The 56,433-nt window shown below is 69.6% G+C and carries 47 protein-coding genes, 1 tRNA gene and 8 pseudogenes (1 of these 56 only partly in view); 16 read left to right on the forward strand and 40 right to left on the reverse strand.

Features of this window, described 5'->3' with window-relative positions:
- Positions 1-431: 431 nt before the first annotated feature.
- From FCI23_RS63575 to FCI23_RS05600, 8 genes and pseudogenes are all read right to left on the reverse strand, one after another.
- Positions 432-588: pseudogene (locus FCI23_RS63575) on the reverse strand (transposase); the annotation flags it as partial.
- Positions 589-675: 87 nt separating this feature from the next.
- A pseudogene (locus tag FCI23_RS63580) lies at positions 676-1,374 on the reverse strand (Pvc16 family protein); the annotation flags it as partial.
- Between the two features lie 223 nt (positions 1,375-1,597).
- The gene (locus FCI23_RS05575; protein ID WP_136722331.1) at positions 1,598-2,626 is read right to left on the reverse strand and encodes an aldo/keto reductase; all 1,029 of its coding nucleotides are present in this window, start codon (positions 2,624-2,626) and stop codon (positions 1,598-1,600) included.
- Positions 2,627-2,939: 313 nt separating this feature from the next.
- Positions 2,940-3,386, reverse strand: coding sequence for a nitroreductase/quinone reductase family protein (locus tag FCI23_RS05580; protein WP_246143402.1), 447 nt, complete (start codon positions 3,384-3,386; stop codon positions 2,940-2,942).
- 289 nt (positions 3,387-3,675) lie between these two features.
- Positions 3,676-4,581, reverse strand: a complete 906-nt coding sequence (locus tag FCI23_RS05585) for an AraC family transcriptional regulator (RefSeq protein ID WP_136722333.1) — start codon at positions 4,579-4,581, stop codon at positions 3,676-3,678.
- A 431-nt stretch (positions 4,582-5,012) separates the two neighbouring features.
- Entirely contained in the window at positions 5,013-6,740 is a 1,728-nt protein-coding gene (gene gcl / locus FCI23_RS05590; RefSeq protein WP_136722334.1) for a glyoxylate carboligase, read from the reverse strand.
- Positions 6,740-7,651, reverse strand: coding sequence for a 2-hydroxy-3-oxopropionate reductase (locus tag FCI23_RS05595; RefSeq protein ID WP_136722335.1), 912 nt, complete (start codon positions 7,649-7,651; stop codon positions 6,740-6,742). Before FCI23_RS05595 ends, gcl begins: the two co-directional genes overlap by 1 nt.
- Before the next feature lie 325 nt (positions 7,652-7,976).
- Positions 7,977-8,795 carry a TIM barrel protein gene (locus FCI23_RS05600; RefSeq protein ID WP_136722336.1) on the reverse strand — a complete coding sequence of 273 codons (819 nt, stop codon included), beginning with the start codon at positions 8,793-8,795 and terminating at the stop codon, positions 7,977-7,979.
- Between the two features lie 352 nt (positions 8,796-9,147).
- Here FCI23_RS05600 and FCI23_RS05605 point away from each other — a divergent pair.
- Positions 9,148-9,804 (forward strand): annotated as a pseudogene (locus tag FCI23_RS05605) (integrase); the annotation flags it as partial.
- 145 nt (positions 9,805-9,949) lie between these two features.
- Here the strand turns inward: FCI23_RS05605 and FCI23_RS05610 are convergent.
- Entirely contained in the window at positions 9,950-11,386 is a 1,437-nt protein-coding gene (locus tag FCI23_RS05610) for an IS1380 family transposase (protein WP_136722337.1), read from the reverse strand.
- A gap of 91 nt (positions 11,387-11,477) precedes the next feature.
- On the reverse strand, positions 11,478-12,368 hold the full coding sequence (locus FCI23_RS05615) for a helix-turn-helix transcriptional regulator (protein WP_136722338.1): 891 nt from the start codon (positions 12,366-12,368) through the stop codon (positions 11,478-11,480).
- A gap of 181 nt (positions 12,369-12,549) precedes the next feature.
- On the opposite strand from FCI23_RS05615, the gene FCI23_RS05620 reads away from it, so the two are divergent.
- Complete coding sequence (locus FCI23_RS05620; RefSeq protein ID WP_136722339.1) at positions 12,550-13,473, forward strand: alpha/beta hydrolase; 924 nt, start codon at positions 12,550-12,552, stop codon at positions 13,471-13,473.
- Between the two features lie 358 nt (positions 13,474-13,831).
- Complete coding sequence (locus tag FCI23_RS05625) at positions 13,832-14,440, forward strand: DUF6262 family protein (RefSeq protein WP_246143404.1); 609 nt, start codon at positions 13,832-13,834, stop codon at positions 14,438-14,440.
- Positions 14,441-14,576: 136 nt separating this feature from the next.
- Here FCI23_RS05625 and FCI23_RS05630 read toward each other — a convergent pair whose 3' ends face one another.
- The gene (locus tag FCI23_RS05630; protein WP_136722340.1) at positions 14,577-14,981 is read right to left on the reverse strand and encodes a nuclear transport factor 2 family protein; all 405 of its coding nucleotides are present in this window, start codon (positions 14,979-14,981) and stop codon (positions 14,577-14,579) included.
- 150 nt (positions 14,982-15,131) lie between these two features.
- Between FCI23_RS05630 and FCI23_RS05635 the strand changes: the two are divergent.
- A pseudogene (locus tag FCI23_RS05635) lies at positions 15,132-15,641 on the forward strand (site-specific integrase); the annotation flags it as partial.
- Between the two features lie 145 nt (positions 15,642-15,786).
- Here the strand turns inward: FCI23_RS05635 and FCI23_RS05640 are convergent.
- Positions 15,787-16,437, reverse strand: a complete 651-nt coding sequence (locus tag FCI23_RS05640) for a TetR/AcrR family transcriptional regulator (RefSeq protein WP_136722341.1) — start codon at positions 16,435-16,437, stop codon at positions 15,787-15,789.
- Between the two features lie 127 nt (positions 16,438-16,564).
- On the opposite strand from FCI23_RS05640, the gene FCI23_RS05645 reads away from it, so the two are divergent.
- Complete coding sequence (locus FCI23_RS05645; protein WP_136722342.1) at positions 16,565-17,995, forward strand: amidase; 1,431 nt, start codon at positions 16,565-16,567, stop codon at positions 17,993-17,995.
- Positions 17,996-19,204: 1,209 nt separating this feature from the next.
- On the opposite strand, the gene FCI23_RS05655 is transcribed toward FCI23_RS05645, so the two are convergent.
- Together FCI23_RS05655 and FCI23_RS59295 are read right to left on the reverse strand one after the other, a co-directional pair.
- A complete protein-coding gene (locus tag FCI23_RS05655; RefSeq protein WP_136722343.1) occupies positions 19,205-19,897 on the reverse strand; it encodes a TetR/AcrR family transcriptional regulator in 693 nt (230 codons plus the stop codon).
- Positions 19,898-19,899: 2 nt separating this feature from the next.
- The gene (locus FCI23_RS59295; protein WP_246143453.1) at positions 19,900-20,097 is read right to left on the reverse strand and encodes a hypothetical protein; all 198 of its coding nucleotides are present in this window, start codon (positions 20,095-20,097) and stop codon (positions 19,900-19,902) included.
- On the opposite strand from FCI23_RS59295, the pseudogene FCI23_RS05660 reads away from it, so the two are divergent.
- The 3 genes and pseudogenes from FCI23_RS05660 (at position 20,011) to FCI23_RS56165 (ending at position 22,261) form a co-directional block, all read left to right on the forward strand.
- Positions 20,011-20,965, forward strand: a pseudogene (locus FCI23_RS05660) (FAD-dependent oxidoreductase). The gene FCI23_RS59295 and the pseudogene FCI23_RS05660 overlap by 87 nt on opposite strands.
- A 211-nt stretch (positions 20,966-21,176) precedes the next feature.
- On the forward strand, positions 21,177-22,097 hold the full coding sequence (locus FCI23_RS05665; RefSeq protein ID WP_136722344.1) for a recombinase family protein: 921 nt from the start codon (positions 21,177-21,179) through the stop codon (positions 22,095-22,097).
- Positions 22,094-22,261, forward strand: a complete 168-nt coding sequence (locus tag FCI23_RS56165; RefSeq protein ID WP_169316692.1) for a hypothetical protein — start codon at positions 22,094-22,096, stop codon at positions 22,259-22,261. The genes FCI23_RS05665 and FCI23_RS56165 overlap by 4 nt, the downstream gene beginning before the upstream one ends.
- Before the next feature lie 480 nt (positions 22,262-22,741).
- Here the strand turns inward: FCI23_RS56165 and FCI23_RS05670 are convergent, their stop codons facing one another.
- On the reverse strand, positions 22,742-23,722 hold the full coding sequence (locus FCI23_RS05670; RefSeq protein WP_136722564.1) for an NADPH:quinone reductase: 981 nt from the start codon (positions 23,720-23,722) through the stop codon (positions 22,742-22,744).
- Positions 23,723-23,742: 20 nt separating this feature from the next.
- On the reverse strand, positions 23,743-24,273 hold the full coding sequence (locus FCI23_RS05675; protein ID WP_136722345.1) for a PadR family transcriptional regulator: 531 nt from the start codon (positions 24,271-24,273) through the stop codon (positions 23,743-23,745).
- Positions 24,274-24,476: 203 nt separating this feature from the next.
- Here FCI23_RS05675 and FCI23_RS05680 point away from each other — a divergent pair, with 203 nt between their 5' ends.
- Positions 24,477-25,841, forward strand: a complete 1,365-nt coding sequence (locus tag FCI23_RS05680) for an MFS transporter (protein WP_211265225.1) — start codon at positions 24,477-24,479, stop codon at positions 25,839-25,841.
- Between the two features lie 225 nt (positions 25,842-26,066).
- Positions 26,067-26,495 (forward strand): annotated as a pseudogene (locus FCI23_RS05685) (CoA-transferase); the annotation flags it as partial.
- Positions 26,496-26,611: 116 nt separating this feature from the next.
- Here FCI23_RS05685 and FCI23_RS05690 read toward each other — a convergent pair.
- The 7 genes from FCI23_RS05690 to FCI23_RS05720 form a co-directional block, all read right to left on the reverse strand.
- Positions 26,612-27,340, reverse strand: a complete 729-nt coding sequence (locus tag FCI23_RS05690; RefSeq protein ID WP_136722346.1) for a maleylpyruvate isomerase family mycothiol-dependent enzyme — start codon at positions 27,338-27,340, stop codon at positions 26,612-26,614.
- Positions 27,337-29,037 (reverse strand): (2,3-dihydroxybenzoyl)adenylate synthase, encoded by a 1,701-nt coding sequence (locus tag FCI23_RS05695; RefSeq protein WP_136722347.1) that lies wholly within the window; start codon positions 29,035-29,037, stop codon positions 27,337-27,339. The genes FCI23_RS05690 and FCI23_RS05695 overlap by 4 nt, the downstream gene beginning before the upstream one ends.
- Positions 29,018-31,093, reverse strand: coding sequence for an acetate--CoA ligase family protein (locus tag FCI23_RS05700; protein ID WP_136722348.1), 2,076 nt, complete (start codon positions 31,091-31,093; stop codon positions 29,018-29,020). The genes FCI23_RS05695 and FCI23_RS05700 overlap by 20 nt, the downstream gene beginning before the upstream one ends.
- The gene (locus FCI23_RS05705) at positions 31,090-32,661 is read right to left on the reverse strand and encodes an FAD-dependent monooxygenase (protein WP_136722349.1); all 1,572 of its coding nucleotides are present in this window, start codon (positions 32,659-32,661) and stop codon (positions 31,090-31,092) included. The genes FCI23_RS05700 and FCI23_RS05705 overlap by 4 nt, the downstream gene beginning before the upstream one ends.
- A 4-nt stretch (positions 32,662-32,665) precedes the next feature.
- Positions 32,666-33,478 (reverse strand): fumarylacetoacetate hydrolase family protein, encoded by an 813-nt coding sequence (locus FCI23_RS05710; protein ID WP_136722350.1) that lies wholly within the window; start codon positions 33,476-33,478, stop codon positions 32,666-32,668.
- A complete protein-coding gene (locus FCI23_RS05715) occupies positions 33,475-34,563 on the reverse strand; it encodes a cupin domain-containing protein (RefSeq protein WP_136722351.1) in 1,089 nt (362 codons plus the stop codon). The genes FCI23_RS05710 and FCI23_RS05715 overlap by 4 nt, the downstream gene beginning before the upstream one ends.
- A 302-nt stretch (positions 34,564-34,865) precedes the next feature.
- Positions 34,866-35,666 (reverse strand): PaaX family transcriptional regulator, encoded by an 801-nt coding sequence (locus FCI23_RS05720; RefSeq protein ID WP_136722352.1) that lies wholly within the window; start codon positions 35,664-35,666, stop codon positions 34,866-34,868.
- Between the two features lie 426 nt (positions 35,667-36,092).
- Between FCI23_RS05720 and FCI23_RS05725 the strand changes: the two genes are divergently transcribed.
- Together FCI23_RS05725 and FCI23_RS05730 are read left to right on the forward strand one after the other, a co-directional pair.
- Positions 36,093-37,541: an aldehyde dehydrogenase family protein gene (locus FCI23_RS05725; protein ID WP_136722353.1), complete on the forward strand. Its 1,449-nt coding sequence runs from the start codon at positions 36,093-36,095 to the stop codon at positions 37,539-37,541.
- A gap of 185 nt (positions 37,542-37,726) precedes the next feature.
- Positions 37,727-38,833 (forward strand): NAD(P)-dependent alcohol dehydrogenase, encoded by a 1,107-nt coding sequence (locus FCI23_RS05730; RefSeq protein ID WP_136722354.1) that lies wholly within the window; start codon positions 37,727-37,729, stop codon positions 38,831-38,833.
- A 161-nt stretch (positions 38,834-38,994) separates the two neighbouring features.
- Here FCI23_RS05730 and FCI23_RS05735 read toward each other — a convergent pair whose 3' ends face one another.
- The 8 genes and pseudogenes from FCI23_RS05735 to FCI23_RS05770 form a co-directional block, all read right to left on the reverse strand.
- Positions 38,995-39,180 (reverse strand): hypothetical protein, encoded by a 186-nt coding sequence (locus FCI23_RS05735; protein WP_136722355.1) that lies wholly within the window; start codon positions 39,178-39,180, stop codon positions 38,995-38,997.
- Between the two features lie 79 nt (positions 39,181-39,259).
- Positions 39,260-39,958 (reverse strand): annotated as a pseudogene (locus FCI23_RS63585) (tyrosine-type recombinase/integrase); the annotation flags it as partial.
- A 118-nt stretch (positions 39,959-40,076) separates the two neighbouring features.
- Positions 40,077-40,150, reverse strand: a tRNA-Pro gene (locus tag FCI23_RS05745).
- Positions 40,151-40,216: 66 nt separating this feature from the next.
- Positions 40,217-40,954, reverse strand: a complete 738-nt coding sequence (locus FCI23_RS05750) for a ferredoxin reductase (RefSeq protein WP_136722356.1) — start codon at positions 40,952-40,954, stop codon at positions 40,217-40,219.
- On the reverse strand, positions 40,947-41,558 hold the full coding sequence (locus tag FCI23_RS05755; protein ID WP_136722566.1) for a sulfite oxidase-like oxidoreductase: 612 nt from the start codon (positions 41,556-41,558) through the stop codon (positions 40,947-40,949). The genes FCI23_RS05750 and FCI23_RS05755 overlap by 8 nt, the downstream gene beginning before the upstream one ends.
- Before the next feature lie 20 nt (positions 41,559-41,578).
- Entirely contained in the window at positions 41,579-42,880 is a 1,302-nt protein-coding gene (locus tag FCI23_RS05760) for an amidohydrolase (protein WP_136722357.1), read from the reverse strand.
- Complete coding sequence (locus FCI23_RS05765; RefSeq protein ID WP_136722358.1) at positions 42,877-43,653, reverse strand: nucleoside phosphorylase; 777 nt, start codon at positions 43,651-43,653, stop codon at positions 42,877-42,879. The genes FCI23_RS05760 and FCI23_RS05765 overlap by 4 nt, the downstream gene beginning before the upstream one ends.
- A gap of 97 nt (positions 43,654-43,750) precedes the next feature.
- Positions 43,751-44,776, reverse strand: a complete 1,026-nt coding sequence (locus FCI23_RS05770) for a hypothetical protein (RefSeq protein WP_246143408.1) — start codon at positions 44,774-44,776, stop codon at positions 43,751-43,753.
- A 142-nt stretch (positions 44,777-44,918) separates the two neighbouring features.
- Here FCI23_RS05770 and FCI23_RS05775 point away from each other — a divergent pair, with 142 nt between their 5' ends.
- The gene (locus FCI23_RS05775) at positions 44,919-45,362 is read left to right on the forward strand and encodes a DUF6224 family protein (protein WP_136722359.1); all 444 of its coding nucleotides are present in this window, start codon (positions 44,919-44,921) and stop codon (positions 45,360-45,362) included.
- 70 nt (positions 45,363-45,432) lie between these two features.
- Positions 45,433-46,305 carry a helix-turn-helix domain-containing protein gene (locus FCI23_RS05780; RefSeq protein ID WP_136722568.1) on the forward strand — a complete coding sequence of 291 codons (873 nt, stop codon included), beginning with the start codon at positions 45,433-45,435 and terminating at the stop codon, positions 46,303-46,305.
- Here the strand turns inward: FCI23_RS05780 and FCI23_RS05785 are convergent.
- The 6 genes from FCI23_RS05785 to FCI23_RS62285 form a co-directional block, all read right to left on the reverse strand.
- Complete coding sequence (locus FCI23_RS05785; protein ID WP_136722360.1) at positions 46,279-47,406, reverse strand: phosphotransferase enzyme family protein; 1,128 nt, start codon at positions 47,404-47,406, stop codon at positions 46,279-46,281. The genes FCI23_RS05780 and FCI23_RS05785 overlap by 27 nt on opposite strands.
- Positions 47,403-48,161, reverse strand: a complete 759-nt coding sequence (locus FCI23_RS05790; RefSeq protein ID WP_136722361.1) for an ABC transporter ATP-binding protein — start codon at positions 48,159-48,161, stop codon at positions 47,403-47,405. The genes FCI23_RS05785 and FCI23_RS05790 overlap by 4 nt, the downstream gene beginning before the upstream one ends.
- Positions 48,158-49,003 carry an ABC transporter permease gene (locus FCI23_RS05795; protein ID WP_136722362.1) on the reverse strand — a complete coding sequence of 282 codons (846 nt, stop codon included), beginning with the start codon at positions 49,001-49,003 and terminating at the stop codon, positions 48,158-48,160. The genes FCI23_RS05790 and FCI23_RS05795 overlap by 4 nt, the downstream gene beginning before the upstream one ends.
- Complete coding sequence (locus tag FCI23_RS05800) at positions 49,003-50,046, reverse strand: ABC transporter substrate-binding protein (protein WP_136722363.1); 1,044 nt, start codon at positions 50,044-50,046, stop codon at positions 49,003-49,005. Before FCI23_RS05800 ends, FCI23_RS05795 begins: the two co-directional genes overlap by 1 nt.
- A gap of 169 nt (positions 50,047-50,215) precedes the next feature.
- Positions 50,216-50,692, reverse strand: a complete 477-nt coding sequence (locus tag FCI23_RS05805; RefSeq protein WP_136722364.1) for an NUDIX hydrolase — start codon at positions 50,690-50,692, stop codon at positions 50,216-50,218.
- 161 nt (positions 50,693-50,853) lie between these two features.
- Positions 50,854-50,988, reverse strand: a complete 135-nt coding sequence (locus tag FCI23_RS62285) for a hypothetical protein (RefSeq protein ID WP_265737723.1) — start codon at positions 50,986-50,988, stop codon at positions 50,854-50,856.
- Between the two features lie 68 nt (positions 50,989-51,056).
- On the opposite strand from FCI23_RS62285, the pseudogene FCI23_RS05815 reads away from it, so the two are divergent.
- Positions 51,057-51,176, forward strand: a pseudogene (locus tag FCI23_RS05815) (transcriptional regulator); the annotation flags it as partial.
- A gap of 205 nt (positions 51,177-51,381) precedes the next feature.
- Positions 51,382-51,567 (forward strand): hypothetical protein, encoded by a 186-nt coding sequence (locus tag FCI23_RS05820; protein ID WP_136722365.1) that lies wholly within the window; start codon positions 51,382-51,384, stop codon positions 51,565-51,567.
- Between the two features lie 78 nt (positions 51,568-51,645).
- On the opposite strand, the gene FCI23_RS05825 is transcribed toward FCI23_RS05820, so the two are convergent.
- From FCI23_RS05825 to metH, 3 genes are all read right to left on the reverse strand, one after another.
- Entirely contained in the window at positions 51,646-53,235 is a 1,590-nt protein-coding gene (locus FCI23_RS05825; RefSeq protein ID WP_136722366.1) for an ABC transporter substrate-binding protein, read from the reverse strand.
- A gap of 601 nt (positions 53,236-53,836) precedes the next feature.
- Complete coding sequence (locus FCI23_RS05830; protein WP_136722367.1) at positions 53,837-54,538, reverse strand: HAD family hydrolase; 702 nt, start codon at positions 54,536-54,538, stop codon at positions 53,837-53,839.
- 124 nt (positions 54,539-54,662) lie between these two features.
- On the reverse strand, positions 54,663-56,433 hold the 3' portion of the coding sequence (metH, locus tag FCI23_RS05835) for a methionine synthase (protein ID WP_136722368.1). The gene runs 1,736 nt beyond the window's last position; the window shows 1,771 of its 3,507 coding nt (coding positions 1,737-3,507); its start codon lies beyond the right edge, outside the window — the gene reads right to left on this strand; it ends in the stop codon at positions 54,663-54,665.

Genomic DNA, 56,433 nt, shown 5'->3' on the forward strand with positions numbered 1-56,433 from the left:
TCTGCCCCGAGACACAGCTCGCTGCTCCATGCCCGCACACCCTGCCATCTCACGCACAGCGAGTCGAGGTTCCTGCGCCACCGGCGTGGCTGGAATTCCGCCCTGCACGCCTCCAGGACCACCTCGGCGATCAGGGCTCTTGCCCGGGACTGTTCGGCGCGGTCCCGGGAGTGCCCCGGGGATCGAATGCCGCAGGTGGGGGCAGCTGTCCTCGCGCTCTCGGTGCCTTGTTCCGAGGGGCGCCGGATTCCTCGTCGAGCGCTTGAGGCCGGCGCTCGCGGTCACGTCCACGGACGTGGTGTACCGCTGAGGCTGTGGGGGTTCTGGCTCGGGGTCACTCATATGGCCTCGGCCGAGGGCGGATGGAGGTCCGTCGGCTTCGGTGGTGTCGGTGGCGTCAGGTGAGGTGCCGGTGCGGTTGGTGAGGATGTCGGGGCCGACGTAGCGGTGTTGTTCGGTCCATTCGTCGGGCTGCTCGGCCAGGACGGCGGTGACGAGGCGGAGGACCGCGTCGCGGTCGGGGAAGATGCCGACCACGTCGGTGCGGCGGCGGATCTCTTTGTTCAGCCGCTCCTGGGGGTTGTCGGACGCTGCCGGGGTGGTGGCGCTCCAGTGCGCGCCGGGCAGATGAGCAAGGCCCAGGGCGAACATCCCGTAGGTGCGGGCGGGGTCGCCCTGGGCGGCGGCGCAGGCGTGGGCGAAGGCCGTGTCCAGCTCGGCACCGGCGCACATGAGCAGGACTTCGCGCTCGAACTCGGAAAGATCCAGGCGCTCCGCGATACGTTCCAGGGCGGGCGGGCCCGGCATCGCTTCCCGCAGCTCGTTCCGGTGCCGCTGGGCCTCAGCGATCGTGTCGTCGTCCGCTGTGGCCAGGCGGCACCGGATCACGTCGAGTGCGGCCACCAGGTGACGCTGGTTCGCGGCAAGCCATTCCTCGGTCGGCTCCTGGGCGTTACCGGCCGCCGGCGGCTCAGCCACGGCCGAGGGTAGGGTGCCGGGGGTGGCGGTGGAGGGGACGGCGGTGGAGGGTGCCAGCTGGATGGTGCGTTCACGCACCTCGGGTACCGGGGCGAGCGCCGCGTCTCCCTCCAGCAGCACCACCGTCGCCTGGTAGACCAGGGAGAGCCGGTAGGGGCTGTGGAAGAGCATGGCCCAGAGTTTGGTCAGGTCCTCGACGTCCAGCGGCAGCAGGCTCAGCCGTACGATGTCCGGCTGCTGGTCGAGGTCGGCGTACTGCTGCCAGGTGCGGGGGCCGGCCTGGACCGCCTCCTGGACGGTGCGCCGGAGGCACTCTTGCAGGACGCCAGCGACCCGGACCGGCCGTTCGACGCAGTCGTGATCGGGGAGTACGAGCGGGCGTTCTCCGGCCGCCAAGCCCAGCTGATCATCCCGCAGCTGCAGTCCTACGGGATCGCGGTGTGGTTACCCGACGCCGACGGACCCGTCAACCTCGCCGACTCCGCCCACCAGGCCCTGATCATGCTGAAAGGGCGGCGATCTTCTCGGCGGTTGCCATGCCGATCACCTCGTGATCGACGCGACTCCGGGGTGGAAGGCGAGTTGCGATCCGAATGACGGACCTTCACGTGGCCGTCGTTCAGGCGGCGGAGCGCTCGGCGACCGGCCGGCGACGCAGGCTCACGTTCGAGAGCGCCGGCGGTGTGTAGGCGACGTCGTTGGGGCCGGCGTCGGTCCCGGGCGGAGCGATCTCGTCGATCCGGTTGAGGACCTCGTCGTCCAGGGTGACGTCGGCGCCGGCGAGCAGGTCGTCGAGCTGTTCCATGGTGCGCGGCCCGATGATCGCCGAGGTCACGCCCGGGTGGGCGATCGCGAACGCCATCGCGAGGTGGGTCATCGGCAGGCCGGCCTTGTCGGCGAGCGGGATGAGCTGTTCGACCACGTCGAGCTTGCGCTCGTCGCTGAAGTGCTGCGGCATGCCGCCGGACCGGTGGGTGTCGATCTGCCGGCCCTTGCGGAATCGGCCGGTGAGCAGGCCCTGGCCCAGCGGGCTCCAGACCAGCGTGCCCATCCCGTAGCGCTGGCAGACCGGCAGGACTTCGCGTTCGATGCTCCGGTTGACGATCGAGTACGGCGGTTGCTCGGTGCGGAAGCGCTCGAGGCCGCGCCGCTCGGCGACCCACTGCGCCTCGACGATCTCCGAGGCCGGGAAGGACGACGCACCGATCGCGCGTACCTTGCCGCTGTGGATCAGGTCGGACTGGGCCGACAGCGTCTCCTCCACGTCGACCGCCGGGTCGGGGCGGTGGACCTGGTAGAGGTCGAGGTGATCGGTCTGCAGGCGGCGCAGGGAGTTCTCGACCGCGGCGATGATCCAGCGCCGTGAATTGCCCCGGTGGTTCGGGTCGTCGCCCATCGGGTAGTGCATCTTGCTGGCGAGCACGACGTCGTCACGGCGCCCCTTGAGCGCCTTGCCGACGATCTCCTCGGATTCGCCGCCGGAGTACACGTCGGCGGTGTCGACGAAGTTGATCCCTGCGTCCAGGGCCTTGTGGATGATCCGGATCGAGTCGTCGTGGTCGGGGTTTCCCATGGCCCCGAACATCATGGCGCCCAAGCAGTAGGGGCTGACCTCGATTCCGGTCCGGCCCAGCGTGCGGTACTTCATAGTTCTCTCCTTGGAGGCGTTCGTTGAGTGGTCGGCGAGTGGTCGGCTCCGTGCCGGTGCCCTACCCCCGCCGACGACGCCGACCAGACCCAGCGCCTGGTGGCTCTGCTGATCGACGGGTTGCGCTACGGCGCCACGGCCCCCGCAACGAATTTCGAGCACCGGCTGAGACGCCCGGATACAACGTCACGGTGTTGCATTGCGCCGGCCGGCGCTGGTGGACGCCGCGAGACGGGAAGGAGCCGGCGTGCTGAGGCCGGGAACCCGACCCGACGACGGACACGACGTCACCGATCCCGGATGGTTCGGACTATCAGGACCGCGCCGAGGACGCCGTCCGCAACTGCTCGTCGTCGAACACGATCTCGACCAGCGGGCTACGCGCGAGCCAGTCGTCGAGGTTCTGGCGCCGGCTGACCCGAGCCGCGATCTCGGGCCGGTTTTGCAGGTCGAGGACCGCGGTGATCACTCGCCGTCGTGCCGGCTCGTCGACCGGCTTCGCGGTCGCCGGCAGGTCGGCCGTGACCCCGTGCTTGAGATGCACGATGAACCGCGGATGGGCGCGCAGGTTCGCGTACCAGTTGCGGGGTCCGGGCATGCCGGTCAGGTACCAGCGACCGTCGACGCGGTGGAACCAGATCTCGATGCGGCGCGGGATGCCGGTGCGTGCGCCCAGCGTTGTGATGTCGATGGTGCGCTCGGCCGGTGAGGAGTCCGGTCCGATGGCGAGGGCGTGCGCGACGGCGTCATCCGCGGTCACAGTCCGGTCGGCCGCTCGTCGTCGAGGGACACGTCGCCGCCCTCGATTCCGGTCCGGCCCAGCATGCGGTACTTCATACTTCTCCCCTGGAGGCTGTCGGTGAGCGTTCGGTGAGCGTTCGGTGAGCGTCCGGTGAGCGGTCGGCACCTTCATTGCCCGCCTCCTGCTTCGTGGTGACTGTCCCGGAATCCATGGCACGTTCCGGTACCTCCAGGAAAACAGCACCGCAAACGCAGGGCTAGCAAGATCGTCTCGTTTGGTTGCACAATCCTCTTCGCTCAGGCGACTTTCAGGGCAGCGCCGCAGCAGCGGGACCGGCTTGCCCACGCATGCGTACCGCATCAAGGCTGGGCGGAGCACCGAACAGGCGCCGATACTCCCGGCTGAACTGGGACGGACTGTCGTATCCGACGCGATTGCCGACGCCGGTGATGTCGTTAGGGCTGTTCGCCAGCAGCAATCTCGCTGCCTGCAGCCGGATGTGCTTTTGGAACTGGATCGGGGTCATCGCTGTTACCGCTTGGAAGTTCCGGTGGAAAGCGGAGACACTCATCCCCGAAAGTTGTGCTACTTCCTCGACACGGAAGGGCCTGGTGTAGTTCTCCCGGATCCACCGCACAGCGCCTCTGATGTGCGTCAGGCTACTGTCGGCCAGGCCGAGCTGACGGACGACGTCACCTTGTTCCCCGGTCATCAACCACCAGAGGATCTCGCGCTTGACCAGCGGGACCAGTGCCTTCCGGTCCCGTGGCCGGTCGAGCAGGCGCAGCAGCCGCACGACAGCGTCGAGCAACTCGTGCGGGGCGTCACTGACCGCGATTCCCCGCCGTGCGGTGCCGGGGGACCGCGGCAGATCCCCCGGCCCGGCCTGCAGCAGCAGCTCCGCGATGGCGGCGGGTTCCAGGGTCATCCCGAAACTGAGCGCGGGGTGGCCCGGGGCGGCGTCGATGACGTGCCCCGTCACCGGGAGGTCGACCGAGGCGACGAGGTACTGACCAGCGCCGTACTCGTACACCCGGTCCCCCAGCGCGAGACGCTTGCCGCCCCGGGCGACGACCGCCAGCACCGTGCCGGACATCGAGGACTCCGGCGAAGCGGTATGCTCTGCCCTGCAGATCCGGACGCCGTCGATGGCAGTGGTCAAATCGGGACGCACATGCCGTTCCAGCAGTTCGCGAAGCTCGTCCAGAGACATGTCACTATTGCAACACGAAACTCGCGGTGACCGCCCCCAGCAAGAGGATCGTGCAAGGAGTGCGACTTCCTCATCTTCCGGAACCAGCTCAGCACGGTGCGTCCCCGGCACGCCGACGCCGAGCTGGCCGGCGAGCTTCGGCATACTCAGGGAACGGTGCCGCAGGCGCACGGGAAGACGGGGCGGTGTAGTGGTGCTGCTGACGGCAGGCCCGGCAGCGCACCCTCACGCTCTCTGCCATGGTTCGTAACTCCAGGGCGGTTCGGGCTCCGGTGACGCGGTCTGTGCCCATGGTCCGCCACCGGGGAAGTTCGGGAATGAAACGCCCGCACCGTACGACTATTTCCGTACGGTGCGGGCGCGGTTCCGGACGGCGGCGCCCCCGGGCGCGACAAGACAGGCGCGCCGCCGTCCGGAGATCGTGGTGAGGCCTACGCCTCGGGGAGCGGCTCGAACTCCTTCACGCCGTCGATCGACATGCCGTGCGGCGTGTTCGCCTCGCGTTCGATCATGATCTCGACGAGCACCGGACGGGAGGTCGAGGCGGCCTCCTTGCGGGCCCACTCGATGGCCGGGCGGATGTCGGCGGGGTTGAAGACGCGGCGGCCCGAGCAGCCGTACGCCTCCATGATCTTGACGTTGTCTGTGCCGTACTCGTCGTAGTGGATGTTGACTTCGTAGTTCATCTCGTAGCCGATCGAGGCCTGGCGGATCAGCCCCAGGTACTCGTTGTTGAGCATGATGAGCACGAACGGCACGTTGTACTGGGCCGCGACCGCCAGCTCCTCCACCAGGAACTGGAAGCCGTAGTCGCCGACGATGCCGACGACCTCCGCGTCCGGGTCGGTGTTCTGCAGGGCCTTCTTGACGCCGATCGCGGCGGGGATCTCCCAGCCCAGCGGACCGGCCTGCCCGCACACCTGGTAGTGGCGGGGCAGGTGGGTCTTCTGATGCTGGCCACCCCAGATCTGGTAGAGGCCGATGGCGGTGACGAAGTACGCCTTCTCGTCGAAGACCTCGTTGATCTCCTTGTAGACCCGCGGCGCCTTGATCGGGACGGTGTCGAAGTCCTCCCGCCGGGTGAGGGTCTGCTTCAGTTCCTGGACGCGGGCCACCCACGCGCCGGCCTTGCTTTGCGCGCCCCTCGACCTCGCCGCGTGCAGCAGCGCCTGCAGGAAGAGCTTGGCGTCCGAGACGATGCCCAGGTCCGGCTCGAAGACCCGGCCGAGCTGGGTCGGCTCGATGTCGACGTGGATGAACTTCCGGTTGCCCCGGTAGGTGTCCAGCGTCCCGGTGTGCCGGTCGCCGAAGCGCGCGCCCACGGCCAGGATCAGGTCCGACTCCAGGAAGGACGTGTTGGCGTACCGCTGCGAGGTCTGGATGCCGGTCATCCCGATATTGAGGGGGTGGTCGTCCGGCAGCGCGCCCTTGCCCATCAGGGTGACCTGCACCGGGATCTGCAGGTACTCGGCCAGCTCGCGCAGCTCCGCGGCCGCCTCGGACAGGATCACACCGCCGCCGGCCAGGATGAACGGCCGCTCGGCGGCCAGCAGCATGTCGAGTGCGGCCTCCACACGTGGTGCGTGCGGGACGACGGTCTTCAACGGCAGCGGGGCGTCGAGCTCAGGGCGGTACGTGATGAGCTGCTTCTGCACGTCCAGCGGGATGTCGATCAGCACCGGTCCGGGCCGGCCCTCGCGGGCGATCCGGAAGGCCTCGCGGAAGATCCAGGGAGCTTGGGCCGCCTCTTTGATCTGCACGGCCCATTTGGTGACCGGCTTGGCGATATCGACGATGTCGACCGCCTGGAAGGCCTCCTGGTGGAGCTTGGATGACACCGCCTGGCCAGTGATGCAGATGATCGGGATCGAGTCGGCGATGCAGGTGTAGAGGCCGGTGATCATGTTGGTCCCGGCGGGTCCGGACGTGCCGATCGCCACGCCAACGTTTCCGTTCGTACGGGCCCAGCCGTCAGCCATGTGGGTCGCGCCCTCTTCGTGACGGACGATGAGGTGCTCGATCGAGCCATCCGCCTCCAGGGCCGCGTACAGCGGGAGGATCGCCGCGCCGGGGCAGCCGAAGACCGTGTCGACGCCCTCCGACTTGAGGACCTCGACGACCGCCTGCATGGCGGGGATCTTGGCGGTGCTCTCGGTCATCAGTCGCTCACCTTCGGGTTGGAGAGCCGCTCGACGCCACGCAGCAGAGCGGAGTGGTCAAGGCCGCCGTCACCCTGCGTACGCAGGGACGCGACCAGCTGGGCGACGAGTGAGCCGACCGGCAGCGCGGCGCCGACATTGCGGGCGGCGTCGGTGACGATGCCCATGTCCTTGTGGTGCAGGTCGATCCGGAAGCCGGGGGCGAAGTCCCGGGTCAGGAAGTTCTGCTTCTTGCGGGTCAGTACAGTCGAGCCCGCGAGACCGCCGTTGAGGACTTCGAGAGCGGTTTCGAGGTCCACGCCGGATTTCTCCAGGAAGACCACGGCCTCGGCGCACGCCTGGATGTTGACGGCGACGATCAGCTGGTTGGCGGCTTTGACTGTCTGCCCGGCGCCGTGTGGGCCGCACAGGACGATCGTCTTGCCGAGCGCGTCGAGTATGGGCCGGCCCTCGTCGAAGTCCGCCTGCTCACCGCCGACCATGATCGACAGCACCGCCTCCACCGCCCCGGCCTCGCCGCCGGAGACCGGCGCGTCCAGGACACGGATGCCCTTTCCGGTGGCCGCGGCGGCTCGCGCGACGTCGACGGAGGTTTGGGGGGTGATCGACGACATGTCGATCAGCAGCGCGCCCGGCCGCGCGTGCGCCAGTACCCCGTCCTCGGCGAGGACAACCGCCTCGACCTGCGGAGAAGCGGGGACCATAGTGACGATGACGTCGGCGTCCTTGACAGCCTCGGCGATGGAAGCGGCGGGGGTGCCCCCGTTGGCGGTGAGGCGGTCGAGCTTGTCCTGTTCCAGGGTGTAGCCGGTGACGTGGTAGCCGGCCTTGATCAGGTTCTCGGACATGGGGGAGCCCATGATGCCGAGGCCTATCCAGGCGACGCGGGGGAGTGTTGTGTCGCTGTGCATGGCGTCCTCTCGGTGTTGTTGTCCTCAATCGCCGGACGGGCTTGGCTGGGGCTCGGCAGCGCGGACGCTGCGGCCTGCGGCGCTTTCCCCGCCCTGCCTTGTCCCGGCTGCGGCTCATATGCGGCTGGCGCCGCGTGGGTGGCTCCGCCCCAGACCCGCCCCCTACGCCCTGCGGGCGTGGGGGGACCCCCAGTCCTCAAACGCCGGACGGGCTGGATGGTGCGACCGTTGTGGGCAGGCGTTCCGCGGGGCGGAACAGGTGGGCCCAACGCGGCCACCGGCCCGCGCGCAAATAAAGGGGCCCGGGGCGAAGCCCTGCTTTTTGCTACCGCCGCAGCCATGTGAAGCTCTCCGCACTGTCACCGGCCGGCTTATACTCCAGGCCGGTCCAGCCGTCGTAACCGGCCTTCGTCAGGTGGTCCAGGAGTGCTACGAAGTCGAGCTCACCGGTGCCGGGGGCGCCGCGCCCGGGATTGTCGGCGATCTGCACATGGCCGGCCTTGTCGGCATACCGCTCGATGACCTCGTGCAGATCGGCGCCGCCTCGGGCGAGGTGGTACAGGTCCAGCAGGAATTTGGTGTTGCCCAACCCGGAGACGGAGTTGACCCGGTCCACCACGGCGACCGCCGATTCCGCTGTGACCAGCGGATAGTCCGGGGACTCGGGGGTGTTCAGCGCTTCGATGAGCAGGATGGCGCCGATCCGGTCGGCGGCCTGCGCGGCCGCCACCAGGTTCTCCAGGGCGAGCGTGTCCTGCTGCTCGGGCGTGGCACCCGCGACCCGGTTGCCGTAAAGCGCGTTGAGCGCCCGGCAGCCCACCGAATCGGCGAAGTCGGCCGCGACGCCGATGTTGGCCCGGAAGCGGTCCGACTCCTCTCCGGGGATGGACAGGGCACCGCGATCCGGCCCTGGCAGCTGCCCGGCGTAGAAGTTCAGGCCCACCAGCTGTGTGCCGGCGTCGCGCAGCGCGTCCCGCAAGGCATCGAGCTCGGCTGGGTCCGGGGTGGGGGAGTCGGGCCAGGGCCACCAGAGCTCGACCGCGGTGAAGCCCGCCGCGGCGGCCGCCGCGGGCCGTTCCAGAAGCGGGAACTCGGTGAAGAGGATCGAGAGGTTCACATCGAAGCGCGAGTCGGAGAGTGCCATGCGGGGCGCTCCTTCCGTATTGCGGAAGTTAGATTCTGTATTACGGAAAGTCTGGTGCAGTCCTGAAGCGACTGTCAAGGGGGCGCGCATCGCGGGCGGGCCCCCAGGGGCTGGCACTGGATTGCGCTCCGGGACACCGTCGCTACCTGCGGTGACGCGGGACCGTCGGAGAAGCGGCGCCGGCGCCGCGGCGGCGCCCGCCCGTGGGTCGCCCCGGATGCGGTTTCCCGAGGTCCACGGCATGCTCAACGCAGGGTCGGGCGCCACGCGCCGTTCTCCCCGCCGTCCCTAGCCAGGAGCGTGTCCCAGTAACGGTGTGCTTGCCGAAATCACGCTGCTCCACCGGCTATCGATGAACATGCTGCGTCACCTGCGACTGCTGGTCCGCCCCGAAACTGTCCTCAAGCGGCACCGTGACGTCATCCGGAAACGCCACGCCAAGGCGTCCAAGCCCAAGCGCCCGGGGCGACCGCGGACCGTGCGCTCCATCCGCGCCCTGGTCCTACGCCTGGCGGCCGAGAACCCAAGCTGGGGAGACCGGCGCATCCACGGCGAACTGCTCGTCCCGGGCACATCCTGCGCGAGGCCGGCATCGACCCCGCACCGCAGCGCGGATCCACCACCTGGGCGGACTTCCTGCGCTCCCAAGCCGAGGCCCTCCTCGCCTGCGACTTCCCGGAGACCGTCACCCTGGCCGGCACCAGGCTGTCATCCTCGCCGTCATCGAGCACACCAGCCGGCGCATCCGCGTCCTCGGTGCCACCGAACACCCCGCCGCCGCCTGGGTCGCCCAGGCCGCGAAAATCTCGTGATGGATCTCGAAGACGCAGGCAGCCGGGCAAAGTTCATGATCCGCGACCGGGACGGCAAGCTCCCCGAGCTCTTCGACGCCATCCTGGCCGACTCCGGCATCCGGGTCGTCCTCAGCGGGGTCCGGATGCCCCGCATGAACTCAATCATGGAGAGATGGATGAAGACCTGCCGCCACGAACTCCTCGACCGCACTCTAACCCTCCGCGTTTCGGTTGGGGCTGGCTGAGCTGTGTTGATCGCGGTGGCGAGGGTTCTGGGTGGGTGGGCATGGCGGGGGCCCGGCGCGTGGTCGGGTGCTCCAGGGTTCCTCGGGCCGTGGGCGGACGGGACGGTTCCGCCGCTCAGGTGGCAGGCCGGGGCAGGGCGGCGAGGCGGGCGAAGGCGTCCGTGAGCTCATGGCGCCAGGGCCATGTTTCGGCGATCCGTAGGTGGATGCGGCGGGCTGCTTGCGTGATGCGGGCGGCGGCGTGCAGCAGCCGGTAGCGGAGTTTCTTGGGTTCGGCGTCGGCGAGTTCGCCGTCCAGCAGCAGGGTGCGCATCCAGGCGAGCAGGTCGATCGCGGTCAGGGACAGCTCCAGCCACACGGTGTTGACGGCGAAGTGGCGTGAGGGGAAGCGGCCGAAGCCGGTGGTCTTGCCGCAGCGGATGCGGTCCTCGACGCGGGCGTGGGCACGGTGGCGGACCTCCAGGAACTGCGGCGATCCGCCGCCTGCGGTGGGGGTGTCGGTGAGGAAGACCTGGTGGCGCATGCCCTCGTCCAGGTCGAACAGGGACAGCTGGGCGCCGGGGTGGGGCCGCTCGCGCCGCACGATGATCCGGGTGCCGTCCGGGTAGCCGGTGAGGTCGACCATGCCGGTCAGTTCGGCGACCTCAGCGCCCTCGCGCAGGGAGCCGTCCTGTTCCAGAGCGGGGTGCCAGACCTGGTCGGGCAGGGCCCGGATCGCACGGCGGACCGGTTCGGTGACGGCGTGTCCGACGGAGAAGGACGTACGGATGCCCCGGCCGCGCTGGGCTCGCACGTGGGCCAGGAACGCCTTGGCGCTTCCGGCGCTGTCGGCGCGGATGAGGATGTCGGTGCCGTGGCGGTGGGCGTCGGGGATCTGGGCCAGGGCCGCGTCCAGGACGGTGATGTGGTCGGCGGCTGTATTGGCTCCGGCGTTGCCCGGCCGGAGCAGGCCCGACAGTCCTTCGCCGGTGTTGTCCAGGAAGCACAGCAGTGGGTGGAAGCCGAAGCCGCGCTTGTACGTCGGTGCTGCCTGCTCCTTGTCGGAGTGGCAGGTGACCAGGGTGGCGTCGAGGTCCAGGACCAGGCCGGGCAGGTCGCGTCCGCCGGCGTGGGAGGCCGGGATCCCGTTGCGGGTGTCGGTGGCCTGCAGCCAGGCGGTCTCCCGGGCGGTGGCGCGGGCCGCGCGTAGGGCGGCCAGCGTGGCAGGGCCGATGTCGGCCAGCAGGCGCCAGGCGGTGGGGGTGGAGGCGACCGGGCCGAACACTCCGGGCTGGTCGCGCAGAACAGCGAGGTCGGCGATGGCCTCGCCGCCGTCGGCGAGCATCACTGCCACGTCGGCCGCGACCCGTCCGGGATCGTGCCCGGTTCCACGCGGCCGCAGGCGACGTAGCGCGTTGGTGAAGGCGCCGGTCAGGCCGGTGGCGTCGGCGAGGTCCGCCAGTAGCCGGGATCCGGCGTGGCTGACCGCTCCGCGCCCGTCGGCCGAGACGACAAGCTTGGGACGCGACCCGGTAGTGTGCACTTCGAAAGTGCCTTCCTGCTCGGATGACAGAAGCCCTAGACAAGCCTCATCGTCCCAGCTCAGAAGGCACTTTCGCTTTCCCGTTCATGATCCGGACACAGCTGCGGGCACGAGGTGCGGGCTAGTAGTGGCGGTTTCGGTTCGTGGTGTGGTCGTCCGGCTGGGCGGACCACTGGAGGAGGAAGCGCAGTGATTCCTGGGAGGGGGAGTCCGGTGGGGCCGTGTAGGCGACAAGTTGCTGGTCGGGCTGTGTGTCGACGCCGAACTGCTGGACGTCGAGGGTCACGGTGCCGATGACCGAGTGGCGGTAGGTCTTGGTGAGCTGCCTGGGCCCGCGGACCTGGTGGCTTGCCCACCAGGTCCGGAAGTCCGGGTCCCGGACGGTGAGTTCGCCGACCAGATCGGTCAGCGCCCGGTCGTTGGGGTTGCGTCCGGCCTCCATCCGCAGGACCGCGACGCACTCGCGGGCGGCGCGTGGCCAGTCCGCGTACAGGGACCGGTAGGCGTCGTCGAGGAAGGTCAGCCGGATCAGGTTGCGCCCATGTGCGGGCAGCGCGGCGAAGTCGGTCAGCAGGACCGTCGCACCCCGGTTCCAGGCCAGCACGTCCATGCGGCGGTTGAGGACCATGGCGGGGATGTCGTGCATGCCGTCGAGCAGCTGCTGCAGTTGCGGGTCGACCTTCTGCCCGGCGGGCTGCCGGGCGGGGGCGGCCTGCGTGACGTCGGCCACGGTGAACAGGTACGCGCGTTCGTCCGGGGCGAGCCGCAGCGCGTCGGCGAGGGCGTCCAGGACCGGGCGGGACACCCGGCGGGTCCGGCCCTGCTCCAGCCGTACGACGTAGTCGATGCTCACGTGCGCGAGCTGGGCCAGCTCCTCCCGGCGCAGGCCCGGCACCCGGCGCAGGCGGCCGTCGTCGGGCAGGCCGACGCGGTGCGGGTCCAGGGCGGCGCGGTGGGCGCGAAGGAAGTCGCCCAGTTCATTGCCGCCGGGAGGTTGGCCGGGGTTTTCCATGGGTCCCAGTGTCCGCCAGGTTGCGGCTGCGTGCCTGGTACTGGTCTGCACAGGCAGGACCCTCCCTGGCACCTCGTATTGGGCGGCGCGACGGTGGTGGAGGTGGCCGACGGACTCGACGCGGTCACCGGATCCCGCCCCAGGGGCGGGCCCGCCCCCTGCATGACCGGAGAGCGCCACCATGAAGACGGACGTCACCTTTCCCAGCGCCGGCCTGAAGCTCGCCGGCCACCTCTACACCCCCGACAGCGAAATCGGCGGCCCCCGCCCTGCGATCGTGGTGGGTCATCCCGGCAGTGGTGTGAAGGAGCAGGCCGCCGGCCTGTACGCGCGGTGCCTGGCCGAGCAGGGCTTTGTCGCCCTCGCGTTCGACGCCGCCTACCAGGGCGAGAGCGAGGGGACCCCGCGCGGCCTGGAGGACCCGGCGCACCGGGTGGAGGACGTCAAGGCCGCGGTCTCGTTCCTCACCACCTGCGAGGATGTCGACTCCGACCGAATCGGGGCGCTGGGCATCTGTGCCTCCGGCGGGTATGTGCTTCCCGCCGCCGCCACCGACCACCGCGTCAAAGCCGTCGGAACCGTCAGCGCCGTCGACATCGCCCGCCAGTTCCGCCTGGGCGCCGACGGCGCGCAGGACCCCACCGTCATCCAGGGCATGCTCGACGCGGCCGCGGCCGCGCGTACCGCTGAAGCCCGCGGCGAGGGCGTGCAGAGCTTCCGGCTCTTCCCCGACACCGCCGAGCAGGCCCGCGCCCTGGGCGGCCGGCACGGCTTCGAGGGCTTCGAGTACTACCGCACCGACCGCGCCCAGCACCCGCGCTCGGCCAAGTTCCTCACCTGGTCCAGCGTCGAGCGCCTGGTCAGCTTCGACGCCTTCCGCTTCGTCGACCTGATCGCGCCACGCCCGCTGCTGATGATCGTCGGAAGCGAAGCGGTGACCTCCTGGATGGCCGTGGAGGCATTCCAGAACGCCCGCAGCCCCAAGGAACTGCACTGGATCGACGGAGCCAGCCACGTCGACCTCTACGACAAAGAGCAGTACGTCGGCCCCGCAGTCTCGAAGCTCACCGACTTCTTCGGGACCCACCTGGCCAAGGCCAACTAAACCGGCCGTCCTGAGGACCTCAGCGCGCCGGCTCGGCCACGAGGTGGCTTGCAGCGGTGCCCATGATATGAGAACGACGATGCCGAGCCCGGAACCCGCACGCAGAAAGTGCCTTCCAGCTCGGACTGTACAGACCTTGGGCAAGCCTCATCGTCCAGGTCAGACCCGAATCCGCAGGTAGTGTCCGATGGCTGGTCAGGTCCGGGCTTGTGCGGGCGTCGGGTCCGTTGCGGGGTGGGTGGGCAGGAGTGTGGCCCGGCTGGCGCGTCGGGTGGGCGGCTTTCCATGGCGTTGGTGGGTGGTTCGGGCCCGGTCGGGGCGGTGTTCAGGCGGCCAGGAGGCGCGGGAGCCGTGGCCCATGGGATGGCCGACACGTGGCTTACCGGAACGCGTCGAGCAAGGTCGCTTACACCACGAGGCGGGACACGACCCCCGCCACCGCCAGACCCGGGACAAGCTCGCCCGCGTCGAGAAGGCCATCAGCCAGCTCCGCCGCGAACGCGGACGCCTCACCGTCCGCGCGATCGCTCACCGCGCGGACGTGTCCGCCTCCTTCCTATACGAGAACACGGACGCACGATCCCTCGTCCAGGCCGCCGTCGCAGCCAGCAGGAGCCGCCACGACCGGGTCGCCCAGAACAAGCATGACCAGGTTGAGGCCTCATGGCGGGAACGGGCACTCAACGCCGAGGATCAGCTGGCCCGAACGCAGAACGAGATCCTCGCTCAACGACAGCGGATTGGGGAGCTAATGGGCCAACTACGGGACTTCGAGCAGATGGTCCCCGGCGAGTCCGTCCAGCGGCTCGCCACCGAGAACACCACCCTCAAGCGTCGTGTCCAGCAGCTGACCCAGGAACACCGAACGCTGCAGGAACGACTCGAAGGCGCCCGCTCCAACCTCCGCTTCGCCGACAAACGCACCGCCGACCTCGAAGCCCAACTTCTTGAACACGACCAGCAATGACTCTGCAACCGGCCTACACCTCGGCCCTGTCAGCGCCCACCCGGCCCAGCCTCTGGTCAGGCTGCTGCGGGATCACCGTCGGCGGCGACTGGCTGGCTGCGCTGTTACAGACGCGGCGCCCGGACAGAGAACAGCTCTACTTGCCGCCCAGAGGCGCCCGTCGCGCGAGGACCTTGCGATAGCTGATGCGCCAACCCTGATCACCACGCGTGATGGTGTCTTCGTAGGTCACGCTTCCGGTCGTGCCGTCTGCGTTGATGCCGATTCCCTTGGATCGAGCGTGCACCTGGCCGTCAACGATCTGAGTGAGGACGATGTTCGTGACGTGATGGCCAACAGGATTCGACTCGCCCAACGCGAGGGCGGCCTCTCGAATGGCCGCCACTCCCTTCAACGGCTCCTGTCCGAAGTCTGTGACGTCGTAGACGACATCGGCGGTGAACAACTCGCCGAGCCTGTCCAACTCTCCGCCGTCGAACAGGTGACCGTGCATCGAGATCAGCTCGGCGATGGCGACCCGATCCTCGGCTGAAAGTGTCATGGCAGTCCTCTCACCGGAGCTCAAGAGCGATGTGGATCTCCCTGATTGTGTCAGTCACGAGACTGGCAACGGAGACCGGAACGTCACGGACACCTACGCGACGCATCGCCCCAGCTCAACGACGTTCCGGATACTCCAACGCTCAGTAAACTGAACATCGAGGAGCTGGATCTGGCCGGGCGCCGCGCGCCGGTGAAGGCCAAGGGCGCCGCCGCGCGGCGCCGGGGCGGCCGTGTGCGCGAGGACTTCGTGCTGGAGACCGTGTACTGGGACGCGGGCACGGCCCGACTGCTGCCCCGCCTGCTCAAGGGCCGTACGCGCGGGCCGGTGTTCGTCACCCACCGCAAGCCCGGCCCCGGCAAGGTGGTCAGCCCGCGCGACGTGTGCCCGGACACCGGCTTCGCCCGGCTGTCGTACGGGCAGGCCCGAGCTTTGCTGGACGGGCACACCGCCGTGCACGGGCCGGGGACCGGATGGGACCTGCACGAATACCGCCATTCCTCCCTGACCCACCTCGGAGAGGCCGGGGCGAGCCTGTTGATGCTGATGGCGAAGTCACGGCATAAGAAACCGGAGAACGTCCGCAGATACTTCAAGCCGTCCCCGGAGGCGATCGCCGGGGTCACCAGCCTGCTCGCCCCCGGCAACAGCCGACGCTGAACGCAGGCAGCCCGATACGCCTGTCGCTTCCTCGCCTCACCTGGCCCGGTCGGTCTTCACGGAAGTGGTGAGTCCGGGGAAGGGAGAGCGTGTGAAGTCGACGACCGGCGGTCGGCGACCCTGATGGTGGATGGTGGATGGTGAGTCAGAGTGCGGTTGAGCGGTTCGGGAGGTTCAAGGTGGTGTGAGGAGGCCGGACCGGTTGCTCCCAGAGGCCGGCCAGGTGTGCATGGAGGACGTCGTGTGCCTCTTGCGAGGTGAGATGGCCGATGAGGACGTGCGCGGTGAGGCCGTCCGCGAGGGCGAGGAGGGTGCGGGCCTCGCGTTGCGGATCGAGGGGCACGGCGCAAGCAGCGCCCTCGCCGGCTTCCGAGATGAGGCGGGTGAACGCCTCCTGCAGGGTTGCGTAGTTCGCCTTCAGCTTCCTTGCGAGCACCTTGCTGACAGTTGCCTGCGCAACGAAGGCGAGCCAGACCCTGGCCTCGGCGCGGTGCTCTTCCCGGAGCAGCGAGATCTCCGTGGCCGCGTGCCCTAGGGCGGTGCCGGCCGACTGGGCCGCGCTCCTGGCTAGGCGGGCTTGTACGCGCTCCATGATCCGCCCACTGATGTGCCCGAGAGCGAACACGAGCATCTCTTCCTTGGTACGGAAGCACCGCTGAACGGCGCCCATCGACACCTGCGCGCGGGCCGCGACGTCGCGAAGGGTCACACCCTCCAGCCCACGTTCGTCGGCGAGGTGGCAGACGGCCTCGGCGATAAGGCGGCGTCGGCCCACGTGATCCACCTGCCTGGGCATGCCCGTCCCCTCCTTATTTCACAGCGCTCTGCCTTCGCAGCACTTTATGCGATGCGCTCGTATCGGTTCCAGCGTACGGTTCGGTTCCGATGCAAACGCATTGGTACGAGATGGGGAGGGAAGAGCCATGCAGGACGCCCTGTGGAAGATGCCAGCCGCCGCGCAGGCGGAGGCTGTGCGCAGCGCAGAAGTCTCAGCTGTCGAACTGGTCGACAGCCACCTGGATCGGATCGCCGAGGTCAACCCGCAGGTGAACGCGGTCACGCAGCTCCTGGCGGAGCGCGCACGTGAGGCCGCGGCACAGATGGACCGTCGGCGGGCCGCCGGTGAAATGCTGGGACCACTCGCGGGCGTGCCTTTCACAGTGAAGGAGAGCACCGCGATCGAAGGCGTGCCAACCACGTTCGGCACGGAGCGCTTCCGCGATCTGGTGGCGTCGGCCGACGCACCCCCGGTGGCACGGCTGCGCGCAGCAGGGGCCATCCCCATCGGGCACAGCAACATCCCCACCCTGATCCTGGCAGGGATGCACACGCGCAGCGAGCTGTTCGGCGACACGGTCAACCCGTGGGACTGCAGCCGGACCCCGGGCGGCTCCAGCGGGGGCGACGCGGTGGCCGTGGCCACCGGCATGGCGGCACTCGGGCTCGGCAACGACTCTGGCGGGTCAGTGCGCATCCCGGCCCAGTTCTGCGGCGTGGCCGGGCTGAAGCCGTCCACGGGCCGGTTCCCCGCCGACCACCGCATTCTCGGCCCGGACGACCCCGGCCCGGCGTCCCAGATACTGGTCACCGACGGCCCGCTGGCCCGGAGCGTGGGCGACCTTCGGCTTGCTTACGAAGTACTGGCCGGGACCGATCCGCGAGACCCACGCGCCGTGCCGGTGCCCGCATACGGCGAACCGCTCCCCGGACGCGTGAAGGTCGCGGTCGTGGCGGACCCTGGCGGGCACGGCATCCACCCCACGATTCGCGGAGCCATCGCGACCGCGGCCGACGCACTCCGCGACGCCGGATACGACGTGCGCGAGGTGCAGGACGTGCCGCGGATGGACGAGGCCCTTGAGGCGTATGGCCGGATCACTGTGACTGAGTTCGCCCCGACCTGGCCGGTGGTGCGCAAGCTGCTCGGCAGCGGCGGGGACCGCTATATCGAGATGATGATGGAGCAGACCCCGCCCGCAAGCGCGGACGAGTTCATGAAGTTGATGGGCACCTGGATGAACATCCGCCGCTCATGGGCCGAATTCCTCGACGACTACCCGCTGTTGCTCGGCCCGGTCTTCACCGAGCCACCGGTCGAGCCGGGGCTGGAGTCGCGTGACAGGTCAGGCAGGGACCGGGTCGGGTCGGGAATGCGTCTGTGCACCGTGACCAGCTTCGTGGGTGTCCCCGGTGTGGCCGTACCGACGGGGATGGTCGACGGGCTCCCCTGCGGAGTGCAGATCGTCGGGCGCGCGTTCCGGGAGGACCTGTGCCTGTGCGCGGCCCAGGCGATCGAGGACCGGCTCGGAGTTCTCACACCAGTCGACCCGCGCGTGGGAGGCCGGGCTTATTGAGCCCTTCGTCCATAGAGGGCACGCACCATCGGCTTCTGCGCGTAAATCCGGCGCGAGGGTGCGGCACCCGGGCAGCGGCCCCTCGGCCAGCGGCGGTACGGGCCGTCCTCCTGGATGGCGCGGCCGAACTCGACGTTGGCCCGCCACCACTCCTCGCTCTCCCACTTGGCCCTCCAGGCTTTCGTGCGGAAGCCGCCGAGCAGTACCGGCGGGATCTACTGCCCTCGGGATACCGCACTGGCTCGTTGGGAGTCATTCCTCGTCGGTGGTGTCCTTGTCGCGCAGCGGCCGCAACCCGCCGGGCAGGTCGGGAAGCTGGAAGGAATACCGGCCGAGCAGGTTCTTATCTGGACACTCGCGGGTGATGTTCGGCTTATAGGCGTACCGCTCCTTGCCGCAGCTCGTTGAGCGGTGCTGTGGACTGCGAACTGCGTGTGGTGAAGGAACGCGACGGCGGCGTCGTCCGTCGCGTCCGGTTGATCGACGCTTCCGGTTCCGAGGTCGGCCCGGTCTGCCGGTTTCTGGGGCGCCGCGCAACGAGCTGGCCGCCGCGATCGCGGCGCTGTTCGAGCTGACCCCGCCCCCAACGGCGAGATCTGCGCGTTGTCCGGCAGGCGGCCCGACACCTCCCGATAGGTGCCGTCCAGCAGCGCGGCCCGCGTGGCCAGGTGTTCGTCCGCCCCTTGGGGCAGGCCCAGGGAGGCAAGGACGGTGGGCTTGGCGCGGGAGTTCCGGGCGCCGGATGCGTTGCGGCTGCTGGGGTTCCTGCGCCGTCAGCCGAGCCGCCGGCCAGCGCAGCGTCTCGGGTTGACGGTTGTGGTCGGCGGAGCGGGCCTGCCTGGCAGTCTGCTGTCGCCGTCGACGGTGAACGGCATCCTGGCCGCGGTGTCGAGCTTCTATGACTGGGCCATGGTCGCCGAGGAGTACGAAGGCGAGGGCCGATCGTTGAGCAGCTCATGGGACGGGACAAGGCGAACAAGCCATGCAGGCCGAGGGATCTGGGGCCGGTGTCGGAGGGACATGTCGAGGCAGTGCCTGGGCTGATGGTGACCTTGACGGGCCCTTCCACGGTTACGGCGGCCGCGGCGCACGAGCGGATGGCGAAGGGCCCCGATTGCAGCACCAACGTTATGAAGTGGTGGCGGCGCAAGCCCGCACGGCCCGTGGACACCGACCCCGACCTCGCTCACATTAGGCAAGAGCTGAGCGTCACGCCGGCGGCCGGGTGAGTTTGGCGGCCACGGCGTCGAGGACCCAGTCCAGGCCGGTCGCGAAGGATGCCTCGGCGTCCACGTCCGTGCCGTCGTACACGGCCTTGGTCAGCGCCGGGAAGCGGCCCGTGGCCAACATTCTCATCACATGCGGGCCGGAGGCGCGCTGCCAGTCGTGCTTGGACAGGCCCGTGGCGCGCTCGGCCCGCAGGTTCGCGACCTCGCGCCTGATCGCGCCAGTGAAGTAGGCGCTGACAGTCTCCACGGCGCGCATGACGGTGTCGATGTCGGCGAGGCCGTCGAGGGCGGCCAGCTTGGCCTCGGTCACGGCGAGGCCGTTCGGGCCCAGGGTCGGGCGGCCGCCGAGCAGGTCGGCCAGCCATTCGTGGCGGAGAGCGGCCTGCCTGGTGTGCTGGGCGAGGATGCGCAGCGCCTCCCGCCAGTCACCGGGCTGCTCCTCGGGGAGGATCTCGGCGTGGACCTCGTCCACCATGAGGTCGAACAGCTCCTGCTTGGTGGAGATGTATCCGTACAGCCGCATCGGGCCGGCGTTCAGCCGGGCGGCGACCTTGCGCAACGACACCGCCTCCAGCCCGCCCTCGTCGGCCAGCGCGATGGCGGCGGCGACGATCCGCTCCCGGTCGAGCGGCACGGGGCGAGTCGGCGGCTCCGGCCGGTCCCACACAGTCATGGTCACACCGTTCTGTTGCGATGCATCGCAATGGGGAAATACAGTGTATCGACATGAGACATCGTATCGCTGTGGTCGGGAGCGGTCCTGCCGGCCTTACCTTCGCCCGCGTCCTGCACCGCCATGATTACCCCGTCGCCGTCCTCGAACGCGATCCCGCCCCCGACGCCCGCCCCCCGGGCGGCACGCTGGACCTGCATGACCGTCCTGCGCGACTGGCGACCCCGTCCAGATGACCGGGCCAATCCCGAGATCGACCGCGGGCAACTCCGTGACCTGCTGCTCGGCCCTCTCGACGTTCAGTGGGGCCGGGGCGTGACGCAGGTGGTGCCGGGGACCCGGGATGGCGTACTGGTCCATTTCGCGGACGGGCGACAGGAGACGTTCGACCTCGTGGTCGGCGCGGACGGTGCCTGGTCCCGGGTCCGCCCGGCGGTCTCGTCGGTGACGCCGCACTACACCGGCGTCACCTCGATCGAGACCTCCCTCGACGACGTCGACACCCGCCACCCTGACCTCGCCCGGTTGATCGGCGACGGTTCCGTGGCTGTGTATGGCGTGAACCGAAGCCTCGTCGCCCAGCGCAACAGCGGCGGCCACGTGAAGGTGTACACCAAATTCCGCGCGCCGCTGGACTGGCACACGAACCTGGACCTGGCCGACGTCGAGGCCGTGCGATCGAGCCTGCTGGCTCTGTTCGACGGCTGGGACGCTCCCGTCCTCGACCTCCTCCGCAACGGCACCGCTTTCGTCCACCGCCCCTTCTACGTCCTGCCCGTGTCCCAAACCTGGACCCACGTCTTCGGGGTGACGCTACTGGGCGACGCCGCCCATCTGATGCCCCCACTGGGGGTGGGCGCGAACCTCGCGATGCTGGAAGGCGCCGAACTCGCCGAGTCCATCGCCACCGGCCCTGGAGATCTGGACGAGGCCGTCCGCGCCTTCGAGGAACAGATGTGGGCACGGGCCGGCAGATGGGCGAAGATCACGATGGCCGGTCTGGAACGCCTCGTGAGCCCGGACCCCGCCGAAGCCCTCGCCCTCTTCGACCAAGTCCAGCCATCCTGACTGCCAAGCGCGAGAGCACCAGCACTAACCGGTCCAATCCTCCTACCGGGCCTGTCGGCAAACGATCGAATGACGACAGGCGCGGCGGGCGTCCAACGAACCCCGACTTTTCGGGGTCTGTTGGCGGCGCGGATCCAATCAGATCCGTTGGTGATTGATGACAGGGTTTGGTGACAGATAGGGTCCGATCCTCCGTACGGAAGGGGCCCCGATGGCGAACCTGGTCTACAAGCGGGTGTCGACCGACCAGCAGTCGACCGCCCGGCAGAACCTCGTTCTGGCCGAGGCTGGGATCGAGGACCCGATCCCGTTCGAGGAGGAGTCCGGTACCTCCAGCCGCCTCCACCCGCTCCAGCGCCCGAAGTTCGGCGAACTACTGGTGTACGCGCGGCCGGGCGACACCGTGCACATCTCCGAGATGTTCCGCCTCGTACGCGGCACCGGGCACATCATCGACGTGCTCGACGTCCTGCACCGCGACCGCCTTGCCCTGCGCATCCACGACGGTGCGTTCTCCGCGATGGACCTCACCGCACGCCGCCCGCGCACTGGAGAACTGCTGTCCACCGTGAAGTTCATGGTGCAGACCCTCGCGGCCGCCGGCGAACTCCAGCGCGACCTACAGCGTGAGCTGACCTACGACGGGCTGCGGGCCGCAGAGGCCAAGGGCAACAAGGGCGGGCGTCGCCCGGCCGTCCCGGCAGGGAAGACCGACGCCGTGCGCACGGCGTACCTGAAGGGCCGGTCCATCGCCGCCCTTGCCCGCGACCACGACGTCAGCCGGGGCGCCATCCGCACCGCCGTCACCGACCTCCTGCACGAGCACACGGCCGTCGACCCGGGCGCCCCGGGCCCAGAGCTGCCGGTCGTCCTCGACATGCCGGGTAAGGTCGCTGACTTCCTCCGCACCACCGACCTGGAGCCCGTCGAGCGGACCGCGCTCGACCAGGGCGTGACCGTACGACGCGGCCAGGGCTACACCTTGCGCATCACCGCCGCGCCCGCGGTCCACCGTCAACTCCTCGACCGCTGCCAGCCCCTCGATGCCACCGCGGCCATCCCGGCCCAGCGCAAGGCCCGCCGCGAGTACGAGAACCGCGTCAACGCGCTTCCGGCTGCCGGCCTGCGTTGAGCGGACCGAGCACCACACGCGCCAAGATCAAGTACTGGCGGCCTTTGGGCTTACCTCGGCGCTACCCCTACAGCTTCCGCGCCTCCACCCCCGCTGGCGGCACCCTGCGGCCCCTGCGGGACCCGGATGCCACCGACATCGACGAGGACGGAGCGGAGGACTGACCGCGCCAGGGTGGCCGCAGTCGTCGCCTCAACGGGAGGGCTTGTTGAGTTGCCTGAGGAAGGCGGCAAACCGAAGACGAACGGGCCGAAGGGGACCCCGTCGAGGTGTCCGCAGCCTAGCGCTGCGTTGATGCTGGTTGAACTGTTCACTTCACTCGGAGTGCAAGCCTCGAACGCCTTTTCCCACTTTTGGCCGCTGACCCCGACGTCTGGTGCGGGGGTGTTACAGATGGGGTCGACCGGGCTGTCTAGGCAATAGGACTGTGAGCGGCCCCAGAGATCCAGGGGCAGATACGGGACACGAGGTCCGAGCGCCCGCGCCGCGATGCCCTGACTCGCCCGCACAGGCCCGTCTGGTTGCCAGGCCGGTGCGATTTCCCGCGCTCCCTGCCCCCTGTGGCACCGAATCGACGGGCCGCGATTAGTACCGCAGGACTAATGCCCCTCCTCCTGACAACGCGGCGACCGGCCGTGCTCCGGTCAGCCGGGGACGGTGACCACCACCCTGCCCCGCCCGCCCGCGTCGACCCGTTCGTGGGCCTTGGCGATGTCCTCCAGCGGGTAGCGGTCCGCGACGTCGACGGTGAGGGCGCCGACCGCGGCGGCCGCGGTCAGATCGTGGGCGGCCTGTCGCTTCGCCACGGCGGGGAAGTCGTCACTGCCGAGCAGCCGCAGGGTGACGTTGTTGAACAGCAGGGGCCAGAAGGGGAGTTCGGTACGGTCGGCGTGGGTGCCGTAGGCGGCGATGACGGCGTCGAGCGCGGTGACGGCATTGTCGAGGTCGGCGTTGGCCGACAGGGACACCTCGACGACGCGGTGGACGCCGCCCGGCGCGTACGAGCGGATCGCTGCTACCGGGTCGGCCGAATCCAGGCCGACGGTGTGGGAGACGGCGGTCGCGTCGACGTGGGCGAGGTCGTCGCCGCGGCGGACGGTGCCGATGACGGTGGCGCCGCCCCACCGGGCGAGCTGGGCGGCCAGGGAGCCGACGCCGCCGAGCACACCGTGGACGAGGACGATACGGCCATCGACCGGGCCGTCCGCGAAAACGGCGCGGTGAGCGGTGATGCCCGGGATGCCCAGACTCGCGCCGAGCTCGTCGGTGAGGTGGTCGGGAAGCCGTACGGCCTGCTGATCGGGTACGACGGTGTACTGGGCGGCGGTGCCGAAGGGCCGGTAGGACTGGGCGCCGTACACCCACACCCGCTCTCCCACGCGGTGGGCGTCGATGCCGTCGCCCACCGCGTCGATGACGCCGGCGGCGTCGCTGTGCGGGACGACCCGCGGATACGGCATCGAGGAGCCCAGCCACCCGCGCCGCTTCTTGGTGTCACCGGGATTGACGCCCGAGACGGTCACACGGACCCGCACCTCGCCGGGGCCGGGGTGAGGGTCGGGCAGTTCACCGACGCGCAGGACGTCGGCGGCGGTGCCCTGCCGGTCGTACCAGGACGCGAGCATGGACGTACCTCCGGCGTCGTTCACGGGGTCTCAGGTGATTGTTCGCCAAGGGCCTCGCGGAGCCAGGCGCGTTCGGCGCGGCTGGTCGCGCGGGCGGTGAGAAGCAGGCCACGCCGGTAGGGGTCGGCCACCTCCTCGGCGCGCATCGGCCGGTCACCGTCGTAGAAGAAGCTGGCCGGCTCCTCCAGGAAGGCGAGGCGTCGGCGCAGCACCGCGTGCTGTTCGGCCACGTCAGGGAGGTGCGAGAGGAAGGAGAGCACCGTGTAGAAACGGGTGAAGTCGGTGATCTCGTGGTCGGCCGGCTTGCGCAGGCGCTCCAGCATCTCGGCGCGGCCGGCCTCGGTCAGGCTGAGCATGTAGCGGCCTGCACCCGCGCGCGGATCGGCCTGCCGTTCCAGCAGGCCCGCCTTGGCGAGGCGGTTGATGGCCGGGTAGAGGCTGCCGTCACTGACCGGGCGGGTGTAGCCGGTCAGGTCCGAAACGCGTCGGCGCAGCTCATGACCCGGTAGGGGGCCTTCGGCCAGGAAGCCCAGTATCGCGAGTTCAAGCATGGGGACATCCTCTCACATGCGACATCGAATCGATATTCACATCGAACCGATGTTACGGTGGATGACGGCTCGCCTCACCGCCGAGGCCCGCACGTCCCGCAGCTCAGCTCGTCCCCGCAGGCGCGCCCCGTCCGGGACGCCGCCGACCTTCCCGAGAGCCCCGAACCATGGATCTTCATTCCTCCTCTGCCTCCATTCCGCCGGTGACCTCGCCCGCTTTGTCACGCGAGGCGGGCCGCGCAGCCGGGCTGCCGCGTTCCTCCATGGCGGTCGCGGCGTTCTCGACGGTGGTCGAGTGGTACGACTTCACGCTGTACCTGTTCATGACCACCGTGCTGTCCCGGGTGTTCTTCGGCTCGGGAGCCTCCTCGGTTCTCACCGCACTTGCGGTCTTCGCCATCGCCTACGTGATGCGCCCGTTCGGCGCCCTGGTCTTCGGTCGCGTCGGAGACCGGCTGGGGCGGCGCAGGGTCCTGCTGGCCTCGATGTCTGTAATGACAGTGGCCATGCTGGTCACGGCCCTGCTGCCCACGCGCGAGCAGATCGGCTCCACGGCGGGCGTGCTGCTGTTGCTGCTGCGCTGCGTCATGGGCTTCTCGGTGGGCGGCGAGTACACCGGTGTCATGACCTACCTCGTCGAAGGCGCCCCTCCCCGGCGGCGCGGCCTCGTCGCGTCCCTCGCCTCCGCCGCCAGCGAGGTAGGCGCGCTGCTTGCAGTCGGCGTAGCCGCGCTGACCACCGCGCTGACCAGCGGCCCGGCGCTGGACTCCTGGGGTTGGCGCATCCCGTTCCTCTTCGGCGCCCTGCTCGCGGCGGGCACCTTGACAGCTCGCTCCACCATGCAGGAGTCCCCGGCGTTCGAGGAGCTCCAGCAGGCGCACGGCGCTGACCACGGCCCGCTCAGGCAGACGTTGCGAACCCGACGTCCGGCGCTGTACAGGACGTTCACGATCTCCGCGCTGGGGTCCATCACCTACTACGTGGGTATCACCTACGTCCCCACGTACCTGACGTCCGTGGGTGGGTTCGCGGAAGGTGATGCCCTGTGGCTGGCGACACTCGCTTCCGCCGCCGTCATCGTCATCACGCCCTTCGCCGGTGTGATGGCCGACCGCCTCGGGCGGCGGCCCATGCTCCTGGTCTTCGGTGTTCTGTCGTTGGTCCTGCCAGTGACGATGTTTGCGTTCATGACCCGCGGACGTGCCGTGTTCGCCCTCACCGGAGCTGTGGTCCTGGCCCTCGTGGCGGGTGGTGTCAGCGCCGTGGGTGCCTCCTCCGCTCCGGAGCAGTTCCCGGTCGTCGGTCGGCTCAGCGGGCTCGCTGTGGCAACGGTCGCTACGACGATTTTCGGCGGTCTGACCCCGTATGCCTCCCAAGCTCTGATCGACAGCACCGGATGGCGTCTTGTCCCGGGGATCATGGTCGCCGGCGTCGCTCTCGTGGCCCTGCCGGTTCTCTGGCGCCTGCCGGAGACGGCGCCCTCCCTGCTTGTCCCTGCCGAGGACCATGCCGGCCTGAGGAGCCGAAGAAACCTTGAGGAACGTCCGACGCCCGCAGGCTCAAGCTGACGGCGACCGCGTCATCCCCCCTGTCCCGCTGAAGAGCGGTCTCGGCCGGTGTACTCATCGAGATGAGCTTTCGCAGTGCATCGGCAGCGCGGACGCAGACGTAGCCGATTCCGCGGTGCCGCCGGCCGGAGCCGTCGCCCGCCCCGTGTTCCTGACAGGCCGACCAGAGGCGACGGCCCGATCGGCCGGGGACCGTGAGGGTGACGTGCCGAACGACAGGAGCAGACGTCGGTCATCGGTGACTGGGGGCATCCGAAGGTCCGGCTTCCGGGTTCGGGCGGCGCGATGGAGGTCATGGCCAACGCCGGCGAGGTGTTCATCGTGATGCGCCGCCACGAGCCGCGCTCGCTGCCCGACCGGCTCGACTTCTGCACCTCACCGGGACCGGACCGAGCTCTGGCCGAGGGGATCCGTCCGCTCGGTGCGGGTGTCACCCGGGTCATCACCGACCTGGGCATCCTCGCGAGGCAGGGCCCCGGAGAAGAACTCCAGTTGGTGGCCGTACACCCCGGGGTCACTGTGGATCAGGTCCGCGCGGCCACTGGCTGGGCCCTACTGGTCGCCGGAACCGTGGCCACGGTGGCGCCCCCGACCGAGAACGAACTGCGCCTGCTGCGCCGGGACGTCGACCCCGGTGGTGTCTACCTGCGCTGAGAGGGAGTTGAGTCCTCCTCTCCGCTCGTGATCGCTCGTTCGTGGTGCCGATCGTCGTACAGGCCGGGTGACGTGGACGGCAATCGGGCAGCCCAACCGCCCCGACCACGGCCGGTCTACAGCCAGGAAGGCAGCACGGGCAGTCCTTGTCGCAATGCCGAGGACGGAATCCGGCCGGTCAGCCAGCCCATCGTGTCTGCTGCCGTCGCCTTGAGCTCGGCGGTGGATCCGGAGCCGTCGGCTCGCGCCGCTCCGATCCGCCAGGCGCCGCGGCGGTCGGTCGGCGCAAGCACGAGTGCCGGACATGTGTCCTTGCGAGAAAGTACCGCCGTGACGTCGTCGAGGAGCGCGTCGACCACGCCCGAGGGGAGGTCGTCGACCGAAACACCGTTGTTGAGATCGATGGCGTGCAGCCACACCTCCCGGACGCGCATCCAAGGAATCTCCGCTGCCGGAATCGCCCGGCCCAGCGCACTGCGTACCTGGGCGTTCCACTGCCCGGTGCCGAGGCGGAGGAGGGCGTCATCCAGGTCTCCGGCGGTCGCCGCGACCCTGGAGCGCAGTTCGGAAGCCGGGAGGGCCGCCGACTCCGCTATTTCGGCGGCCCGTTGATCGCGGCTCGCGTACATCGGGTTCTCGACGCCGGTACGTGCCCAGGCCGCGAGTCGGCCGAGTGCCTCGGCGTTGTGTGCCAGGTGACCCACGACGTGGGCGCGGGACCACTGGGGCAGCTTGCTGGGGGCCTTGAAATCGTCGTCGGCCAACTCGCCGACAGCAGCCAGGAAGCGGGCGGTACCCTCGCGCATCCAGGGCAGGGTCAGCTCGAGATCGTGCGGGCCGCTCATACCGTCGCCTCCGTGGCCAGACGCGCGGTGATGTCATTCCGCAGTGCCTTCTTGTCGATCTTTCCGACCTTGGTGGACGCCAGTTCGTCGACGACCACGAGACGTTCGGGAAGTTTGAACCGAGCGACTCCGATCTTCTCCATGAGGTCACGAACCTCGTCCAGTGTGACCGTCTCGCCGGGCCGGGGGACGACGTAGAGGCAGACGCGCTCGCCGAGTCGCCGGTCGGGCATGGCGACGGCCGCGACCTGGCTGACGGCAGGAAGCTGATAGACCAGGTTCTCCACTTCCTCGGCGGAGATCTTCTCTCCACCGCGGTTGATCATGTCCTTGTCCCGTCCCTCCACGATCAGGTTGCCCTCCGCGGTGCGGCGGCAGATGTCGCCGGAGCGGTACCAGCCGTCGGTGGTGAAGGCTCGCGCGTTCTGCTCAGCTGCTTTGTAGTAGCCGCGAGGCGTGTAGGGGCCGCGGGTCAGCAGCATGCCGGGCTGCGCGTCGGGGACGTCCTGGTCGAACGCGTCGACGATGCGTACCTCGTCGGCCGGGCACATGGGCCGGCCCTGTGTCGTGCACACGATGTCGTCGGGGTCGTCGAGCCGGGTGTAGTTGAGCAGTCCCTCGGCCATGCCGAAGACCTGCTGGAGCGTCGCGGTGAGCACGGGCTTCACCTTGTACGCCAGTTCGTCCGCCAACCGGGCCCCGCCCACCTGCAACACCCGCAGGCTGGCGAGCGCGGCTGATCCGTTCTCGGCCGCGTACTCCATCCACCGGGCAGCGACCGCGGGAACGACCGCGGTGTGCGTGACGCCCTCACTCGCGACGGTGGCGAAGGCGCGGGCAGGCTCCGGCGAGGGCAGGGTTACGACCCGGCCGCCTGCCAGCAGCGCGCCCAGGATGCCTGGACAGGCAAGGGGGAAGTTGTGCCCCGCGGGCAGACTGACCAGGTAGACCGCGTCCGTTCCGACAGCGGCCACTTCCGCGCTCGCCCGCGCGTTGTAGGCATAGTCGTCGTGGGTGCGGGCGATGAGTTTGGGCAGGCCGGTGGTTCCGCCGGAGAGCAGGAAGACGGCCACGTCCCGGGGCGCCGGGGCAGCCGCGTCGAGGCGTGCGCGGTCGGCCTTCGCGTCCTGCGAGGGCCCGCACAGGGCACGGAGATCGACGCTGCCGGGCGCGATGTCGTCTCCGGCGACGAGGACGTGCCAGTCGGCGCCGGTGGCGGCGCGCACTTCGGCGGCCAGCTCGTGTCCGAGTGCCTGGTGGTCGAAGTCGCGCATGACATCCGGCACGGCGATCGCCACCGCTTCGGCGTGCCTGGCCAGATAGGCCAGTTCGGCGCGCCGGTGGGCCGGCAGGGCCATCACCGGCACGATGCCGGCGCGCAGACAGGCGAGCGTGAGGACCACGAACTCCCAGCCGTTGCCCAGCTGTACGACGATCCGGTCGCCCGCCGCGATGCCCAGCTCCAGCAGCCGTACGGCGGCGGCGTCGGCCCGTGCGGCGAGTTCTGCGTGAGTGAGGCGGACGCCGACGCCGTCGAGCGCGACGGGGTCCACGAGTGCCGGGGCGTCCGGCATTCGATCGGCGACCTCCTGGAGGAGGGTGCCCAGAGGCACCCCCGCCCAGTACCCGTCGGCGACGTAGCGGGCCACCGCTGCGTCCGGCCAGGGGACGGTGTTCTCAGCTGTCGGGGTGGGCATCGTCGGCCTCCCTCGTGATGATGACGGCGTCAAGCGCGACCAGGCCGTGCGCGGTGAGGCGCAAGGGGTTGATCTCGACCTCGTCGAGGTGCGGGTTGGCAGCCAGGAGGGTGCCGAGAGAGGCAACCACCCGGGCCAGGTCGTCGGGGTTCAGGACGGGACCGCCGCGCCAGCCGTTGAGCAGCGCCCGCCCGGCCAGCTCCTCGGGCATGGCGGCGGCCTCGGCCGGAGCGAGCGGGGCGAGTCGGATGGCGACGTCGGCCAGTGCCTCGGCCGTCGTACCGCCCAGGCCGAGCAGCACGATGAGGCCGAACACGGGATCGCGGCGCGCGCCGACGACCAGGTCGACTCCCGCCGGTGCCATCGACTCGACGAGGTAGCGGCGTGCCCCCGCGGCATCGAGCCCGTCGAGAGCCGCGTCCAGTTCGGCGGGCGTCCTGATGCCCAGATGCACACCGCCGATCTCGGTCTTGTGCAGCACCGTGGCGTCGAGGAGCTTGACCGCCACAGGGCCGCCCAGTTCGGCGAGCGCGGTGTGGGCGGCGGCCCGGTCGGAGCAGGCCCGGCGTGGCATCGTCGCCACTCCCAGCCGGTCGAGCAGGTCCTTCGCCTCGTGCTCGTCGTGTCCGCCGGTGATGCCGGTGGGTACGACGGTGTGGTCCGTCGCGGGCGCTGTGCGGGTTCGGGCGCGGGCGTCCGTCAGCAGGGCGGCGGTGGCGGCTGCGACTCCGCGAGGGTCGGCGGCCACGGCGATTCCTGCTTCCAGGAGTGCCCTGCGCCCTCGTACCACCGCCTCACCGGTTCCGCCGAGGCCCAGCACCAAGGGGACACCGACGGTGCTGCCCTCGCGCGCGGCCGCGACGATGTCCACGGCGTCGGGTTCGTGCAGCGCGTATCCGGCGATCACGTCGACGCCCGGGTCCGCGCCGACGGCGGTGAGGACGGCTCCCAGCTCCGGACCGGGGCGGCCGGTGTCGACGGGGTTGCGCTGGAAGGTCAACGGCGGCAGCAGCGCGGCCAGGGTGGCCTGTGTTCCGGCCGTGAGTTCCGGGACGCGAGCGCGGCGCCCACGCAGATCGTCGAGGAGCAGCAGACCGGGGCCGGCCTGTGCGGTCACCACTCCGACGCCCGGTTCGGCACCGGGCCGGGCCCGCGTGACCGAGAGGGCACCCACGGCGTCGACCAGTTCACGCTCGTCGTCGACCAGCACGGCGCCGGCCTGGGCCAGGGCGGCCCGTGTCGTGCGCCAGGACGTGGCGAGGGCTCCGGTGTGCGAGGCCGCGAAGGCACCGACGTCATGCCGGCCCACGACCAGGGCGACGACCGGACGCCGCGCGGCGAGCCGACGTACGCTCGCGACCAGCCGAGGGCCGTCGGGCACCGACTCGATGTGCAGGGCGACGGCGCCCGTCTCCGGGTCGTCCGCCAGGTGGTCCAGGACGTCGGGCGCCGTGATGTCCACGCCGTTGCCGAGCCCCACAGCGAGGCTGAGCCCGTGTCCGGCCTCGGTCAGTGCGAACGCCAGGGCGTGGTTGACGCCGCCGCTCGCCGCGACGACGGCCACCTTCCCGGGCCTGACCTGGGCCACCCCGGGGACGAAGCTGGCGATCACTCCGGCGTGGGGTGCGAGGAATCCACTGGTGTTGGGGCCGAGCAGCCTGATGCCCGTGGCCCGGACCACCTCGGCGAGTCGGCGCTGGTACTCGATGCCGGGCCCACCGGCTTCGGCGAACCCTCCGCCGCAGATCACCGCGGCACCCGCCCCGGCGGCGGCCGCCTCGGCCAGAACGTCGGGGCAGGCCGCCGCCGGAACGCAGATCACCGCGAGGTCGACGGGTCCGTACCTGGCCGCCTCGGCGACCGAACCGTACATGGTCTCGTCGCGGCCGTTGACGAGTGCCAGGTAGTCCCCGCTGTCGGCGAAGCCGGACAGCGAACGGGCCATGGCGGCGCCGAGCTTCCCGGCGTTGCGGGAGGCGCCCACGACGGCGATGCCGCGCGGGGCGAACAAGGACCGGAGACCGCTGCTGACAGCGGTGGGCAGCGTGCTGGTCACCGGGCGACTCCCACCAGGTCGGCGCGACCGGAGAGCACCTTGGTCAGCGCGTGGTCGCGGTCGGGTTCGGGCTCGATCGACAGGGCCGGGAGGTTTTCCCGCATGCGGGCCTGCTCACAGACAAGGGTGCGAGTGAGCGGTGTACCACCGTGCACGGCCACCAGCTCCGGGCCGTCCGGACCGGGGAGCCCGGCGAGCCGCGCGAACACCTCGGGCAGCCCGGCCTCGGTGTCGGGAGCTTTCAGCAGCGCTCCCCAGCCGCCGGTGACCGGACCGGCCGACAGCGGCAGGTCGGGCGTTCCCCGTACGGCGACGGGCGTGCCCCCGGTGTCGGTCACGACATCGACGAGTCGGCCCGGCGTGCTCCAGTGTGCGCCGGCGAACGGCGTCTCCAACGGTTCCTTTCCATGCTCGGTGATCCAGCCGCCGTGGCTGGAGGCGACGAACTCCGGTGCCCGACGGGCCAGTCGGGCGTCGCCGATGCTGCGGGTGAGGAAGTGGTAGGCGAACTGCCACGGCTCGAAGGTGTCGTAGTAGCGGCCGAAGTGTTCCCACCAGGCCAGGCTCGGACGTGCCGAGTCCTGGATCTTCCGTACGGAGGGCTGGGCCGTCCGCTCGTAGGTCGCGAGCGCCGCGGGCAGGTCGCCGGGATGGTCGGTGAGGGCACGCGCGAGTTCCACCGCGTCCTCCATCGCCATCTTGGTGCCGGAGCCCACGGAGAAGTGCGCGGTGTGCACGGCATCGCCGAGCAGGGCGACCGGCCGGGGATCGAGCGTGTGCCAGTGCCGGGTACGTCGGGTGCGGAAGTTGCCCCACCGGGAGTTGTTCGTCAGCAGCTGCCCGCCTTCGATCTGCTCGGCGAACAGCTTCTCCAGGTACTCCTTGGACTTCAGGTCGCTGGCGCCGGGCGGCTGGGTGACATCGAACTCGTCCAGCCCGGCGTGCCGCCAGGACTCCTCGTCGGTTTCCACGATGAAGGTCGACACGGAGTCGGAGATCGGGTAGCCGTGGACTGCGAAGACGCCGTCCGGACTGCGCTCATGGACGAAGGTGAGCCCGTCGAAGAGGTAGTCCGTGCCGAACCAGATGAACTTTGCCGTGGCTGTCTCCACCTCTACGCCCAGGCCGAGACCGAGCTCCTCACGGATCTTCGATCCCGTTCCGTCCGCGGCGACGACGAGGTCGTAGCCGTCCAGGTCGTCGAGCGTCACCTCGGTGGAGAACCTGAGGGTGGCTCCGACGTCACGGGCCCGCTCCTGCAGCAGGAGGAGCAGCGTGCGCCGTACGACCGCCGCCATACCGTTTCCGCCGCAGCGGACGCGTTCGCCCTTGAGCCGGACCTCGATCTCGTCCCAGTGCCGGCCGTGCTCGGTGAGCGCCTCGCGCAGGACCGGATCGGCCTCGTGGATGGCCTCAAGAGTGCGGTCGGAGAACACGACGCCGAAACCGAAGGTGTCGTCAGCGCGATTGCGCTCGAACACGGTGACCTCGGCCGACGGATCGGCCTGCCGCATCAGAGCGGCGAAGAACAGCCCGCCGGGCCCACCGCCCACCACTGCGATACGCATGGCGTCACTGCTCCTTGATCAGGGTGTTGCTCAGCCCGCCGACACCCTCGATCCGGGTGACGAGCTTGGAGCCCTCGGCGAGGTAGCGGGCAGGCTTGCGCGCGTGTCCGACGCCGCCGGGGGTGCCGGTGGCGATGATGTCGCCGGGGACGAGGGTGATGATCTGCGAGATGTAGGAGACGAGCGCGGCGGCGTCGAAGACCAGGTCGGCGGTGTCGGCCTGCTGTACGGTGTCGCCGTCGACCTCGCAGGAGATCTCGCCGGGCTCGGCGTCGGTCACCAGCCACGGACCGACCGGAGTGGAGCGCTCGAAGGTCTTGCCCTGCAGCCACTCCACCGAGCGGTACTGGAAGTCGCGGGCGGTGACGTCGTTGACGACGGTGTAGCCGGCGATCGCGGCGGCGGCCTGTTCACGGTCGGCGTGGCGCACCTCGGCCCCCACGACGACACCCAGCTCGGCCTCCCAGTCGACCTGCTCGGATCCGGCGGGCAGTACGACCGGGTCGTACGCGCCGACCAGGGCGCGGGCGAACTTGGCGAACAGCGCCGGATACTGAGGCAGTTCGCGGCCCATCTCCAAGATGTGGGTGCGGTAGTTCAGCCCCACGCAGAAGATCTTCTCCGGGCTGGGGACCAGGGGCGCATAGTCGAGACCGGCCAGCTCGTGCCGGGGCCCGTCGGCGGTCTGCGCCGCGTTCCGCCAGTCGGGCCGGGCCAGGAAGGCGCCGAGGTCGACGGCACCGAGTTCGACTGCGGCGTCCTCGTCGACACGGACGGCGGCGGTGCCGGAGGCGGTGCGGATGGTGGCGAGTTTCACGGGGCGACAACCTCTCGGTAGGTGCGGGCGAGGCCGAGGGCCTCGAAAACGGGATCGTCGGAGAACCGGAAGGCGTCAAGACCAGTGTCGGTCCGGAAGGAGAGGCCCGCCCAGGAGGGCACCGCGAACAGGTCGCCCTTGCCCACCTCGTAGGTGTCGTCGCCGACGGTGACGGTGCCGGAGCCCTCGAAGACCTGCCACACCGAAGAACCGGCCGTACGGGTCAGCGCGGTGCGGGTGGCGGGACGCAGCCGGTGCATTTCACAGCGCATCGTGGACAGGCAGTCACCGGCGGTGGCCGGGTTGGTGAAGCGGACCACAGCGTGGCCGGGCTCGACGACACCGGGGTGCCCTTCGTCCTCCAGCTCCAGCTGTGCGGCGAGGGCGGCGTCGGTGTGTTCCCACCGGTAGGCCATCAACGGCGACGCCTTGGGAGCGGGAGCTCCGACCGGAGTGAGGCCCGGGTGTCCCCACAGCCGCTCGTTGCGCGAGCTGTCGGGGGTGGCGCGGGTGGACAGCTCGTCGGGGCCGAACTCGAAGAAGCCGGCGTCTAGCTGCCGCACGAGCGGGATGTCCAGGCCGTCGATCCAGGCCATGGGCCTGTCGGAGGTGTTGTGATGCTCGTGGAAGTGCATGCCGGGGGTGAGCAGCAGATCGCCGCGTCGCATGGCGACCGGGTCGCCCTCCACATTGGTCCACACGCCCTCGCCGTCCACCACGAAGCGGAACGCCGTCTGGGTGTGCCGGTGTGCGGGGGCCTCCTCGCGCGGGCCGAGGTACTGGATCGCGGCCCACAGGGTCGGCGTGGCGTAGGGCGTGCCGGGCAGCCCTGAGTTGGCGAGGGCGATCGCGCGGCGCTCGCCGCCACGGCCGACGGGAACAAGCTCACCGGCACGCTCGGCCAGAGGCAGCAGGGTCGACCAGTGCCAGAGCATGGGCACTGCGTCGGGTCGAGGGCTGGTGGGCATCAGTCCGCCGATCTGGGTCCACAGCGGAGTCATGTGGGCTTCGGCGAAGCGGGCGTACAGATCGTCGAGCTGAGCTTGCTCTTCCTCGGTGATCTCCGGGAACTGGGCTGTAGTCATGCGATCGTCGCCTCCTTACGAGAGGTACGAGAGTTATGGGGCGCCGCGGCGGTCTGTGCCGCGTGCGGGCAGGGCGCAGGACTGGCGCCGAGCGGTGCGGTGAAGATCCCGGTCATGGCGTCGCGAAGTACCGGGGGTGCCGCACTGGCGCTGAGGCACGAGCGTCACGCTCCTTGCCGTCTGGGCCTCGTGATAGCGGCGTAACTTCACCGCCATGACGAGGCAACATCAATGTACGTCAAACATACGACGGTCGTCCAGAAATTGAAACTCATCGAGGGGCTGTGTCTGTGCGGCGCAGGTCAGGCCCTGCTGATCAACTCGTCTATGTACGTCTCGGCGGGATGCCGAAGAAGTCCGTGCGCCTCCAGGAACACGTCGTGGGCAAGGCGCCCGTGCCAGCCGGTCGGCAGAAGTTCGGGCGGCAGGTCCGGATCCCGGAACGGGAAGAGGCGGTAGTCGTGGATCAGCTGCATGCGTTCCGTCAGGGCTGCCGGCCCCTGAAGCGCCCCGGTCCGGTACTCGGTGAGCCGCGGGCGGTAGATCTCCAGGAGTTCGGCGTAGTCGCGGTTCAGTTTCTCCAGTTCCCAGGCGCGTCCGGCGATGTCCCGGTCGGCCGCCAGGCCCTTCGAGCGGGAGCGGAATGTGTCCAGGTGTACGGCGGGGGTGTCGGCGAAGGCATGCAGGACGTGCTCGGTCCGGTCGTGCGGGCTGAGCCAGATCGCCGAGGAGAGGGGGCCGAAGCCGAACCAGGCGAGCTTCTTGCGCAACTGCTCCCGCAGGGTGCGCTCGGTCTCCGGGACCGAATAGACGATCATGTGCCACTGGCCGTCCCACGGGCCGCGTGCCCGCTGGAAGATCCGGGCGCGCCCCTCGTCGAGCAGTTCCCATGCCGCGTCGGTGAGTGCGTAGACGGTTTCCCGCCCCTCTCGCCTGCTGTCCAACCACCCCTCTTTGCGCATCCGGGTCGCTGTGACGCGGACCGTCGCCTCGGGGACGTCGAAGCACTCCATCAGCGCGACGAGCGCACGCAGTCGGACCTCGCCGCCGCGGTAGCGCAGATAGTCGCCGAACAGGTCGAACACCAACGACCGTGCCTTCATGCGGATCACCTCCTGTCGCCTTGATCCGGGTCGCGGCCTGCGGGGTTGCGTGTGGTTCGCGCACGGCCGTGATCACCCTGCCACAACACGCGGGCAGGCCTCCATGATGCGACGACCAGCATCCTCCAAATGATTCATACTGAAAACGAGCGGCGTAATATTGACACCTGAGACGTGGGTCTCGATGATGACTGCAGACCCGGTGAGCTCCGCCCGTCTTCAAGTTCGGCTCCGGAGTTCGGACGGTCGGCACGGGGCCGGATCTCCGAACCGCGAGTTCGGAGGAAGCAGTGAAGCCAGCTCGGAGCCGTACTGAGCCGCTTTCCCCGACGCTCCATGCCCCGCACCCGTGCCCCCTCCCCGTGCGGCGCAGCCAGTGGCCGTCGGCTGCAGAGCCGTCACACAGCATCTGAAGGGACTCAGATCATGACCTCGACCCCCATTCCGCGGGTAGGCCACCTGATCGACGGAGAGATGACCACCGTCGGAGACCTGCGGGACGTCCACGATCCCGGGCGCCTCCAGGACGTCGTGGCGCAGGTGGCCGTGGGAACCGTCGATGACGTCGACCGCGCTGTCAGGGCGGCCCACGTCGCCTATGCCACCTGGCGGCAGACCCCGGCGAGCGAGCGCGCGGGCCTGCTGATGGCCGCCGGTGACCTCCTCACCACCCACTCCGGGGATCTGGCTCCTCTTCTGGTGCGGGAGCACGGCGGTGTGCTGTGGGAGGCCCAGACCGACTTCGCGCTGGGTACCGGAGTGCTGCAGCACACGGCGAGTCTCGTCGAGGACTTCTTCCGCCCGGTGCAGTACGACGACGAGCAGAGCTTCATCAGCGTGGAGAAGGTGCCGCGCGGTGTCGTGGCGGCGGTCGTCCCGTGGAACATGCCAGTCGTCCTGACGATGATGAAGCTGGCGCCGGCGCTGGCGACGGGGAACACGGTCGTGCTCAAGCCCTCGCCCTTCGCTCCCGCCGCACTGACTCTCCTCCTCCAGCGGGTCGCCGAGCTCTTCCCGCCGGGCGTGATCAACGTGGTTCACGGCGAGGGTGAGGTCGGCGCTGCCCTCACCGGACACCCGATGGTCCGCAAGGTCGGCTTCACCGGAGGGACACTCACCGCGCAGAAGGTCATCCACGCGACCGCGGACACCATCAAGAACGTCACTCTGGAGCTGGGCGGAAACGATCCGGCGATCGTCCTGGACGACGTGGACATCGACGCCGCGCTGGAGCGCATGCTCAAGGGCGTCTACACGAGGTCCGGGCAGATCTGTTTCGCGGTCAAGCGGATCTATGTCCCCCGTGGCCTCTATCAGCGATTCTCCGACACGTTCTGCGAGCGGGTGAACGAGTATGCCGTCGGTCATGGACTCGACCCGGCCACGAGCTTCGGGCCGCTGAACAACGAGGCCCAGCACAAGAAGGTCACCGACCTGCTCGACAGGACCAGGAACTCCGCCGCGCGGCTCGTGGAGCTGGGTCGCAAGGTTGACGCCGACTCGTGGAACAACGGCTACTACGTTCTGCCGCACGTCGTCCTGGACGTCGAGCACGAGGCCCCCGTCTCCTGCGAGGAACAGTTCGGGCCGGTCGTTCCCCTCATCGCCTACGACGACGAGGGCCAGGCGGTGCGCTGGGCCAACGACAGCGCATACGGCCTCGGCTCGTCGGTATGGACCGCGGACCCGGACCGCGGCCTTGCCCTGGCCCACCGGATCGAGGCCGGCAGCACCTTCATCAACACGCACTCCTTCGAGTCGCTCGATCTGCGCATGCCGTTCGGCGGAATCAAGGAGAGCGGCATCGGGCGTGAGTTCGGTACGGCGGGCATGTCGGAGTACGTCGAGGACCACGCCATCCGTCGCCTGAAGTAGTCCGACGTCCGGCCTCCCGCGGACACCGCGCGGGAGGTCCCGGCGCCGGCGCAGTCTTTCGGCACCCGCTGTATCCGTCGGCGGTGCCGGGCACAGAAGACCACCTGTCGGAACCCGCCCGGCCTCGCCCTTCCGCGACGACGGGGCGGGTGTTCGGCCCCGCAACAGCTTGGAGTCCGATCGCAATGACCACGATCACCGCCGCCGTCGCGCGGGTACACAAGGCACCGCTGAGCCTGGAACAGCTTCAACTGGACGACATCCGGGACAATGAAGTGCGGGTCAAGATGGTGGCCACCGGTGTGTGTCACACCGATTTGATCGTCCGGGACGGCGTCTACCCCACTCCGCTCCCGGCGGTGCTCGGCCACGAGGGTGCCGGCATCGTCGAGGCGGTAGGCAAGGCGGTCACCCGGGTCAAGGCCGGCGACCACGTAGTGATGTCCGCTGCCTACTGCACCCACTGCGCGGAGTGCCTGGCAGGCCAGATGGCCTACTGCGAGAACCTGTTCACCCAGGACTTCGGCGGCCGTCGTGAGGATGGCTCGACCGCGCTGTCCGCACAGGACGGGACGGTCGTCTCCTCACACTTCTTCGGCCAGTCAGCGTTCAGCACGCACGCCAATGTCGTCGAGAGCAGCGTCATCCAGGTCGATCCGGCCGCGCCGCTAGAGACGTTGGCGCCGCTCGGCTGCGGTATGCAGACCGGTGCCGGGTCCGTCCTCAACGAACTCCGTCCGCCGGCCGGATCAGCCTTCGCGGTCTCCGGTGCCGGCGCGGTGGGCCTGGCCGCGATCATGGCGGCCCGTGTCGCCGGCTGCACCACGATCGTCGCGGTGGACGTCCACGACTCCCGCCTCGAACTGGCGAAGGAACTCGGCGCCACCCACACGATCAACGGCCGCAATGCCGACGTCGCCGACGAACTGATGCGGATCACGGGCGGCAGGGGCGTCAACAACATCCTCGACACCACGGGCATCCCCGGAGTGCTGGCTCCGCTGGTCGGCGCACTGTCCATCCGGGGCACGCTGGCGTTGGTGGGAGCCGCCGCTCCTGGCACTGAGGTGCCGTTCGAGATTGGACAGTCCCTGGTGAAGGGGTGGACGTTCAAGACCATCGTCCAGGGGAGCTCCGTACCCCAGCTGTTCATCCCGCGGCTGGTCGAGCTGTACGAGCAGGGGCGCTTCCCCCTCGACAAGCTCATTCAGCACTACAAGTTCGACGACATCAACACCGCTTTCGCGGACTCTGCCTCCGGCGTCACGGTCAAGCCGGTGGTCGTCTTCTGACCCGAATCCGCAGGTAGTGTCCGATGGCTGGTCAGGTCCGGGCTTGTGCGGGCGTCGGGTCCGTTGCGGGGTGGGTGGGCAGGAGTGTGGCCCGGCTGGCGCGTCGGGTGGGCGGCTTTCCATGGCGTTGGTGGGTGGTTCGGGCCCGGTCGGGGCGGTGTTCAGGCGGCCAGGAGGCGCCGGTGGGCGCGGATGCGGGCCAACGCCTGGGCGATCAACCCGTTGGCGGCCTGGGTGTAGTGGAGCTCGTGGCGGCGGGCGGTGGTGGTCCAGCGGGCCGCGCGGCGGATCAGCAGGCGACGCACGGTGGCGATCCGGCGGCGGGCCGCACCGATGGGGGCGAGCATCTGCAGCCAGGCGGAGAGGTTGTAGGCCCCGGCGTTTGACCATGATCTTGATGCCGTTGGGGGCCAGCGGCCGGCCGCCTCGCTCGGCGAGCCACAACTCCGGCAGCCCGGCACCCTTGTGCTTGGCCCGGGCCCGCAGGTAACGGCTCAGCGCCCGGGCGGTGCGGGGGCCGAACCACGCCCGGCGGTCCTTGCTGCCCTTGCCGTGGTAGTGCACCGAGTCGGTGTTCAGGTCGATGTCCTCCACCTGCAGGTTCCCGACCTCCGACAGCCTCGCGCCGGTGTTGCAGAACAGCCGGATGATCGCCTCGTCCCGCACCTGCAGAAACGACTTGCCCTTGCAGGCAACCAACACCCTGGTGGTGTCAGCGCCCCGCATCACGGGGACCAGCTTCTGCGGCGTCCTGGGCTGCCGGACCCGCTCCATCGGGGAACGCTCGATCTCCTCCTCATCCAGCATCAGCCACATGAAGAACTGCTGCAGCCCCTTGTGCTTGTTCAACGCCGTGGACGCAGACCGCGTCTCGATCATCCACGCCTGGAACGCCTCCACATGCGCCCGCGTCACCGCCGTCGGGTCCAGCGCCGCCTCATCGGCATCCGGGTCCGGCGAATAGTCCTCCAAAAACCGCGCCAGCTGCACCGCGGCCAGCAGATAGTTGTACCGGGTCGTCTCCGGATAATTCCCCGACCGCAAGGAGCGGTCCCAGTCCCGCAAGAACCCCGACCACCCCCGCGACACACCCACAGTGATCTTGTTCAAGTCCAGCAACGGCATCAGTGAAAACCCTCCGAGTCAAGGTGTCGATGAGCGGCGTGCTCGACCTCGAAGGCGGAACCCGGAACAGAAAACAAGGGCCCCCGCAGGCTTTCACCTGCGAAGACCCTTCACACCGTCGGGACGACAGGATTTGAACCTGCGACCCCTTGACCCCCAGTCAAGTGCGCTACCAAGCTGCGCCACGTCCCGGTGCGGGATCCGCCGGGGACGTGTCGCCGGAAGATCACGTAGATGAGGATACCCTGCCTTCGCGTGTCAGCCGAACCGCTCGATACGGATCCGGTGCACCGGCTGGCCGCCGTCGGCGAGCAGCCGGGAGGCGTGCTCGGCGAAGCCGTTGCTGCCGCAGACGTAGGCCTCCCAGCCGCCCGGCGGCTGATCGGCGAGGTACGGCTTGAGGTGGGCGGCGGTGAGGCGGCCCTCGGTGCGGGTGTGGATGAGGGTTGTCTCGGCGCCGTATCCGCCGGCGTAGATGACGTCCTCGGGGGTGCGGGCGGACAGGATGAGCCGCAGGGGGACATCGAGGCCACGCAGCCGCCGGTGCCGGAGCATGGACATCAGCGGTACGACGCCCGAGCCGGCGCCGAGCAGCAGTGCCGGGCGGTCGCCGGTCCAGGCGAAGAAACCGCTGACCGGGCCGCGGACCTCGACGGTGTCGCCCGGCCGGGCGATGGAGTGGAGGTGGCCGGAGACCTCGCCGCCGGGGACATGATCGAGGGTGAGCTCGATGTGCCCGGTGTCGTCGGGCGCGGAGGCGATCGAGTAGTGGCGCTGGGCGGTGTAGCCGTCGTCGGCGGTGAGCCGCAGCATGCAGTGCTGGCCCGGGAGGTGGCCGGTCCAGCCGGGCACGGCGAGGCGGAAGGTCGAGGCGCGCGGGGTCTCGCGGCGGATCGCGGTGATGACGGCGGGCTGCCAGGTGGTGGCGACCTGATCGTTCACGGCGATGCGGCCGGGGACGGCGAAGGGGGTGGGCGGGACGAAGGTCTCAGTCATGGGCGTAGCGCTGTTCCTGCCAGGGATTGCCCCGGTGGTGGTAGCCGTTCTCTTCCCAGAAGCCCGGCTCGTCGTGGTCGAGGAGCCGCAGGCCGGCGATCCACTTGGCGCTCTTCCAGAAGTACAGGTGGGGGACGATCAGCCGGGCCGGCCCGCCGTGTTCGGGGGCGAGCGGCTCGCCGTCGTGCTCCCAGACGATCCAGGCACGGCCGCCGGTGATATCGGCGAGCGGGAGGTTCGTCGTATAGCCGGTGTGGGAGTAAGCGACGACATGTGTCGCCGACGGGGCGGGCCGGACGGCGGCGAGGAGATCGTCCAGGCTCACTCCGGCGAAGCGGACGCCGAACTTGGACCAGCTGGTGACACAGTGGATGTCTCCCGCGTACTCGGCGCGGGGGAGGGCGTGTGCCTCGTCCCAGCCCCAGGTGCGGGGTTCGGCGACCAGGCCGTCGATACGCAGCGTCCAGTCGGCGGCGCTGAGCTTCGGGGTGACCTCGGCGGACAGCACGGGCCAGGAGTCCCCGGCGTCGTACTGGCCGGGCGGCAGCCGCGGGTCGCGTTCGGTGGCGCGGACGCGGCCGGTGAAGCCACGGGTGGCAACCACGGGGTCGGTGGGGTTCGTACTCATGCGATGGCTGCCAATGCGTCCAGAACGGCGTTCTCGTCGAGCGTCAACAGGGCACGGTCGCGCATCAGGACGCGGCCGTCCACGATCGTGTCCCGTACGTCGGCCGAGGAGGCGGAGTAGGCGAGCATCGACCACGGGTCGTGACGCGGGGTGAGATGCGGGCGGCCGAGGTCCAGGACGACCAGGTCGGCGCGCTTGCCGGGCTCGATCGAACCGAGCCGGTCGCCGAGACCCAGCGCGCGGGCCGACTCGATGGTGGCCATACGCACGGCTTGCTCGGCGCTCACGGCGGTCGGGTCGCCGCTCGCCTTGTGGATCAGCGCGGCGGCGCGCACCGCGCCCAGCAGGTCCAGCGTATTGGAGCTGACCGCGCCGTCCGTGCCGAGGCCGACCGTGACACCGGCTGTCAGCAGCTCCGGGACGCGGGCGATGCCGCAGCCCAGTTTGAGATTGGACACCGGGCAGTGCGCGACCGCCGTCCCGGTACGGGACAGGGCGGTGATCTCGGCGTCCGTCAGGTCCACGGCGTGCGCGAGGAGCACGTCCGGGCCCAGCAGCCCCAGCGAGTCCAGGAGCTCCACCGGGCGCTTGCCGTACCGCTCGACGACGACTGCGACCTCGGTGGCGTTCTCGGCCGCGTGGATGTGCAGCAGCGCGTCGTACTCCCGGGCCAGAGCGGCGATCGCTGTCAGCTGCTCCGGGTCGAGGGTGTAGGCGCTGTGCGCGAAGACGGTAGGACGGGTGCCGGGAGCGGGGGTGCGGGCGGCCAGGCCCGCGCGGGCCCAATCCAGCCGGGTGTCGTAGGAGCGGCTGTCCGGCGGCCCGGGGACGTCCATGAAGGTCGGGCCGGTCAGCAGCCGCCAGCCGGCCTCCCGCGCCACCTCCTCGGCCGCCTCGTGGAACCAGTACATGTCCAGTGCCGTTGTGACACCGGCCCGTACGCTCTCCGCGATCGCGACCCGCAGCGCCGCCGCCACCGTGCCGGGGGAGAGCAGCTCGTTCTCGCGGGGCACCACGCGGGCCAGGAAGTCCTGCAGATCGACATCGTCCGCCACCCCCCGCAGCAGCGTCATCGCGAGATGGGTGTGGGTGTTCACCAGGCCGGGCAGCACCAGGCAGCCCGTCGCGTCGATCTCCTCCGCCGCCCGGTAGCAGGCGCGTACGTCCGACTCCGGCCCGGCCGCGATGATCTCCCCGTCCCGTACCGCCACCGCGCCGCCGGGGATCACGGAACCCGTCGCGTCCACGGTCAGGATCTCGCCGCCGTGAACCAGCAGGTCGGCTTCTTCCACGCTCACTTGATTGTCTCCGGGCTCTCGGTGCTCTCGTTCGCCAGCAGGTGTACGGCGTCCAACGCTACCCGGCTGCCCAGTGCCACCCCGTCGGCGACCACCTCCCGGTGCGGGTTGTAGCCGCCGGTGGCCTCCTCGTCGACCAGTTCGTCCGCGTTCGCCCCGTCGATCACCAGCACCCCGCCCGCCACCAGCCCCCGCGTCGAGGCCAGCACCAGCAATGCCGACAGCTCCATCTCGATCGCCGCGATCCCGGCCCGGGTGTACGCCGCGGCGGGCAAAGTCACGAACCCCGGCTGGAACGCCGCCCGCGTCCACACCACGCCACGGTGGTACGGCGCACCGGCCTCCACCGCGGCCCGCCGGAGCGCCAGCACCGCTTCCGGCGCGCAGAACGCCGGGTACTCCGGCGGCAGCAGCTGCTGCGTCACACCGTCGTCCCGCACCGCCGCGTCCGCGATCACCAGGTCGCCGTCGAGGATTCCGGTACGGATCGCGCCCGCGGTGCCGAGCCGCAGGATGGTCCGTACGCCCGCGTCCGCCAGCTCCTGGAAGAGCAGGATCGCGCCCGGACCGCCGACGCCGTGCGAGGACACCACGAGCGGTGTGCCCTTCCACGTACCGGTGAAGGTGCGGTACTCGCGGTGGTGCGAGACCTCCTTGGCATCGTCCAGCAGCCCCGCGACCTCGGCGGCGCGGGCCGGATCGCCGACGACGACCGCGTGCGACGGGAGTCCGGTGCGGGGGACTCGGGTGATGGGCAGCAACTCAGTGGTCAAGGCGGACTCCAGGTCGGTGCGGCCGCGAACGGTGCCGTGGCCAGGAAGAGTGCGCCGAGCGTAACCACTGGGCGTACCGGCCCACGCGGTCGGCCTGTCAGGCCGCGAACCCCACATGCACATGGTCGTGATGGGTGTTGTCCGTGAAGAACTGATTGGCCCTCGCGCCTCCTGAAAGCCGGAGCGGGCCGCCGACGTTGTACGAGCCGGCCGCCGCCGCGTCCCGCATGAAGGACTCCACCAGCCGGCGCGACGTGCCCGGATCGACGACGGCGTGCCCGTCGATCTGCCATACGTCGAAGGCCCGGCCGCGCGGATGGTCACTGGGCCGGTTGGTGCCGAACACATCCAGCGGATGCCCGGAACGCACCACGCTGATGTACATCCGGTACGTCCCGGCCAGTCGCAGCATCGCCCGCAGCACGCTCGGATGGATGTTCCCGCTGCGGATGTCGGCCTGCGCCGCGGGCGGCAGCACGATGCGCGAGTCGGCCAGCACCTGCCGGGCGGCGGAAGGCACTGACGCCAAGGCGGCGCCGGGCCGCGCCGGGTGGAGCGCGGTGACCTTCCAGCGCGGCTGCGCCCGGCTCAGACGTACGTCGATGGTGGTACCGCCCGCATGCCCCGGGGTCCACTGGCGGCACACCACCAGCACACTCGCCGAGTCCGCCAGGATCCCGCCGTACTGCGCGTCGACCACCTGCAAGGCGGCCGCGTCGGCAGTCGGCAGCAGGGCCCCGGCCTGGTCCACCAGCGACGGGGACGCTCCGAGCGCCGCCACCCGCCGCTTCGCCGTTGCCGCGCCGCCCCGCCCCGCGGTCCAGGCCCCGATCGCCTCCACGAGCTGAACGGCACGCAGCTTCACAGCGGGGTCGACGTCATCCCGGTCCGGGCTCCATGCCGTGGTCGCCGGCAGACCCGACGGCGAGGAGGAAGCCGAGGACGGATGTGTCACCGATGCCGATGCCGATGCCGCTGTCGACGCCGGCCCCGATGCCGGGGCGGTGGCCGTGGACTGCGAGGGACCGGCCGAGGTCTTCGGCGTACCCGAGCAGCCCGCCGCCCCGAGCAGCAGCCCGCCTGCGCCGAACAGCAACGCCCGCCGGTCGAGCGCTTGTCCCATACCACGCCTCCCATCACGTCCCCGTTGTCCCCCTACGCTCTACCTCCTCGGCCGGCGATCCGCCAATCCCCGTACTCGGCTGTCACGGTGCGGGTACGGTGCGTGCACCGAACGGGGCATTCTGGCAGGCGGTGGATGGCTGATGGGCAACGATTCGACGCCGGGTTTCACCAAGGAGGAACTGCTGCTGGGGGTGGCCCTGCTCAAAGGCTTCGTCGAGGAGGACGAGGAGGCGGTGGCCAGCCTGGAGGGCGAAGGGGCGGAGGACGCGGCGCAGGCGCTGCGCGGGATGGTCGCGCTGGCGCAGGTCCTGGTGTACGGGGTGATCGTGCCGCGGATGTGGGTGTACCAGAAGGGCGTGTCGTTCGAGTCGACGAATGATGTGCCCGAACTCAATCTGGCCACCTTTCTCGTCGACCGTTTCGAGGCCCGGGTGGAGGCGGCCCATCACTCGCCGGTCGTCCTGGCGATGTCAGCGGCGGAGCTGGTCGGCCTGATCCTGCAGTTCACCGACACCGAACCGGAGGAGGTGCCGGCGTTCCTCGACGGTATCCGTACCCGGGCGCTCGCCTCCATGACCGGCTGAAGACTACGGCCAAGACACGTACCGTCGGCCACAATTCGGTCACCTTCCGTGGCATAATCTTCCAATGGAGATCGCAGAGCGGCGGTCGGGCGGCGCTCCCACCGTCCTGCGGTTAGTGCTCGGCAAGCGGCTGCGTGAGCTGCGGGAGAATGCGGGGCTGTCCTTTGAGCAGGCCGCGCAAACGCTGGACGTCACCCATGCCACGATCCGCCGGATGGAGAAGGCCGAGGTGGGCCTGAAGATCCCGTACGTGGAGAAGCTGCTGCGGCTGTACGAGATCCCGGAGAGTGAGGCCGAGTGCTTCCTCACCATGGCCCGGCAGGGTAATGAGCCGGGCTGGTGGCACGATTTCCGCGATGTTCTGCCGGACTGGTTCAGCGCCTTCGTCAGTCTGGAGGGCGAGGCCAGCATGATCCGGGCCTACGAGCCGCATTATGTGCCCGGACTGCTGCAGACCGAGGAGTACGCCCGCGCCGTACTGGGCGCGGGGATGCCGAAAGCCTCCGCGGAGATGCTCGAACGGGCGGTGGCGCTGCGGACCGAGCGTCAGAAGATGCTCGCCCGGCCCGACCCGCCGCTGCTCTGGGTGGTGATGGACGAGACGGTGCTGCGCCGCCCCGTCGGCGGACCGGATGTGATGCGGGGCCAGATCGCCGCGCTGATCGAGGCGGCGAAGAAGCCGAATGTGCTTCTGCAGGTGATGCCGTTCGCGGCGGGAACACATCCGGCGATGTACGGGCCGTTCCATATCTTCCGTTTCCAGGTCCGGGAGTTGCCCGACATCGTGTGTGCGGAGAATCTTCGCGACGCGGTCTACTTCGACCGGTACGAGGACGTATCGGTGTTCCTTGAGGCGCTGGACGGGGCGTGCGTGCAGGCCGAAGCGCCGCAGAGCACCGAGGACATCCTCAAGCGCCTAGGTGCGGATTTGCCCGGGCGCTGAGTGACCGGCGGCACTGCCGCCGACAGGAAGGGCGGCCCGCAGCCGGACCAGGAGGCGTCGGCCGGCCGGGGTGGTGAACCACTGGGCGTGCTCGGTGAAGTAGTCGTAGGCGAGCCCGGCGTTCTCGGCGGAGCCCACGACGCCGTGGAAGTACCCCATCTCCGAGAGCGCGAACTCCGCGTGCACCAGCGGCAGCAGCTCCGGCAGGGCAGCGGCCTCCACCGCACTCAGCGGCCGCACCGACGTGTAGCCGTCCAGCAGGGCGTCGAGGTCGTCATAGCGCACCGGACAGGAAGGCTCCAGCCACTGGATGACGTTCCGCTCGATGGCGGTGGCCAGATCGTGGACGGCCGTCGTACGGTCGCTGAGCCCGAAGTCCAGAATGGTCGACACCTCGGAGCCGGCCTCGTCCCAGAGCAGGTTGGAGGCATGCCAGTCGTTGTGCGTCCACAGCGGTTCCAGCTTGCCGAGCAGCGGCGCCAGCCGCTCGTGGAAGGGCAGATGGATCCGCGCGGTGTCCGCTCGCCAGGCCCGGCCCTCCAGCGCGGCGGCGAGCGCCGGGCGGTCCGCCACGTATCGCTCCAGCGCGCCCAGCGGGTCCTCGGGGTCGGCGAAGACGGTGAACGACGACACCAGGGGCTGCACCGCGCGGCGCGGCGCGTCATACCCCTCCGCCGCCAGGTGCAGCCCGGCGAGCGCGACACCGGCTGCCCGGGCGTGTCGAGGGGAGGTGAACGGCGACCAGGACAGCGCGTCCTGGTACAGATCGGCACCCTCGCCGGCGGTGTGCACCTCGTAGACCCACTCGCCGAGCCGGACCGCCGCCAGCACCTCCACCACCGGGGCGCCGCGCCCGCGCAGGTGCCGCAGGAAGGCATGCTCCTCGGCCAGCCCCTCCACCGTACGGACCGACGCATGCTGCCGCTTGACGAAGAGCAGCCGCTCCTGTTCCACCAGCGCGGCCGCCGACAGCGGGCGTGGGCTGTGCCAGAGCACCCGTACCGGCGCACCCAGTACCCGCCCGACCTCCGCCGCCGTCAGCGGCGGCCAGTCCGGGGCTACGGGTTCGGTGCCCATGCCGTGGACGAGGTGCCCGGTCATGGGATCAGCCTGCCCTGGAGAGTCCCGAGAACATGCCGCTCGGCCGCCGCGAATGCCGGCTCGGTGAGGTCGTCGATGCCGCGCGGCCGGGGGAGCGGCACCTGTATGCGCTCGATGACCGTGCCCGGGCGAGGCGAGAGTACATGCACGGTGTCGGCCAGCAGCACGGCCTCGCGGATGTCATGGGTGACCAGGACCACCGTCCAGCGGTACCGCTGCCACATGTCCGCGAGCCACAGCTGCATCTCGGTGCGGGTCAGCGAGTCAAGAGCGCCGAAGGGCTCGTCCAGGAGCAGCACGGGCCGCTCCAGCACCACCGTGCGCAGCAGGGCGGCGCGCTGCCGCATACCGCCGGACAGCTGGAAGGGATACGAGCCCTGGAAGCCGTCCAGGCCGAACACCCCGAAGAGCTCACCGGCCCGCCGCCGCGCCTCGCGCCGCCGTACGCCCTGCGCCTCCAGCCCCAGCGCCGTGTTGTCCAGGACGGTCCGCCAGGGGAAGAGCAGGTCCTTCTGGGGCATGTACGCCACCTGCCCGGACCGCAGGTCGGCCGGCTCCCCGTCGATCAGCAGATCGCCGGTGGAGGGCGTGTCCAGCCCGGAGACCAGATTGAAGAGCGTGCTCTTGCCACTGCCGCTCGGCCCGATGACGGCGGCGAACTCGCCGGGCCGTACCGCCAGGTCGAGGTCCCGCAGCACCTCGAGGCCGCCGAAGGACTTGCCGACGCCATGGATGTCCAACCGGAGATCTGTCACGACCGGTCCTCTTCCGTCAGCGCCCGCTCCCACGGCATGACCAGCCGCTGGAGCAGATAAGTGGCCCCGAAGAGGGCGATGCTGAGCCCGGCGGTCACCGCGACCGCCGCGAATACCAGGTCGGTGCGGAAGGCGCTCTTCTGCGCCTGCATGTAGATGCCCAGACCCTTCTCCGCACCCGCGTACTCGGCGAAGACCGCGCCGACCACCGCATAGGTGATACTCACCCGCAGTCCGGCGAAGAAGTACGGCATGGCGCTGGGCACCCGTACCAGCCGGAAGATGCGCAGCCGTCCGGCGCCCAGCGAGCGCAGCAGCCGCATCGCCTCACGGTCGGTGGAGGCGAATCCGGCGGCCAGGTTGGCGGCCAGCGGGAAGAAGGTGGTGAGGGTGACCACCAGCATCTTCGGCAGCAGGCCGAAGCCGAACCAGATGATCAGCAGCGGCGCGACGGCGACGATCGGGATCGTCTGGGAGGCCACCAGCAGCGGATACATGCCCCGGCGCGCCGCCGGCGAGAAGTCCAGCAGGATCGCCACCAGCCACGCCGCGACAAAGGAGACGCCGAAGCCGAGCACCGTCTCCTGCAATGTGGGCACGGTGTTGTCCCACAGGTCGGTACGGTTGGCCCAGCCCTGCGCGACGACGCGGGCCGGGCTGGGCAGTGTGGCGGGGTCCACCCCGGCCGCGCTGGTGTAGACCTGCCACCCGGCGATCACCACGGCCAGCAGCACCACCGGCGGCCAGACGGCCGTCAGTGCCCGCCGGACGGTTTTCCGCCGTCGCTGCCGGCGCTGCCGGCGCTGCTGCTCCTGCTGCTCCTGCCCCTGGTGCTCCGCCATCACTGCCCCGGCAGGAATTTGGTGGTGAAGAAGGTCGAGGCGTCGGGGGCCTTCGTCAGCTTCTTGCCATTGGCGTCGGAGAGCAGCCCGGCCTTGAACTCGAAGTCCGCGAAGGCCTGCCAGCGCTCCTTGCTCTGGCCGCCGATGCTGTTGTCGGCGGCCCGGTAGTAATCCTTGGCGAGCAGCTGCTCGCTCTCCTTCACCAGTTCGGTGTTGGTGAGCACGCTCTTGTTCGCCTTGATGAGCAGGTCGGCGGCCTTGTCCGGGTTGTCGGCCGCGTACTCGTATCCCTTGTTCACCGCTGCCAGGAACTTCTTGGCGATCGCCGGATTCTTGGCCAGATACTGGTCGGAGGAGGCGATGACGGTGGAGTAGATCGCCGGGAAGCCGTAGTCGGAGAGCTGGAAGTTCTTCAGCGGCTTGCCGGTGAGCTTCGCCTCCAGGCCCTCCCAGGTCGGCTCCGGCATCGCGAAGTCGGCTTTGCCGGCGTAGAGCGCGGCGTAGGCGGACGTGTTGAGCGTCACCTCTTTGAAGTCACCCTTGCCCCCCGCGTTCTGGATCACCTTCTGCAGCAGCGGCTTCTCGTAGGGGGCGCCGAAGCCGGCGTAGGTCTTGCCGTCCAGGTCCTTGGGCGAGGAGATGTCCGTGCGGTTCGCCCGGACCGCGACCGTGACATCGGTCTTCTGGGTGACCGCGTAGACGGAGGTGATGTCCTGCCCGGCGGCGCGCGCGGTGGTGATGCCCTCCTGGTAGGAGATGCCGAAATCCGCCTTGTGGTTGGCGATCAGCGTCTCGGGGGCGGTCGAGCCGTACGGGACGATCTTCAGGTCGATCCCGGCCTTCTTGAACCAGCCGAGCTGCTGGGCCACGTATATGCCGGTGTGGTTGGTGTTGGGCGTCCAGTCCAGGGCGAGAGTGACCCGGGTGGCGCCGCCGCTCCCGTCGGCCGAGGACGAGCTGCCGCCGGAGGAGCAACCGGTGGCCATCAGCAGGGCGGCCGCTGTCACGACGGGCACGGTACGGAGAAGATCAGGGCGTCTCATGACGGAGGGGGTTCCTTCTTGGGTGCGGGGTGCGGGGTGCGGGGTTGCGGGGTGCGGGCTGCGGGGTGCGGGCTTCAGAGGGGCGGTAGGGCGGGACAGAGCGCGCTGCTGGTCCGTATGAAGTGCGGCGGCATCCGCCGGGTCAGCTCACCGGCCTGGCCGTGGCGGCTCACCGTTCCCACCCCCAGAGCGAGAACGGCTCGCGGCGCCGGATGTGCCCGAGCGCCTGCATAGCGGGCGCCGCGGTGTTCGGCGGTACGGAGTCCAGTGGCCACCAGCGCACCTCGGCGCAGCGGTGCGGCTCGGCGTTCACCGGCTCGCCGGTCCACACATGCAGCCCGAAGTAGACATCGATCCAGGCGTACGAGGTCCCGGGAGTGCGGCAGTGCATCGTGTGCAGCAGCTCCAGATCGGTGCCGGCCACGCCCACCGCCAGCTCCTCGCCCAGTTCCCGGGCGAGCGCGGAGACCACGGACTCGCCCGCGTCCACATGCCCGGCAGGCAGGTGCCAGTGGCCGTCGTACCAGCCGGTGCCGGCCCGGAGCTCCAGGAGCACGGCGTCATCGCGCAGCAGCAGCCCGTACACGCCGATCATCTCGTGATGGCGCGGCACCCCATTGACAACAAGCGCGGAATCCAAATCCATGGTCAATGCACCCCTGCATCCAGCAGGTGGCCGGCGAAGCCATCGGTGAACGGGCGCTCCCGCCCTGCCGCGTACGCCGCCGCGCCATGCCCCGCTGGCCAGTGGGCGTACGTGCCCATCCGCATGTCGTCGATCACTCCCCAGCGCCCTTCCGCGTCGGTTCAGGTCGGGGCGATCAATGTCAGCGGCCGGGCGATCAGCGGCCGGGAGAAATAGGGGATCACGCCTTCCAACAGCGCCAGTCTACGGTCCTGCCCCGAGGCGTCCGCGGCGAGCCCCCGCGCATATTCCGGCAATCGCCGAACCGTCTGTACCCCATGCTGAAGCGGTGGTACGAAACGAACACGAACGCCCCGGCAATCCTCTCGCCGCCCTGGTGAACGGCCGCGCCTGGACCGCCGGCGAGCACCTGGGCCGGCTTGCCGCGGGCGGGCTGCTCGCCGAGAAGCGCCAGGGCCGGTACCGCTACGTACGCCTCGCCGACCCGCACAGCCCGGCCTGGTACGCCGCCCGCACCACCTCGCCATCGAAGACGCCGACCTGGAAATCCGGGGCCACGCGGATCCAGGACTTGAGTCTCCAGTGACGGGAGACGCGAAGCCCTGTACGCGGTACGGAAGATGCCACGCGGCCGCAGCGGAAGCGGCCGGACCGCCCCTGGCGGGCCGTCACCAGGGCCGGGTGTACGGATGCCGCGGAGCGTCCACCATCTGCCGGGCGGGACCGGTCTCGACGACCTTGCCCTGGGAGATGACGACGAGGCGCCGGGCGCGGTCGGCAGCGCCAGATGGTGCCTGATGAGCAGCACCGCGGTGCCCGACTCGCGGGTCATGGTTTCGATGCGGCCGAGGATCTGCCGCTGGACGGTGACGTGACGTCCGGTGTCCACTCCAGACCCGGATCGGCCGCGCGGGGCCTGGGCGCAAGGGCCCGGGTTCCGCGCGGCCGGCTGACTAGCTTGTCACGCCCTTGCCGAGCTCCCAGAACTGGACGGTGGAGGTGGAGTTCAAGGTCCACTCGACGCCGGTGATGTCATCACGCGTGGCTATGTACTGCTTGGACTGCCAGAGCGGGATCACCGGGAGGTCCTGAGCGATGAGGTTCTGCATCTTCTCGAAGTCGGTGCTGGTGCTCGGGCGCGACGACTTCTGGCGCGTGCTGGGCAGCAGGGAGGACTTGATCGCGCTGTTCTCGTACGGCAGCTTAAGGAAGTTGTCGCTGAAGAACGGGGCTATGTAGTTGTCCGGGTCCGGGAAGTCGGGAATCCAGCCCAGACCGTAGACGGTGAACTTACCGGCCAGGGCGTCCCCGAGGAAGCTCGAGTACGGCACCTCCTTGATCGACACGTCGAACAGGCCGGTATTGTTGAGCGACTTCTGTAGCCACAGAGCCTCCTCGCTGGCCGAGGCGCCCGCGCTGGTGCGGTAGGCGTAGGTGAACTTCACCGGGGAGGTGATACCGGCGTTCTGCAGGGTCTTGGCGGCCGCGGCGGGGTTCGCCTCCCCGTAGAGGTTGTAGAAGGCGTTGTTGTGCCCGGTGATGCCCTGCGGCACCACGGAGTACAACGGCTCCTTGGTGCGCTGGAAGACATCGCGGACCAGCGCGGCGCGGTCCAGGATCTGGGTTATCGCCACTCGGACGGCTTTCGGCTTCACTGCCGGTTCTGCGGTGTTGAAGAAGAGGAGGCGGGTCTCGGTGCCCGAGGTCTGGGAGAGGTTGACGTTCTTGTACTTGCCGTTCTGGAGCTCGTTGATCTGACTCGGCTTCAGGACGCCGGCGCCGGCGATGACATCGATGGTGCCGGCGGCGATCGCCTTCTCCATAACGGCCGAGTCGTTGAAGAACTTCATTTCGATCTTGCTGTTGTTGCGAGAGACGTCGCCGTGGTAGGAGGTGTTCGCCGAGAAGACCGCGTTGCTGGCGGTGAAGGAGTCCAGCTTGTATGGCCCGGACGCGACGATCTTCAGGCCCGGGTACGGCTTGTCCGCCGGGTACACCGCCGGGTCCACGATGGCCGCGGCGGGTGTCGCCAGCTTGAACGGGAAGGTGGCGTCCGGGCTCTTCAGGTGGAAGATGACCTCGTCCCCGGAAGTCTCGACCTTCTGGACCCCCGACATCAGTGAGGCCGGGCCGGTGTCGCTCTGGATCTTTATCATCCGGTCGACGGAGTACTTGACGGCCTCGGCGTTCAGCGTGTGGCCGTTGCTGAAGGTCAGTCCGGAGCGGAGCTGGCACCGGTACGTCTCCGACTGCTTGTCGGTGAAGCGGCAGCTCTTCGCGGCGTCGGGTTCCGGCGTGGTGCCGCTGCGCGGGTAGCGCAGCAGCATCTGGAAGGTGTTGAAGAAGATGTTCCATGTGTCGCTGTCGTACGACGTGGCCGGATCGAGCGGCGCAGGCGTGTCCTTCGATACGGCGATGGTGGCCGTCGAGCCGATGACGATGGCCTTGCCGCCGCTACTGCCGGTGCCCGAGTCACCGCACCCGGCCAGTATGGGCGCGAACGTGCCCAGCAGCGCCGGCAGCACCAATAGCTTGCGCTTCATCCTCGTTGATCTCCCTCTTCCGGCCCTCGGCCGTGCGGTGTTGTGCAAGTGCGTCATATGTACCGGCCGTCGGTCGCGGCATGCGGGGCGCCTTGAATCTCGGGCGACGATACCCAGATTGAGGGGGCCGGGCACCCAGGATGGGGTGAACTTGGGGAGGTCTGTTCAGGACCGGCGCGTCGCGGAGCGGCCCCCGGCCCGGGACGGGCGCGCTCACTGCGTGACATCAGGCGAAACCCCCTGCTGAAATGCCGTCCGCTTGATTCGGCATTGACCTGCGAAGACAGTAGTGGTGAGTGCCTGCGGACCGAGGACACGGAGAAGTCGAGGCGGAATCACGGCAGGATAACGGCAGGTCACGCACCGATATTCGGACACCAGAACGAAAGACTCCCTCAGGTGGAAAACCGGACGCATCGGCGCTCGAAGTCCCTCGACCCAGCTTTGTGGATCAGATGACGGGCCGTCTGTCGACCGGGTTGGGAGTGACAAGTATCACGCATTCGCCCATCCCCTGGGGCCGGGGATTTCGGCGGCGCATTCGTCACGGAAAATGATCGGGCAACCGCCGACAGTTTCGGCGCTATTGAATGGAACACGCTCAGTACGCGTCCGTAACCAGAGAGCGCAGAAAAGACAGGTCCACATGTTCCAGGGAGCCGACGACCGTGCGGCCGGGCGCGGGTCCGATCGGCGCGATCGACGGCACCGCCACGACCCGGCAGCCGGCCGCCTCCGCGGCCCGCACCCCGGTCGGGGTGTCCTCGATCACCACACAGCGCGCCGGGTCGGCGCCCAGGCGGGCCGCGGCCAGCAGATAGGGGTCCGGGTGCGGCTTGGTCCGGGTCACCTCGTCGCCGGCGAGCGAGAAGGCGAAGTGCTCCGGCCCCAGCGAGACCAGCACCGTGTCGATGACGCGCCGGTGCGAGGCCGACACCAGCGCGGTAGGCACCTCGTGCGCCGCCAGCTCGGTCAGCAGCCGGCGCGCCCCCGGCATCAGCGGCACCCCCCGCCCGATCAGCTCGGTGAAGCGGAGGTTGATCAGCGCGCTGAGCTCCGCCAGAGTCGCGTCGGTCCCGGTCACGGAGATCAGATGGCCCAGCGACCGGGTCATCGGGCCGCCGACCACGACCTCTCTGTGCGCCTCGTCCAGCGCATGGCCGAGCTCCGCGAAGACCTCGACCTCCGCGTCCCACCAGAAGCCCTCGGTATCAACCAGGGTGCCGTCCATGTCGAGCAGCACCGCCTGCAGTGCTGCGCCATCAACGGAACGGATATCCACGGCGGGAACGCTGCTGGTCATATGCCCCACTCCTCGGTTCTTCCAGGGGTTCCTGGGGGGCAGAAAGGCCGGTCGCCGCGTGCCCACGGTGGTGGGGCGGCGACCGGCCTCTGCCGGACCGTCCAGTCTACGACGAGCGGGGTGACTACCGCGCGTTGAAGTACTTGGCCTCGGGATGATGAATGATGAACGCGTCGGTGGACTGCTCCGGGTGGAGCTGGAACTCCTCGGAGAGCACGACGCCGATCCGTCCGGGATCCAGCAGCCCGGCGATCTTGGCGCGGTCCTCAAGGTCGGGGCAGGCGCCGTAACCGAGGGAGAAACGCGCGCCCCGGTACTTCAGCGCGAACATGTCCTCGACATCCGACGGGTCCTCGCCCGCGAAGCCCAGCTCGGACCGGACCCGGGCGTGCCAGTACTCGGCCAGCGCCTCGGCGAGCTGGACGGACAGGCCGTGCAGCTCCAGGTAGTCGCGGTAGGAGTCGGTGGCGAACAGCTCGTTGGCGGCCTCCGAGACCCGGTTGCCTACGGTGACGACCTGGAGGCCGACCACATCGGTCTCCCCGGACTCCTCCGGCCGGAAGAAGTCCGCCAGGCAAAGCCGGCGCCCACGGCGCTGCCGGGGGAAGGTGAACCGGGTCCGCTCGGTGCCGTCCTCGCCCAGGATGATCAGGTCGTCGCCCTTGGACACACAGGGGAAGTAGCCGTAGACCACAGCGGCTTCCAGCAGATTGCCGGTCTGCAGCCGGTCCAGCAGGCCGCGCAGCCTCGGCCGGCCCTCGGACTCCACCAGCTCCTCGTACGTGGGCCCGCCGGTACGGGCCTGCTTCAGGCCCCACTGCCCCTTGAAGAGCGCTCCCTCGTCCAGCCAGGAGGCATAGTCCTTCAACGGGATGCCCTTGATGACCCGGCTGCCCCAGAAGGGCGGCGTGGGGAGGGGATTGTCCGCGGCGACATCGGAGCGGATCTGGCCCCGGTTCTCCTCCGGCTGCTCCTGCTCCACCGCCTCACGCTTGGGGACCCGGCGCTGCTTCAGCTCGGGCAGGGCCGCCCCCGGGACGCCGCGCTTGACCGCGATCAAAGCGTCCATCAGCCGCAGGCCCTCGAACGCGTCCCGGGCGTAGCGGACCTCGCCCTGGTAGATCTCGTGCAGGTCCTGCTCCACATAGGCGCGGGTCAGGGCGGCGCCGCCGAGGATGACGGGGTACTCGGCGGCCAGGTCGCGCTGGTTGAGCTCCTGCAGGTTCTCCTTCATGATCACCGTGGATTTCACCAGCAGCCCGGACATGCCGATCACATCGGCCCGGTGCTCCTGCGCGGCGTCCAGGATCGCGGAGACCGGCTGCTTGATGCCGAGGTTGACCACGGTGTAGCCGTTGTTGGTCAGGATGATGTCGACCAGGTTCTTGCCGATGTCGTGGACGTCGCCGCGGACCGTGGCCAGCACGATGGTGCCCTTGCCCTCGTCGTCGGTCTTCTCCATGTGCGGCTCCAGATAGGCCACCGCGTTCTTCATCACCTCCGCCGACTGCAGTACGAACGGCAGCTGCATCTGGCCGGAGCCGAAAAGCTCGCCGACGACCTTCATGCCCTCGAGCAGCGTGTCGTTGACGATCTCCAGAGCGGGCCGGGCGGTCAGGGCCTCGTCGAGATCGGCCTGAAGGCCGATCTTCTCGCCGTCGATGATTCGCCGCTGCAGCCGCTCGTCCAGCGGCAGGGCGGCCAGTTCCTCGGCCCGGCCCGCCTTGACCGACTTCAGGTCGACGCCCTCGAAGAGCTCCAGGTACGCCTGAAGCGGGTCGTAGCCCTCGCGGCGACGGTCGTGGACCAGGTCGAGGGCGACCTCGCGCTGCTCCTCGGGGATGCGGGCGATCGGAAGGATCTTGCTGGCGTGGACGATGGCGGAGTCCAGGCCG

The organism is Actinacidiphila oryziradicis (genome assembly GCF_005047355.1).
In the GTDB taxonomy this organism is placed as follows: Bacteria; Actinomycetota; Actinomycetes; order Streptomycetales; family Streptomycetaceae; genus Actinacidiphila; species Actinacidiphila oryziradicis.

What these genes read in the sequence shown, in the direction of transcription:
- FCI23_RS05830 (WP_136722367.1), bottom strand. Translation starts at nt 54,538, where the DNA reads ATGACCAGCAGCGTTCCCGCCGTGGATATCCGTTCCGTTGATGGCGCA.
- FCI23_RS05625 (WP_246143404.1), top strand. Translation starts at nt 13,832, where the DNA reads ATGGGATGGCCGACACGTGGCTTACCGGAACGCGTCGAGCAAGGTCGC.
- FCI23_RS05675 (WP_136722345.1), bottom strand. Translation starts at nt 24,273, where the DNA reads ATGCTTGAACTCGCGATACTGGGCTTCCTGGCCGAAGGCCCCCTACCG.
- FCI23_RS59295 (WP_246143453.1), bottom strand. Translation starts at nt 20,097, where the DNA reads ATGCAGGTCCAGCGTGCCGCCCGGGGGGCGGGCGTCGGGGGCGGGATC.
- FCI23_RS05620 (WP_136722339.1), top strand. Translation starts at nt 12,550, where the DNA reads ATGAAGACGGACGTCACCTTTCCCAGCGCCGGCCTGAAGCTCGCCGGC.
- FCI23_RS05730 (WP_136722354.1), top strand. Translation starts at nt 37,727, where the DNA reads ATGACCACGATCACCGCCGCCGTCGCGCGGGTACACAAGGCACCGCTG.
- FCI23_RS05725 (WP_136722353.1), top strand. Translation starts at nt 36,093, where the DNA reads ATGACCTCGACCCCCATTCCGCGGGTAGGCCACCTGATCGACGGAGAG.
- FCI23_RS05615 (WP_136722338.1), bottom strand. Translation starts at nt 12,368, where the DNA reads ATGGAAAACCCCGGCCAACCTCCCGGCGGCAATGAACTGGGCGACTTC.
- FCI23_RS05670 (WP_136722564.1), bottom strand. Translation starts at nt 23,722, where the DNA reads ATGCTCGCGTCCTGGTACGACCGGCAGGGCACCGCCGCCGACGTCCTG.
- FCI23_RS05640 (WP_136722341.1), bottom strand. Translation starts at nt 16,437, where the DNA reads ATGCCCAGGCAGGTGGATCACGTGGGCCGACGCCGCCTTATCGCCGAG.
- FCI23_RS05690 (WP_136722346.1), bottom strand. Translation starts at nt 27,340, where the DNA reads ATGAGCGGCCCGCACGATCTCGAGCTGACCCTGCCCTGGATGCGCGAG.
- FCI23_RS05770 (WP_246143408.1), bottom strand. Translation starts at nt 44,776, where the DNA reads ATGGGACAAGCGCTCGACCGGCGGGCGTTGCTGTTCGGCGCAGGCGGG.
- FCI23_RS05630 (WP_136722340.1), bottom strand. Translation starts at nt 14,981, where the DNA reads ATGACACTTTCAGCCGAGGATCGGGTCGCCATCGCCGAGCTGATCTCG.
- FCI23_RS05795 (WP_136722362.1), bottom strand. Translation starts at nt 49,003, where the DNA reads ATGGCGGAGCACCAGGGGCAGGAGCAGCAGGAGCAGCAGCGCCGGCAG.
- FCI23_RS05645 (WP_136722342.1), top strand. Translation starts at nt 16,565, where the DNA reads ATGCAGGACGCCCTGTGGAAGATGCCAGCCGCCGCGCAGGCGGAGGCT.
- FCI23_RS05775 (WP_136722359.1), top strand. Translation starts at nt 44,919, where the DNA reads ATGGGCAACGATTCGACGCCGGGTTTCACCAAGGAGGAACTGCTGCTG.
- FCI23_RS05800 (WP_136722363.1), bottom strand. Translation starts at nt 50,046, where the DNA reads ATGAGACGCCCTGATCTTCTCCGTACCGTGCCCGTCGTGACAGCGGCC.
- FCI23_RS05705 (WP_136722349.1), bottom strand. Translation starts at nt 32,661, where the DNA reads ATGCGTATCGCAGTGGTGGGCGGTGGGCCCGGCGGGCTGTTCTTCGCC.
- FCI23_RS05665 (WP_136722344.1), top strand. Translation starts at nt 21,177, where the DNA reads ATGGCGAACCTGGTCTACAAGCGGGTGTCGACCGACCAGCAGTCGACC.
- FCI23_RS05585 (WP_136722333.1), bottom strand. Translation starts at nt 4,581, where the DNA reads ATGTCTCTGGACGAGCTTCGCGAACTGCTGGAACGGCATGTGCGTCCC.
- FCI23_RS05595 (WP_136722335.1), bottom strand. Translation starts at nt 7,651, where the DNA reads ATGCACAGCGACACAACACTCCCCCGCGTCGCCTGGATAGGCCTCGGC.
- FCI23_RS05750 (WP_136722356.1), bottom strand. Translation starts at nt 40,954, where the DNA reads ATGACTGAGACCTTCGTCCCGCCCACCCCCTTCGCCGTCCCCGGCCGC.
- FCI23_RS05720 (WP_136722352.1), bottom strand. Translation starts at nt 35,666, where the DNA reads ATGAAGGCACGGTCGTTGGTGTTCGACCTGTTCGGCGACTATCTGCGC.
- FCI23_RS05820 (WP_136722365.1), top strand. Translation starts at nt 51,382, where the DNA reads ATGCCGCGGAGCGTCCACCATCTGCCGGGCGGGACCGGTCTCGACGAC.
- gcl (WP_136722334.1), bottom strand. Translation starts at nt 6,740, where the DNA reads ATGACCGAGAGCACCGCCAAGATCCCCGCCATGCAGGCGGTCGTCGAG.
- FCI23_RS05785 (WP_136722360.1), bottom strand. Translation starts at nt 47,406, where the DNA reads ATGACCGGGCACCTCGTCCACGGCATGGGCACCGAACCCGTAGCCCCG.
- FCI23_RS05805 (WP_136722364.1), bottom strand. Translation starts at nt 50,692, where the DNA reads ATGGATTTGGATTCCGCGCTTGTTGTCAATGGGGTGCCGCGCCATCAC.
- FCI23_RS05695 (WP_136722347.1), bottom strand. Translation starts at nt 29,037, where the DNA reads ATGCCCACCCCGACAGCTGAGAACACCGTCCCCTGGCCGGACGCAGCG.
- FCI23_RS05715 (WP_136722351.1), bottom strand. Translation starts at nt 34,563, where the DNA reads ATGACTACAGCCCAGTTCCCGGAGATCACCGAGGAAGAGCAAGCTCAG.
- FCI23_RS05825 (WP_136722366.1), bottom strand. Translation starts at nt 53,235, where the DNA reads ATGAAGCGCAAGCTATTGGTGCTGCCGGCGCTGCTGGGCACGTTCGCG.
- FCI23_RS05735 (WP_136722355.1), bottom strand. Translation starts at nt 39,180, where the DNA reads ATGCTCGCCCCCATCGGTGCGGCCCGCCGCCGGATCGCCACCGTGCGT.
- FCI23_RS05600 (WP_136722336.1), bottom strand. Translation starts at nt 8,795, where the DNA reads ATGGCACTCTCCGACTCGCGCTTCGATGTGAACCTCTCGATCCTCTTC.
- FCI23_RS05655 (WP_136722343.1), bottom strand. Translation starts at nt 19,897, where the DNA reads ATGACTGTGTGGGACCGGCCGGAGCCGCCGACTCGCCCCGTGCCGCTC.
- FCI23_RS05575 (WP_136722331.1), bottom strand. Translation starts at nt 2,626, where the DNA reads ATGAAGTACCGCACGCTGGGCCGGACCGGAATCGAGGTCAGCCCCTAC.